A 57,671-nucleotide genomic window follows, 5' to 3' on the forward strand; every position below is an offset into this window, starting at 1 on the left:
GGTTCTACAGGAACATCAGAAGCAACAAACAATGCATCAGGTTCTACAGGAACATCAGAAGCAACAAACAATGCATCAGGTTCTACAGGAACATCAGAAGCAACAAACAATGCATCAGGTTCTACAGGAACATCAGAAACAACAAACAATTCATCAGATTCTACAAACACATTAGAATCATCAAGTGATTCAGATTCTGAGAATGAAGCGAACCAAAATGAAAAAGATAAAGACAAAGATTCAGAGTTACCAAATACAGGTGACGATACAACGAAAAACGGATTGTTAGCGGGTATTCTTGGACTAGGTGGTTTGGCACTACTGAGAAGACGTCGTAAAAAAGAAACTGAGGATAATTAATCACATTTGATTTAAATATCAATACAAAATACAGCTGAGGATATTTTCCTTGGCTTATTTTGTTATAATAAGTTAATAAATATTTCTATAGTTATAGGAAGTGTAATATATGAGTGAAAATATAAATGAAAAAGAAGAATTAGATCAAATAAATAAACAAATTGAAGAAGAATTAAATGAATATGATGCTGAAAAAGATCAACAAAAAGCAAAAAAAGAATTTCTGACACTTAAGTTTTTTGGTACGTTTATTATATTGACCTTTATGATTTTTAGCATTGTTAAATTGTTTGTTTGATAAGTAAAATTGTGATTTTAACTTTAGTTATTGAGGTGTAATACATGACGATATATAACATGAACTATGGTATTGGATGGGCGAGTAGTGGTGTAGAGTATGCGCAATTATACAGAGCTCAAGCTTTAAGAGGAAGAGCAGAAACATTAAAGTTCGTGTTTTTAGAATTTATAAAAACTGAAAATATACAAACCCTAACAAAAAATTTAGGGTTTAATGATGATGAAGTGGTATGGTTATACCAATTTTTCACAGATATAAAAATAGCACCTTCAAGTGTTAAATTAGATGAGATTATTCAATCACTCAATGACGACATCACTAAAACAGAAGATGAAGGAAAAATCAAAAAATATTTCTTTAATAAAAACAGTAATTATATCGTGTGTCATTTGAAAGAAGAAGATAGCGATATTGTTGATAGAGTAGAATATGTATCAAGAGGGAAGTTACTACGCAAAGATTATTATTCCTATGTACGTGTCTTTTCAGAGTATTACGCCCCTGAAGATAATATGGCTAAATTATATATGAGAGTCTTTTACAATGAAGACGGTTCTACAGCATACAACGAATATGTAAATGGTGATAATAGTATGTTTGTCTTTAAAGATAGAATACTATATTCGAAGCAAAGTTTTATTGCATATTTCATGGAAAAACTTCAGTTGTCGCAGGAAGATATGATTTTATTAGATCGCTCAAAAGATGTTGGTCAAATTATGATAGAAAATAAACATCAAGCTAAATTAGGTGTAGTGATTCATGCAGAACACTATAATGCTTCGACAACGAACGATGATTATATACTTTGGAATAATCATTATGAATATGTATTCACTAATGCGCAGGAAATTGATTTCTTTATCACAGCAACGGAAATCCAAAATAAACTGCTGACAGAGCAATTTGAAAAATATAATCATATCAAGCCTAATATATATACAATTCCTGTAGGAAATTTAAAAAATTTAACACAACCTTCTTTAAACAGAAAGCCTTATTCTATTATTACTGCTTCAAGATTAGCAGCTGAAAAACGTGTAGATTGGTTAGTTAAAGCAGTCGCAATTGCAAAACAACAAAGACCTGAAATAACATTTGATATATATGGAGAAGGTGCTCAAAAGCAGGCATTGCATAACCTTATTCGTGAAAATAACGCAGAAAGTTATATCACATTGCATGGCCATGTAAATTTAAACCAAGTATATAAGGATTATGAATTGTTTCTATCAGGATCAACGAGTGAAGGTTTTGGATTAACATTGATGGAAGCGATTGGCTCAGGATTAGGACTTATTGGATTTGATGTTAATTATGGAAATCCGACTTTTATTGAGGACAAAGAAAATGGCTATCTCATACCTATTAAATTAAATGTAGAATCAGAGTCTGAAATAGTAGAAAAAATTGCTGAAGCTATAATTCTATTTTTTGAAAATGATACAAATGATTTCCATGAGGCATCTTATAAAGTTGCTGAACAATTTACACAAGATGCTGTAAAAATCCAATGGAATAATTTAATTGAAGAGGTGCTTTATGATTAATTTATATGAAGCTTTCGATAAACAAACAATAGTCCTTTATAATTCATTTAAATTTTCTGGTATGAATAGACAAACAATCGTTATTGAAGCAGATGGCTTTCTTCCTGCAGATGTTAAAACACCATATGAATTTTTTGCGGAAAATGAAAATTTGCCAGTCAAACCATTATTTTTTAACCAAGTTAAAACACCGAAATTTTGGTTGATTGAAGGCAATAATAACGATGCTGTAATTAAAGATACAGGAGATATTAAAGCGAGAATTATTTATAAAAAGAATTATAAACATAGAATCGTAGAACGTATTGAGTGGTTAAATAAACAAGGACATACGCAGTTTATTGATTATTATAATAAATATGGATACAGTTATGCACAAGTAGTATTGGATCCTAATACCCATAAAAGAATATTAAAACGCTACTATAACGCTAAAGGTGAAGTGTTTATGGTTGAGAACTTCATCACAAATGATGTTATTTTGAATTGGCAAGGCAAAGAATACTTCTTCCATTCGAAAATACAATTTGTTAATTTCTATATTCAAGTTGCAGGGTTAGAATCTGAACAATTTTTAATCAACTCATTTTCAGTACCTGCCGCAGTGATGAACGGTTTAAGTGAGTCTAGCAATGATTATTTTTATTGGCAAGGTGATATTACGAGCGATATTATTCGTCATATGGAAAATATATTATCTAAAGAACGTAGATCATTCAGTATTATTGTGCCGAGCGATGAAGCCTACGAACAACTTAAATCATCCATTAGTGATAAATGGAAAAATAGAATATATAAATCTGGATATGTATATAAATTCCTGAAGTCTAATAATCATTCTAACCAAGTGCTAACACTAACAAATTCTGATCAAATACCGCATTTAGAACAAATTGTACAAGCACATCCACATTTAGATTTTCATATTGCAGCTATGACTGAAATGTCTAAGGTGTTAATGAACTTGAATAAATATGCCAATGTTAAATTATATCCAAATGCCAAAAAGACCGAATTTAAAGCACTTTATAAAAAATGCGATATCTATTTAGATATTAATAAAGGTAATGAAATATTAGATGCAGTTAGGGCAGCCTTTGACTACAAATTATTAATTTTAGGTTATGATGCCACTGCGCACAATAAAGTAGTAACAGCACCAACTCATTTATTCGATGTAGCGTATCCTGATACGCTAATCAGTGCCCTAGAGGAAGTTACGCAACACAAAGACACATTCGATAATTACTTAGAATTACAATTACAACAAGCCAATGCTATCGATAAAACAACATTTATTGAATCAGTAAATTAATAAATCACACAATAATAAAAAATCCCAATGACTTTGTAATTAAGTCACTGGGATTTTTTGCTATAGTTCTTGTTTATTAAATATTTTTATTGATGAAATGTAGGAAACTACTAATAAAATAATACCTAAAAGTGCATAGGTACTAACTACGAGTAAATTACTTGTTACGTTAGCTATATCTTCAATTGATCCAGATGAAGCAATATTTGGCATGATAAATCCAAAGAATACTAGGAAAAATAAAGCTATTACTATAAAGGATGTTGTGATTAAAATAACATTTGAATTTTCTGGTCCAAATTTAAATGTTAAAGGGAACATTATTGCGTATGAACCAGCGCCACCTATGCCTATTAATATAGATACTAACGTGAGATTTAAATTTTGTGTTATGAGTGCTAATGGTATAATACCGATGATAAGTCCTATTAAAATTAGAACGCCGTAGAAGCTGAAATAACTGTTTACGTATGCACTTCTACCTTTAGGTAAAGTGGACACATAATACATCCATTTTGAATCTTTCTCATGTTTAATGTTATCCGTTACAGGTGAAATAAGAAAAATCATTGGTAAAAAACATGTCATGATAGGGTTCATAAATGTGAATAGTATACTAGCGACAATACCTACAATTAAATAAGTGAAGAGTGATTTTTTTGATGAGTAATAACTGCTAAGTGTTAGGCCCTTCATTATTTATCACCTCTCATAATTAATTTTGTTGCGTCATCAATATTTTGCAATGGTCTCGCATTTGTTACTTGGTTACGATTATTGATTAAAGTAGTTCTTATGTGATTACGAGCTCTTGAAGCTATGATAAGGTCAGTTGGAATATTGAAATCTTCTTCAGGTTGCTCAATAATGCCATAATTATCCAATAAGGTTTGTTTGTTTTCTTCAAAAATAATTTTGCCATCTCGCATAAATACAAGTTTAGTTGCAAGCTGCTCAATATCTTCTGAAATATGAGATGAAATCAAAATCCCATTGCCTTCTTCTATGTAATCCTCTAACATTTCAATAACTTCTTCACGACTTGAGACATCCATACCAGCAGTAGCTTCATCAAGAATGAGAAGTTTACTTTCGTGTGCTAACGATATTGTCAAAGCAGCTTTCATACGCATACCACGTGAAAAAGATTTAATTGCATTATTAGTAGGTAACTCAAATTTATCGATAATTGAAAAGAATTTTTCGCTATTCCATGATTGATAAATATTAGAAAACACTTTATCAATTTCTTTGATTGTTAGTTTGTTTGGTACACGTAAATCATCAAATACAACACCGATATTTTCTTTATAATTGGAATCATTTTCTGTTACAGTTTCATCGAAAAAAATGATTTTTCCACTGTCTTTAAAGCGATTTCCGACCAATGTATTAATCAATGTAGATTTACCTGAACCATTTTTTCCAATTAAACCTACAACTTCACTAGGTTTGATTGATAGTGAAATATCGGAAAGGTGAAAGTCAGATTTTGTGTAAGACTTATTTAAATTTTGAACTTTTAAAAGGTGTTCCATAGATACACTCTCTTTCTTCATACTATATTTATAAATAAAATTTACGTACTTTTAACATATAACCAAATGCATTATAGATAAAAAGAATAATAATAAGGAGCAATCCTAAAAGTTGGTTGATGCCAGTAATTAATGAGAATAAACCTAATATCATTCCACCAATAATCAATAAAGTAAGATTGATATGATAAATTTTGAACATAGAGACGAGCGTAATATGACGTTCTCCTTCATCCATGATGTCTAGAATTTTCTCCGTATATTGAGCTTCACCTTGTTTTGGATAACGACTATCAAATTTTCTTACAAAGAAACCGATCATCAGAGAAGGAACAATTGTGATTAAGTAAGGAATGATAGGATAAAAAATGTCTCCCTCAGAAGCATTTACCATCACTATAATAAACATACAAATTAAACTAATTAAAATTTGAACATAATAAATAAAGCTCGTTCTCATAAACATCATATTTGCTTTCTCTTCAAATTCATCAGCTTGTTGACCCTCTATATCATGGTTCATTTTTGATTTGAATGTGAGTGCATTTTGTTGAACTTTATATAACACTAGAGTAAGGATTATATTAATGAGGGATGCAATGAGACAAACAATGATTGTAATTTCGTGGCTTGCGAAACTTATGCTTGAAAAATGGCTGTTATTTTCAAATAAGCCAAAGGATAGGCCAATAATACCACCAATGATTCCTCCTACTAAAACAAGCAATAAAAAGCGTCCTACTTTCATAAATCTTCCTCCTCAATTATGAAGATGTTTTCAACGGGTTCATTAAATATGCGAGCAATTTTAACAGCTGTCAGAATTGATGGCATAAAATCATTACGTTCTATTAAGGAAACAGTTTGTCTAGAAATTCCTGCGTTTTTAGCAAGTTGTGTTTGATTATAGCCATCACGTGCACGTAATTCTTTAAGTCGATTGCGCATTATTGATCAACTCCTTAAGGTTAATATATATTACTTTTGTCATTTTGACAACTATATTTGTCAAAATGACATGTATCGTGTATGTTATATGTGAGAATTTTATAATATGAAGAGGAGATTATCATTATGAAAAAAATTGATATTATAGGTAATGATTCATTAATAAAAGCATTTTCTAAATATCAAATTGCCTTATGTATTGTTTTTGGTGGGTTGTTTTTTGTTATGGTGAAGATGTCTGATACTATCGATATTTTCGATTCAATGTTAGCTAATATATTTATTGGAATAGGGTTATTTATAGGGACGTTTATTGTACATGAATTAATTCACGCTTTGTTTTTCAAACTGTTCTCGCCATTGAATAAGGTGAATTTTGGAATGGCTAACGGAATGATTTATTGTGCAATACCAGGGGGAAGCTTTACGCCATTAACTTTTGCTATAAGTGCAATAGCACCATTTGTTATTATTACTTCAACTTTCATCATAACTTTTTATATGGGGCTTTTACCCAAAGTGTTCTTTTTATCATTTGCTACCATGCATACAATGTCATGTATTGGAGACTTTTATTGGGTGATTAAAATGATACAAACACCAAAGAATTCTCATGTTAAAACTACAGATAGTGGTATTGTTATAAGTTAAAAATTTAAAGCTACGAAAAATTATTTCGATATTCAGATGCACTAATTTCAAAGTGTTTTGTAAAATTTTTAGAAAATAACAAAGGATCTTTATATCCAACTTTACTTGAAACTTCACATATCATATTATTCGTATGTATAAGTAATTGAGATGCATGATACATACGGATATATGTTAAGTATGCTTTGGGAGAACAATTTAAATTCTTCTTAAACAGCTTGAATAAATGACTGCGAGTGACATTAACATATTGCGCAACATCAACGACACTAATATTCTTGTGATAGTTTGAATTGATAAATTCGACTGCTCTTTGGATATCTTCGTTAACAATATTGACGTTAACTGAGAAATTTTTAGGAAACTGTTCTTGAAGCATATAAACTAATTGGTATATATGTTGCATGATTAAAATGTCATGTGAGTTGCTAGACGCAATTGTTTTTGAAAGATCACATATATTATGAATCGTTTTTTTAATTTCAGAAGTGTCTTTACCTATAATGACATGGTCATCTACGATATAACTACGTGCTAAATAATCTAGAATTTGTTTGCCACTAATACCTACCCAATAATAAGTCCAAGGTTTTGAAAAAGAAGGCTTATATTCAACTTCCATGCCTTTTTCTAGTAAAAACATATCCCCTTTTTTTAAGTTGAAACTCTGCCCATTATATTTAAAAATACCTTCACCATGAGTCACGATATGTATTACAGATGTTTGGAAAACTGTATAATTATAACCTACATTTGGTACACCAACTTCAATACCACATTCTACTAAATTAGCATCAATTAACTTTTTACTAAATTTCTTCCATAAAACTTGCATAACACACCTCTCAATTCATCATATTGAACTTCTTTAGATTTATATAATCACATTATAATAACAAAATGCAACATTTTGCCATACAACATCATCATTATGCTATTCATAACATGCACTTTAAATTGATAAAATGATATTAACATATATGTAAGCGCTTTAAAAAGTGAGGTTTTAGAGGTGGATAAAATGGATAGATATTTAACTGGAAAGCAAAAATTAGCATTTGGCTTTGGTGCAATAGGGAAGGATGCCATATTTAATATTGTTGGACTCTTCTTAATGTTTTATATCACAGATATTGTAGGTTTATCTCCTGCATTTGTCGGAGTTATGCTTTTTGTTGCACGTATTTGGGATGCAATTAATGATCCGATTATGGGTATGATCGTTGATAATACGCGGAATAACTTTGGTAAGTTCAAGACGTGGCTCGTTATCGGTACGCTTGCTAATGCTATTGTTACAGTCTTGCTGTTTACGAATTTAGATTTATCACAAACGTCTATGTATATTTATATATCGATTATGTATATTTCCTGGGGAATGACATATACGATGATGGATATTCCGTATTGGTCTTGGTTACCGAACTTGACGCATAACCCTAGAGAACGTGAAGAGATTTCAGTCATTCCTAGATTTTTCGCAAGTTTAGCCGCATTTATTGTAGGTACTTTTGGTTTGTTCTTTATACATAAATTAGGAGACGTCTTTGGTAGTGGTAGTGATTCGGTAGGTATTTTTGTCTTTGCCGTAATCTGTAGTGTTGTTTTTATCTTTACGATAGGTGTAACAGTCTTCAAAGTACCTGAAGATCATGAAATGGAAAAACAAATAGGTATTAAAGTTAATTTTAAAGATATTGGTCGTATTTTATTTAAAAACAAAGAATTACTCGCCATCATGGGTGTTTTATTAACTTTTAATTTATGTCTACAAACGCTCAATGGTTCTATCATTTATTACTTTAAATATGTAGTGAATGCGGAACATTTATTTTCAATTTTTAATGCAATGATTCTGTGTGAAATGCTTGGTTTATTACTTTTGCCACGTTTTATTAAATGGGTTGGTAGAACTAGAGCGTTTAATACAGCTATTACGCTTATCATAACTGGTTTAGTTATTATTTTAATATCAGGTTTCGTGGCGCCACAAAGTACGATCTTAGTCATTATAGGTGCAGGTATGTTACGAGTTGGTTCAGGATTTATGATTGGTATAACAACAGTATCGCTTGCAGATGTGATTGATTACGGTGAAGTGAAGTTTGGGCAACGTAATGAGAGTGTGATCACTTCCACAAACACGTTTTTAACTAAAGCATCACAAGCAGTTGCTGCTTTAATTGTCGGTGTCGGCTTATCTGTATTAGGTTATACGCCGAATGAGGCACAATCAGCGGTCACGGTTAATGGTCTGCGTATCATGATTATTGTCGCACCGTTGATTTTCGTTAGTTTAACAGCATTTTTATATCATAAAGCATTCCATTTAAAAGGTGACTTTTTAAATGATATTGAGAAAACACTCCGATATAAACGTCAGAGGGAACATAGAGAGAATATTAAATAGAGGGGATGTCATTTTATGTTAGAAGAACAATTTCATGAAAATATGGAGATTCAGCATGTGAACTTGATGCCAAGACGTGCATTTTATATACCTTATCAAGGAGGGGAGTCTGACTACCGTTTAGAAACACGTTATAATACAAAAAATGTGACATTATTAAATGGTGATTGGCACTTTGAATATTTCAATTCTCTAGAAGCATGTTTAAACCAACCTCAACAGATTAAAAAGGATATATTGCCAGTACCGTCTGTATGGAATTTATATGGCTACGATCAAATACAGTACCTTAACACACAATATCCAATTCCATTTGATCCGCCGTATGTTCCGAAGTACAATCCATGCGGACGTTATACACGTTCTTTTGAGTTAAGTTCATATGATACGCAAAGTGATTATCATTTGAATTTTGAAGGTGTAGATAGCGCATTTTATGTATGGGTAAATAATCAATTTGTAGGTTATAGTCAGATATCTCATGCTATTTCAGAATTTGATATTTCAAAATTTGTGCGTGATGGAGAGAATACGATACAAGTTCTTGTATTAAAATACTCAGATGGCACATATTTTGAAGACCAAGATATGTTCAGACATTCAGGTATTTTTAGAGATGTTTATATTTTAAAACGAGCGCAATCACGTGTAGATGATTTTAAAATTGAAACACATTTAAATGATGATTTGAATAAGGCCACTATAGATGTGAACTTAGTACGTAAACAAGCGTTAGACCAAGCTGAACTACACTTATATGATTCAGATGGCAAATTGGTAAGCAGTACTCAAGCTTCTGAACAGTATAGCTTTACAGTTAACAAACCACAATTATGGTCAGCAGAAAGTCCTGTACTTTATACGTTAGTCATTACTACTGCTCAAGAAGTTATTACACAAAAAATTGGTATTCGAGAAGTTAAAATCAGAGATAATCAATTTTTTATTAATGGACAATCTATTAAATTACGTGGTACCAATCATCATGATAGTGATCCTAAAACAGGCTATACGATAAATGAAGATCAATTTATGAGAGATTTAGAGCTTATGAAGCAAGGTAATTTTAACGCAATTCGTACGGCACATTATCCGAAATCACCTTTATTTTATGAATTAACAGACCAATATGGTTTTTATGTGATGAGTGAAGCGGATTTAGAAACGCATGGTGTAGTTCGTTTATATGGTGAAGAGAACACTGAGCACTTTAATATCATTACGGATGACCCTAAATATCAAACTGCAATTATCGAGCGTATTGAAGCGTCTATAATCCCTTTGAAAAACTATAGTTCAATTGTTTCATGGTCAATGGGTAATGAATCAGGATTTGGCGTTAATGTGGTTGAAGGCTTGGTACGTGCGAAAGAATTAGATGCTACACGACCACTTCATTATGAAGGCACATTACATCGTGATAAATCAAAAGACTATGATTTATCTAACGTTGAAATGATTAGTAGAATGTATCCATCTCCAGAAGAAATTGAAATGACATATTTGAAGAATCCGAATCTAGATAAACCCTTTATTTTGTGTGAATATGCGCATGCCATGGGAAATTCACCAGGCGATCTTCATGCTTATCAAAAGCTTGTTGAGGCATACGATAGCTTTATTGGAGGGTTCGTATGGGAATGGTGTGACCACGGTATCCAGACAGGTTTGAAAGGTGGTAAGACAATATTTAGGTATGGTGGGGATTTCGGCGAACGTCTACATGATGGTAATTTCTGTGTGGATGGTATTGTTTCTCCTGACCGTGTGCCTCACGAAGGATACTATGAATTTAAACATGAACATAGACCGTTAAAAGTAATAAAGCGGGATGACTATAAACTATCATTACGTAATCAACTTGATTTCACGCATATAGAAGATTATTTAAGTGTTGAAGCAACTGCTACTTTTTTAGATGGCACGCGTCAGACGTTTGAAGTTCCTTTTGCTCAATTTGCACCCCATACAACACAAAAGATTGAATTAAGTGACTATATTAATATAAATGAACTCAGTGATGTGATGTTACACTACAAATTGAAATATGCAGATAAGTTACGTTCGGCTCATTTTGAATTAGGATATGATCAAATCGTATATCAGCGACAATCAATGACGCATCAGAATATGAAACTATTATCATTAGCATGCAGAGACGAGGATCGTACAATTCACGTCGCTATTGATGATTGGGTATACATTTTTGATAAAACAGACGCGAGTTTAAAAACAGTTGCGCATGATGGCATAATTATTATGAATCAAAAAACACAAAATAACCTATGGCGTGCACCAACAGATAATGATATTAATGTTAAGCAAGATTGGGCATACGCTGGATATAAAGATATTACTACGCGTGTGCATGGTTATCGAATCGATGAAAATAAGAGTGACGTCAGTCTTATTTTTGATATTGCACTGGTTAATGAAGCGGTTCCTCCTGTACTTTCGGGTACAATTACGTGGACAATTCAAAACGATGGTACGCTTAACGTAAACTATGATTTAGAGAAAGATACATTAGCGCCATTTCTTCCACGGTTCGGTTTAGCCATGACATTACCAAGTGATTATGAGCAAGTCGAATATTATGGAAATGGTCCTTATAGTAGTTATCAAGACAAAGGTATAGCAACATATTTAGATTATTTCAAAACAACAGTGACAGATAATGTAAGTAACCATATCAAACCTCAAGAATCAGGAAGCCATAACGAGAGTACATTTGTTAAAGCTTCAAATGGTCGAAATGCTATTGTTGTATCAAGTGGGGACACATTCAGCTTTAATACAACACATTATTCATTAAATCAGTTAACGCATATAGCACATAAAGACCAATTAGAGCTCGAAGATTATACGTATTTTTATATTGATTATGCTCAAAGTGGCATTGGTTCTAATAGTTGTGGCCCAGAATTAAATGAAGCTTATCGACTCAATGATACACAAATCAAATTTAATTTTAAATTGAATTTTGAGTAGCTAGTGTTTAAGGTATTTCACTCATGTTAATCAGCAATTTATTTTATATTCAAAAAAGCCGTTATCACGAAATGTGGTAACGGCCTTTTTTGAATTAAATCTTCATGACAAATAGTGATTTAACTATTTTATTGGAAATAATAAGGTGACATAAAAATAAACCTTGGTGTTATATTTCCAATACATGCTAATATTAATATTAACAAGAACGCTAAAAATTTCTGGATTATAAAATATAAAAATAATTGAACTATAGAACGCTACACTCATAATATAAAAAGAAGGTGTGATTTTATTGGAACTTAGACATATGCAGTATTTTGTTGAAGTCGTAAAACAAAAAAGTATGACGAAAGCAGCAGCTAAACTTTTCATTACACAGCCAACAATTAGTAATACGATTAGGTTACTAGAAAAAGAATTAGAAGTAACATTATTTAATAGATATAAAAACCAAATATACCTAACTGATGCAGGGGAGGCATTCTTTTTTCAATGTAAAGAAATGCTGAAAATGTATGAAAACATCCCTAATGAATTAAGTAATCTTTTAGAATTGAAAAGCGGACATTTAAAAATAGGAATTCCTACAATTATTAATATTCGAAGACTAATAAAACTCATCTCTCAGTTCCATGATTCTTATCCTAATGTAACGTTTCAACTTTTTGAAAATGGAAGTAAAAAAATTGAAAATGATATATACTATGGTGATTTGGATATGGGGATTACTGTTCTACCAACGAATCATAAAATTTTCAGTACATTCACTTTCTTAGAAGAAAAGTTAAAACTTGTAGTTCATAAAGATCATCCATTATCTAATAGTGATACGATTGATATTGAAGATTTAGAACATCAAGAATTTATTTTATTTAATTCTGATTTTTACTTAAATGATAAAATAAAAAATACGTGTAGAAACTATGGATTTAATCCTAATATTATTTTTGAAACGACCCAATGGAGCTTTATAGAAGAAATGTTAATAAATAATATGGGCATTTGTATATTACCTGAGGGGATACTTGATTTATTGGATAAAGATTTGAAAGCTATTAGTATTAATGAACCTTCAATGAAATGGGAACTCGCCATTATTTGGAGAAAAGATATCATAGTCGATTCTTTAACAAAAAATTGGATTAAATTTATACAAGAAAATTACTTATTACATCATTAAACGCAGAGGTCATTCACATAATTTATGGCCTTATAAAAAAAGGATATTTTCTATTTATATGTTCCCGTTCTATAATTTGTGACATAAACATTATAGAACGGGAGTTTTTCATGGAAAATTATAAATATCCGAGCGATAGTAAAATTGTCAGTACCGATCAAGTTTTAATTAATGACTTGAATAATTACAACACACTATTTGGTGGCGTATTGATGAAAAAAATTGATAATAATGCAACTTTGTCTGCTAGAAGACATGCAAGAGTTAAAGAATGTGTCACAGCATCTACAGATAGTGTGGAATTTTTACATCCTATTACTCAGTCAGATTCAGTTTGTATAGAATCTTCTGTAGTTTATACAGGAGAAAAATCTATGGAGATATTTTGTAAGGTAATTTCGGAAGATATGATTACAGCAAAAAGAAAAATTGCTGCTATCGCTTTTCTTACTTTTGTAGCCTTAGATGAAAATAAAAAATCAATTAAAGTACCTAAAATTACAGCTCAGACTAAAGACGAAAAAACATTATTTATGTATGGTGAAGAAAGAGCAAAAGTGCGTAAAACGAGAAGGTTACAAAGTAAAACATTACTTAAGTCTCTTGATTTAAGTAAACCATGGGAATTGGAGAAGTGATAAAAATGGTTAATGAAATGGATGAACTAACACAATTCAAATTAGATTTAAAAGCTTTGAGAGAAGAATCACCTCTCTTATATGAGCAATTAGAATATATAGCAAGTTTAACAAGACAACTAAGTATTCATTATAAATATTTAGGACTACTTATGTTTTCAAATAATAATGAAGTTATTCAAAACAACAGACCTATTTTAATTAGAGATTCTGTTTTAGAGTTATATGAACGAGAAGTTGAAAAAGTAAAAGAAAATAATGAATTCGAATATGTGAATGAAATGATATTAAAATTCCAATTTGTAGCTTACTCACAAATATTCCTTATCGTTTTAGGTGCAGAACCTAGTTTTGTATTTAATAACACGATTATTAAATAATACAGAGCTACTTCGATCTTGAAATGAGGCAGCAATAAATGAGCATATCAGAATGTAGATATTTATGTATCAAACAAGACAAATCCTTTGAAAAGGGTAAGCTGTATTGGCTGTTCCCGACGGAGGTGTCTACACTTGATGAAAAATATTTTTACGTATCAAACGATGGACAACTTTTAACAGAAGCATACAAAAGTAGTAACTTTATTAAAAGTGTCTCGCACTAATGTAATATAGCATTTTTGAATACGACAAGAATCCTAAACTACTATTATTTAAAAACACGATTTTGAACGTGTCTGGTCACCTATTTTATAGTATGCATCCTCAATCATACTATGCTTTGGAGCTAAACCTTTCAAAATCTGACAAGTATAGATGAATTTTAAAAGCAGTCACAAATTTAATGATTTGTGACTGCTTTTTATAATTTTATTCTTTTTCAATATTTGATGCACATGCAAAGCAATATAAATGATTGTCTTTATATTCACCATTCAAGAAACCATTTAAACAATAAATATCTTTTTGGCAGACAGAACATTTTCCTACTAATTCTCTCATTTTAAAAACCCCCTTGAATATTCATGCATTCGTCTTATTCTAAATGGTTTTTGAATAAGTGATAACTTCACTAAAATTACAAGGTATATTGATTTAATTAGCATTATAAACTACAGTGCTGTTTAATTTAAATAAATTAGATTATTTTATTTGAAAAAGGCAGTACTTTGGGCTGACTCCTGCGGGAAAAGCACTAGCCGAAGACTACAGGCTGAGGTTGTGCCCGCGGAAAGCATGCACAAAAAACTGCCAATAAAGTCGGAGACTTTATCTTAAACACAATACTTATAATTTTTTCACAGTCAGTAATAAATAGATAAAGAATGGGGCACCGAATGCAGCGATGAAAACACCAGCCGGTACTTCTTTTGGTAAAAATACCGTTCTGCCTATAAGATCCGCAATGACAATGGAAAGTGCGCCAAAAATGGCTGACATCAATATCCGTTTTAAATAATTCCCTTTAATCAAAGCTTTAGCAATATGCGGTGAGATTAAACCCACAAAGCCAATGTTCCCTACAAAACTAATCGCTGCACCAGCAAGTATCGTTGTGATCACCATTTGAATGAGGCGTGTTTGATTAACCTTTACGCCTAAACCCGTGGCCACATTATCATGCATAACGGATACTTTCATTCTTGGGAGTACAATAACCAACAATGGCAAAGTGCACACTATAAATAACCCCAATATCAAACTGTTTTCAAATGTGGCACCAGATAAACTACCGACAAGCCAGGTATACGCTTTAGACGCAGCAAGTTGTTTTGTAAGGACAAGCGTGCCATTCACGAGTGCCATAAATAACGTTTGTAGTGCGATACCAATAATAACTAGAGTAGTGGGCTGTATATTGCCTTTTTTCTGGAAACTCATCAAGATGAACATCACAACAGCTGCACCAGTGAGCGAAAACGCCGGTAGCCAATGGACACTAATATCTCCTAAAAACGCAATAAATGCCACTGCCCCAAATGTTGCACCACCTGTTGCACCTATAATATCTGGAGAAGCGATAGGATTTTTAAGTACATTTTGTAAAATCAAACCACTTACACCAAGTGCTGCACCAGCTACAATCGCTAATATAATTCTTGGCAAACGCAACACTTCGATGGTGAATTGATCGGGACTTGAAATAGGATCAATCATATAAGAAAGGATACTATTTAACGATATAAAAGTAGACCCCAGCATTAAACTCAAGATTGAAAAAATAATCAATATGAGAACGGCAATGACTAAACGTTTGGTATCTTTTTTATGGAGTGTTTCATTCATATACGTTGAATTCCTTTCCTAATAATATAAATAAGTGTAATTGAGCCGATGACTGCTGTGATAACGCCTATAGGAAGTTCGAGTGGTTGGATTATTGTTCTGGCTAAAATATCGGACAATGTCATTAACATAGCACCACTCATTGCAGTGAAAGGTATCAAATATTTATAGCTAGCTGGCATTAACTTTTTACTAATATTCGGTACGATTAATCCGATAAACATAATAGATCCTGCAAGTGAGACAGAAATACCGGCAAGCGCACTAATAGTTAATACCATAATCATTTTTGTTAATTTAACTTTTTGACCAAGTGAAGAAGCAATTTCATCACTCGTCATTAAAATGTTGATGTGTGATGACATCGCAAAGGCAATGAGTAGAAATATAATAATAATTGGAATGACCCAAGCCACTTCCCACACATTACGCATTGCAACAGAACCACTTAGCCAAAAGAGAAAACTTTGTAAATTGCTTTGGTTCATAATTAAAATGCCTTGTGTAAATGCTCCGAATAATGCTGAAATCGCTGCGCCAGCCAATATCACACGTTTAGGTGAAAATTGCGCTTGCTTAAACATGCCAAGTGTAATAACAAGAACAGTAACAATGATTGCCCCGATAAATGAAATCGCTATGAGTGCTTCAAATGATTGCACTTTAAAAAATGTTAAGCCACAAATCACAAAGAACACGGCACCTGAATTGACACCAAACAGGCCAGGTGAAGCGATTGGATTACGTGTTAACACTTGCATAAGTAGACCAGATACAGAGAATGCAGCGCCAGTAAGTATAGCAATAATTGTTCTGGATGCACGGGATTCGGCAAGTAGAATATGTATATCGTTATTACTATTAAAGTGGAACAACGCTTGTATCAACTGTGAAAGTGATACAAGCGTGTTTCCAATGATTAAACTTAAAATCGTTACAACGATAAGGCATAAACCAGAAAGCATTAATTTATACCACGGTTTAAGTAACATGAGGTAACTCCTTATTGATTAAGATTGTTTTTCAATATCTAATTTTTTGTATAAATCGTCAATGAGCTTAAGTGATGAAGTGTAACCACCAGCCATGTTCCATGTGATTTCGTCCACATTTCTTGATACTTTATCATTTTTTACTGCATTTAAGTTTTGCCATTGATTACTTGATGTCCATTCTTTTTCTGTTTTCTTAGTTAATTCTACGTCCTTAGCACTTTTATCAGACTTGAACATAAAGATATGGTCAGCATCCATAAGTGGAATGCTTTCTTTAGATGTTAATTGAATGATGTCTTTACCTTTATCAACTTGTTTTTGTTGTCCTTCTGGGCGTTTAAATCCTAAGTCATGTAAGATGTCTCCAGCGTAACCACTTGCATAAATACGTGCATGATCTGGTCTGAAGTTGATAACTGAAGCTGACATTGGCCATTGATCTCCATACTTAGCTTTTGCATCTTTTTTAAATTGTGCAACTTTATCTTCATAATTCTTTAATAACTCATCAGCTTTTTCTTCTTTACCGAGTGCTTTGCCCATCATTTTCGTTGTATCTTGAAATTTATACACTGTATCGTGCGTAATGGTTGGTGCGATTTTAGAAAGTTGTTCATATTGTTTTTCATTTCTGACTTTAGAACCGATGATTAAATCTGGTTTTAACTTAGATATTTCTTCTAAGTTTGGTGAAGGTTCTTGACCTACTATTTTTGTATCTTTTAGGTCGTCTTTTATGTAATCATATTTAGGTTGTTGCGTCCAAGATTCTACAGCACCGACGGGTTTGACGCCTAATGCGACAGATACATCAGTCGCGCCTTGATATAATGTTACGACACGTTTTGGTTTCCCTTTAATTTCAGTGGTCCCCATAGCATGTTTAATCTTCGTTGTTTTACTATCTTCCTTTGACTCCGATGACTTTTCGGACTCCCCATTTCCACAAGCTGCTAACACCATAACGGCTACTAAAACAGTAATGAATACTTTTGTTAAATGCTTCATTTCTCTAAAACCTCCAACTTGGATTGATAATCATTATCAATCCTAATATCTTATAAAGTAAACGATATGTCAACAAAAATTTTAAATTTTTTTAAAAATTAAATAAAGATTTGACATTTTAAATAAGGATACCTAGAATACAGTTTACTGATAATGATAATGATAATCGTTATCATTATCGTAGTGTTATCGATAATCCATATTTTTTAGGAGGAATTTAAGTGAGACAAGAACCTAAGCATTGTCATGATTCTTTACTTTCATGTATAGGTGGAACGCCTATGATACAGCTCAAGCAACTGTTTCCGGAACATAATGTTTTCGCAAAATTAGAATATATGAATCCAGGCGGCAGTATGAAAGATAGACCAGCTCAATACATCATTGAAGATGGTTTTGACAAAGGAACAATTACTAAAGGTACACATTTAATTGAGAGTACTTCAGGAAATTTAGGTATTGCTCTAGCAATGATCGCTAAGATAAGAGGATTAACATTAACATGTGTGGTAGACCCGAAAATTTCAGAAACAAATTTAAAAATTATTAAAAGTTATGGTGCAAATATAGATATGGTAAACGAAGCGGATGAAAATGGTGGATATTTAATGACGCGCATTCAACGTGTTCGTGAATTACTCGATTCAACTGACAACGCATATTGGATCAATCAATACGCAAATGAATTAAATTGGCAAGCACATTATCATGGTGCTGGTGCAGAAATCGTAGAGCAAATAGAAAACCCAATTGATTATTTTATAGCGCCAGTGAGTACGACAGGTAGCATTATGGGCATGAGTAGAAAGATAAAAGAACGTCACCCGAATGCACATATTATTGCGGTGGATGCGAAAGGGTCAGTTATTTTTGGTGACGCACCTACAGATAGAGAATTACCAGGTATTGGTGCGAGTAGAGTGCCTGAAATTTTAAATAAAGAAGAAATAGACCAAGTTGTCCATGTCGATGACTACCAATCAGCACTTGGATGTAAACGCTTAGTTGATTATGAAGGTATTTTTGCTGGTGGGTCGACAGGATCAATTATATCAGCGATTGAAAAAGTCATTCATTCCATCGATAAAGATAAAACAATTGTGACGATTTTACCTGATAGAGGCGATCGCTATTTAGATTTAGTTTATTCAGATGCATGGTTTGATGATGTAAAAAATAAAAAAGGAGCACTAACACGATGAACAAAGACATGTTGTATTTAAATAGATCAGATATTGAACAAGCAGGAGGTAATCATTCAACAGTTTATGTAAATGCATTAACAGAGGCATTAAAAGCCCACGCGAATCAAGATTTTGTGCAACCATTAAAGCCATATTTACGCGCAAATGGTAAAGAAGGGCATATTGCGGATCGTATTATTGCCATGCCAAGTCATATTGGCGGTCAAGATCCAGTATCAGGTATTAAATGGATTGGTAGTAAACACGATAATCCATCAGAACGAAAGATTGAACGCGCAAGTGGCGTTATTATTTTGAATGATCCCGAAACAAACTATCCCATTGCAGTGATGGAAGCGAGCTTAATCAGTAGTATGAGAACGGCTGCTGTTTCAGTTATTGCTGCTCAGAAATTAGCGAAAAAAGGCTTTGAAAGATTAACAATTATCGGCTGTGGTCTAATTGGTGATAGACAATTGCAAAGTATGTTAGAGCAATTTGATCATATTAAACAAGTATACGTATTTGATCAATTTGAAAAAGCCAGCGCTAATTTTATTGGAAAATGGGCTGAAGCACGTCCAGATATTCACTTTGTTCAAGCGACAACAGCGAAAGAAGCAGTTGAAAATGGAGAGGTAGTCATTACTTGCACAGTTACGGACAAACCATACATTGAATATGACTGGATTCAAAAAGGCACATTTATTAGCAATATTTCAATTATGGATATTAAAAAAGAAGTCTTTACACAAGCAGATAAAGTCTTGGTAGACGATTGGTCACAAGCAAATCGCGAGAAAAAGACAATTAATCAACTTGTATTAGAAGGGCGCTTTAGTAGGGAAGCCTTACATGCTGAATTAGGAGAATTATTAACAGATGCTAAACCAGGAAGAGAAAATGATGAAGAAATTATTTTATTAAATCCAATGGGTATGGCAATCGAAGATATTTCAAGTGCTTATTATATTTATAAAGAAGCGAAGCAACAGCAAATCGGAACAACATTAAGTCTATATTAAGGAGTGTCGTTCAGTGATAGAAGTCACAGCGAATCATCAACAAAATCATGCGCACACTACTGTTTTAAGAGATCTAGTGGATGGTCTATTATTTGAAGATGTCTTTGGTCTTTTGACAAAAAGTGAAGCATTGCAAATCGCTTCAGATACGCTATTGAAATATTCCAATGAAGACAAGGCGCTCTATATACCTGTTTATCATAGTGGTTTAAATATTTATAGATTAAAAGGAACGACCGTCTTTGTAAAAGACAATGACGAAGAACATGAAATAAATGCATTAGCGTTATGGGACACACTAGTTGAAATGAATGCACCGTCGAGCCGTGAATTGAATACAGCACGTTTTCGAGAAGGGCTTGAAGTTGCGATGGATCAGTTAACAGCCCAATTAGAAGGATTAACCTTATCAGAACATCCTTTTATCAAATCAGAACAGTTTGCGAGCTTAAAGGATCGTCCATTTCATCCTTTAGCTAAAGAAAAACGTGGTTTAGATACAGCAGATTATCAACAATATCAACCAGAATATTTTAGAACTTTCTCTTTAAAAACGGTTGCGATACATCGTGATTACATTCTTAAGAGTGAGTATTTAAACGAAAGCTTACTCAATGAAGCCTTAGCAATCGAAGATGAGGGCACATTAGCACACACGCTTGAGGCGGCAGGCTTATCTTCAGAGTATATGGTATTTCCTGTACATCCTTGGCAAATGATACATGTGATTCCCGAAATGTTTCAAGCAGAAATCGCAGCGCATATTATTGTGCCGCTAGATTATGAGTTTGGCGCGTTTTTGCCATCATCATCTATGCGTTCGCTCATTGATATTCATCGTCCTTTTCAGCATATTAAAGTGCCGTTTTCAATGCAGTCATTAGGTGCACTGAGATTAACACCGACACGCTACTTATTAAATGGTGAAAAGGCAGAACAATTATTAAGTGAAATTATAGCTCAAGACAGCACTTTAGAAAATAAGGTAGCGCTGTGTAATGAAAAGCAGTGGTTATCGTTTATTAATGCAGACAAAGATATATTCCAAGATCAAATAGGCCATCTGACAACACAGATTAGAAGTTATCCTAACCAAGTAACAGCGTCATCGTCTCAACTCGTATCGATGGCTGCATTAGCGGCCCATGATGCCACATTATACGAAGATATTCTAGGCATAGCGCAGGCTCAAATGGAAAGTCAGCAATTAGAAGTGTTATTTGATGAGATGGTAGATTACTTTCTTCATATTATGCTTAAATTTATGAAAAACGGTGTCTTACCAGAAGTGCATGGACAAAATATTTTGATTTTATTTAAAGAAGGGCACGTGGATCAATTCATATTGAGAGATCACGATACAGTACGTATTTATCCACAGTGGATGCATGAAAATAACATTGATATGCCACAATATGCGATAAGCAAAAATTCTCCGAATACGTTAATTAATGAAGATATAGAAACGTTCTTTACATATTTTCAAACGTTAGCAGTATCAGTGAATTTGTATGCAATTGTAGATATGCTACATCACGTCTTTGGATTGGATGAAATCGTGTTAATGAATAAAATTAAATCATCACTTTCAAAGCATGTGCAGCAGATGGATTGTTCGGAAGCGGATAAAGCACAAGTGCAACATATTTTATTCGAGAAGCAAACATGGCCTTTTAAACGCGTACTTTTACCACTTTTACATCAACAAGAATCAGGTGGCGGTAGTATGCCATCAAGTATTGGGACGATACCAAACCCCATGATGCGTCATGAACAGTGAAGCGATTTGGTATAGGAACTTTCGCATCTTATGGTTGAGCCAGTTTATTTCGATAGCTGGACTGACTGTACTCGTTCCTTTGTTGCCAATCTATATTGCATCGCTCAAGAATTTATCTGTTACAGAAATTCAAATGTGGAGTGGAGTTGCGATTGCAGCGCCCGCTATCACAACGATGATTTCCTCACCGTTGTGGGGCAAACTTGGCGATAGAATCAGCCGGAAATGGATGGTACTCCGTGCATTATTAGGTTTAGCAGTTTGTTTATTATTGATGTCACTCTGTACGACGCCACTGCAGTTTGTGTTAGTCAGATTGTTACAAGGATTATTTGGCGGTGTTGTAGATACTTCTAATGCATTTGCGACGAGTGAAGCACCGGAAAAAATGCGTGGTAAAGTCCTTGGAAAATTGCAAAGTTCTATTAGTGCGGGCTCTCTAGTTGGACCCCTTATCGGAGGCGTTGCAGCAAGTATTGTTGGATTTCAATCGTTACTGTTAGTGATTGCTATTTTGACATTTATTGTCTGTGCAGTAGGCATTAAGTTACTTATAGAAACCACACATCAGCATAACAGTAGCGAAGCAGAACCTATGCGTTGTAGTGTAAGACAATCATTTAAATGTTTACTGTGTTCTCAAGTGACATGTCGCTTCATTATCGTTGGTATGCTTGCTAATCTTGCGATGTATGGCATGATGACTGCGCTCGCCCCTTTAACAACTGGCGCCAACCAGACATTTTTAGATGATAAAGCAGCGGTAGGTCTTGTTCAATCTGCATTTTGGACTGCCTCTATTTTAAGTGCCCCATTATGGGGAAGCTTAAATGATAAAAACTATGTCAAATATGTCTATTTAATCACTGCACTCATTTGTGGCTTAAGTGTCATATTTCAAGGTCTGTCGAGCACACTGTGGATGCTAATCATCTTTAGAGTGATACAAGGATTCACGTATAGTGCATTAATTCAAAGTGTGATGTATGTCGTTGTTAAAGCATGTCACCAAGATTTAAAAGGCACCTTCGTTGGTTCCACTAACAGCATGTTAGTTATAGGACAAGTTGCTGGCAGTATGCTAGGCGCTGTGATTACAAGTAGCTATAACCCTACGATTACATTTATCGTGATGGGCGGCATATTTATAAGCAGTTGTGTTGTCTTATTATCATCGCAATTAAACGCTGTGAAAGATTATAAATTAACAATGAATGTATGGGAGTTGAATAATAAACGTGCAAAGTAATCAGAATATGGAAATAGCTGAACATGCAGCTGTAGAACGTATATTGAATGTATATTTTAGAGAACAAAATTTGTACAATGCGCAACCAGAGCAGAACATGTGGTGCATCACGCTCGGGCCATCTAAAACGTTAATAGGTAAATTTAATTATTGGTCAGAAATGGGTCATCACTCATACCACCCAGTGATGTGTGCACAAGACAATGGCACGTCTTCACAGTTAGCACCAATGGAAGTGATTGAACACTTGTTTGAGATGCTCGCACAACAAACAGAAGATGAAGATAAAACCGGATTAAAAGCAATACTACACAATGTTTACCTAGATATTAACAATAGTGTAAAACGCACCGCACTCTATTTAACGCGTGCGCAACAACAACAAACTGAAGATGAGTATATTATTTCGGAACAATCCCTTTATTTGGGTCACCCGTTTCATCCAACGCCCAAGAGTTCAGTCGGATTTAGCGAAGGAGATTTATTGAATTATGCACCAGAGTGCCAGACACAATTTCAACTGTATTATATACAAGTTGAGCGTTCTATCATGCTTGAACGATATGTGGAAGGCAGAGCCGCCGCAGTAAATGAATTGGCATTACAGTTGGCACAGTTAGATACTGATGACATAGAAGCCGGTTATACATTATTACCTGTGCACCCATATCAAATAGCTGTATTAAAAGACAACGCTAAGTTTAAACAATGGATGGATGACGGCTTTATTAAAGATATCGGTATCAGCGGATATTACGTCTATCCGACGTCTTCTGTTCGCACGGTATTTTCAAAAGAGCTTAACGTTTACCTGAAATTACCGATAAATGTCAAAATCACAAACTTCGTAAGAACGAATGATCATGAACAAGTAGAACGTACAATTGATGCCGCAAGTGTCATCGCATCGATAAAACCAGATTATGAAACAAAGCATTTTAAGCTGATGTTCGAAGAAGGTTATCGTGCATTGAAAGATTCGCCTGAAGCAGGCGCTTTCGATTTATTAGCAAACACCGCAATGATTGTGCGTGAAGGTATTGAAGATTATCACTCGGAGAAACAAATTCACGTGTTAGCAAGTCTATTTGAAACCATGCCACATGAGCCTGATTCTATGTTAGGAGAGATGATTACTCAAAGTGACTTGTCGGATGAGGAATGGTTAAGTGCATACTTAGACATCACCTTATATCCAATGCTTGAATTATTATCTGACACTGGCATTAGTCTCGAAGGCCATGTACAAAATACTTTGATTGAATTTAAAGATGGCCATCCGCAAGTGTGTTATGTCAGAGATTTGGAAGGCGTATGCATCGCAGAAGGTATCGCAAAGCGTGCGCAAATTATTCCAAATATAATACAAAGCGAAAGTCCAGTTGTCTACAGTAATGAAGCAGCGTGGCATCGTTTTAAATACTACATTATTGTAAATCATTTGGGGCATTTGGTGGCTACAATGGGCAAACGCGTTGGTAGTGAAACGACATTATGGCAAACGGTTCGCAATAAATTATTGGATTGGTCTCAAGACGCAAGTATATCAACACAAATGAAAGTCTATGTGAATGACCTATACGAAAGTCCAACATTTTCAGCAAAAGCAAACTTTTTGAGCAAAATAAAAGCGTGTGGCGATAACCCAATTTATACCAATATACCAAACCCAATGTTTATGGAAGAGGAGGTACGACAACATGATGCACAATATTGAACAACAAGTAAAACACCGCATTATGAATCAACTTGTAACTTCTATTATATATGAAGATGTCGTGCAATATGAGGTGACACAACAAGGTGCTACTACGACAGTAACAATTGAAGCGGAAGACGCAACGTATCGTGCTGAAGTAAGAGAATTAGATAGCTTTCAAAGGTTAGAACTTACATCACCTGTATGGCGAATCCCAGATGATGGCGATATAGCAGTAACGGTTGATTACGCCACAATGTTACGAGAAGTCATCTATACATTTGATAAAAATAGTGAAAAAGTTGAGGCATTTATCAATGAATTACTACAAACGGAACTGAAAGATACACAAGCCATGCGATATAAAGAGATGACTGCGGGTAGTGTTAAATTAACGTTCGATGCACTTGAATCTTATGCGATGGAAGGTCATCCTTATCACCCAAGTTATAAATCACGTCTCGGCTTTACCCTTGTAGATAATTTGCAATATGGCCCTGATTTTCAGCCGACATTTACATTGAAATGGCTCGCAATTCCAAAACAATATATTGAACAGACTGTCTCTCAAAATATTGAATCGCAAGAATTACTTCAACAACAGTTAGGTAATGAAGTTGTGCAGCAGTTTAAAGAAGTGTTTAGAACATTAGATAAATCATTAGCGGACTATGAATGGTTGCCTGTACATCCTTGGCAATTTGATCACATTATTGCAAATGAACTTGCTGAACAATGGATTAATGGTGAAATTATATTACTAGGCGAATCGGAAGAATACTATACACCGCAACAATCGATTCGTACATTATCACCTGTGAACACGTCTAAATATTATATTAAAGTGCCCTTAAGTATTACGAATACATCCACTAAACGTGTATTAGCGCCACATACGATTGAAAATGCAGCGCAGATTACAGATTGGTTAAAGCATATTCATGAACAAGACAGCTATCTAAATAAAGAATTAAAAACGGTCTTCTTAGGTGAAATATTAGGAATGTCTTATATTAATGATAATTTAGATGAATCAAAGCGTGAAGCCATTTATGGTGCAGTATCTGTCATATGGCGAGAGAACTTACACAGTTACTTAACTGAAACAGAAGATGCGATACCATTTAATGCGATTTATAGTTTGGACCAACAACAGAATCCAATTATTCAGCAATGGATTGCACAATATGGTGTAGCAGCTTGGGTTAAACAATTTATCAAAGTCGCAGTGCAACCGATTATCCATATGCTTTATTACCATGGGATTGCACTTGAATCACATGCGCAAAATATGATGCTCATTCATGAAGACGGTTGGCCAACGCGTGTAGCAATTAAAGATTTTCATGATGGTGTGCGTTTTAAGCGTGGATTACTAAGTACAGAGGCACAAAATCCTCAATTAAAAGATACACCAGAAGAACATAAGAAAATCAATCGTAATTCATTTATCGAAACAGAAGATGCAGAACTTGTTAGAGACTTTGCTCTAGACGCATTTTTCTTTATTAATATTTCTGAAATCATTATGTTCTTTGAACGTCACTACAATTTGAGTGAACGTCAACAATGGATGTATGTATACGATGAAATCGAGCAGTATCGTCAAACCCATCCTGACCTGCCTAATTATGAGCATTTTGATCTATTTGAAAAAACGATACAAGTAGAAAAATTGACAACAAGAAGATTATTAGAGGATACAGAAATAAGAATCCATCACGTAAGTAACCCGTTAGGAGTGATTCATCATGATGACGTTATCCCTCAAAGATAAATTGGCACAAGACACTGAAGTCTATGGCATTTTTAATTCTATTCCGAACCCACTTGTTATTGAAATCATTGCAGCAAGTGGTTATGATTTTGTAATTATAGATACTGAACATGCTGCCATTAATGATGAAACGTTAGAACATTTAATTCGTGCAGCTGAAGCAGCGCAAATCACGCCAATTGTAAGGGTCACTCAAGTCATTGAGCGAGATATTATCAAAGTGTTGGACATGGGCGCAAGAGGTATTATTATCCCTCATGTTAAAGATAAAGCGACCGTAGAACATATTGTGGAATTAAGTCGTTATTATCCTCAAGGTATGCGCAGTTTAAATGGTGGACGCATGGCCAAGTTTGGTGAAATTCCATTAACAAATTATATGGCAGATGCGAACAATAAAATTATTGTCATGGCGATGATTGAAGATCAAGAGGGCATCAGTGCAATAGAAGACATTGTACAAGTTGAAGGCTTAGACATGATTATTGAAGGTGCTGCCGATTTATCTCAGTCGTTTGGCATGCCATGGGAGACAAGCAGTGAAGTCGTACAATCAGCATTACGTTACATGCATGACGTGACAAGTGATTACAATAAACACTTTTGTGCATTACCAAGAAATAAAGAACAACAAGATATGTGGTCACAACGTGGTGTTAATACGTTTGTACTTGGAGACGATCGTGGCAAACTTTACCGTAATTTAAAATCAGAATTAACCTCATTTAAAGGAGGGGCAAAACGTGACACAAATATCCGACAAAATTAAAGAAATCAAGCAAAGTGGCGCTCCTGTTTGTCATTATATATATGATTTAAACGCATTACGTCAACATGTGCACAAAATCGTTTCGTCCTTACCAGAGAACTGTGAGATGTATTATGCGATGAAAGCCAATAGTGAAGAAGACATTTTAGCGACGATGAGTGAATCTGTTGCTGGATTTGAAGTAGCATCTCAAGGTGAAATACAAAAAGGTTTAGCACATAAAAAAGCGAACCGCATTATTTTTGGTGGTCCAGGCAAAACAGATGAAGAATTAGCATTTGCCATCGATCAAGGCATTCAACGCATTCACGTAGAAAGTATATACGAGTTAAAAAGGTTAAATGCTATCCTTGATACCAAAAATGAACAGATGGATGTCTTATTACGTGTGAATTTATCAGGACCCTTTCCAAACGCGACGCTACACATGGCAGGACGACCAACCCAATTTGGTATATCAGAAAATGAAGTCGAACAAGCAATCAAACTTGCACTTGAACTACCGCATATCAACTTAGAAGGATTTCATTTTCATTCTATTTCAAATAACTTAGATGCAGCGTTACATCTAGATGTTATGCGACTCTATTTTCACAAAGCCAAAGTTTGGGCAGAGGCCTTTCAATTTCCACTGAAACATATCAATATCGGTGGAGGTATTGGAGTCAATTACGCAGATTTAAATCAACAATTCGAATGGCAGCAATTTGTTGAAGGCTTTCAAGATGTGATTAATGAAGAAGCGATGAATGATGTTACGTTGAACTTTGAGTGTGGCCGTTACTTAGTTGCGCATATCGGTTACTATGCGACTGAAGTCATTGATATCAAGCAAGTGCATCATGCGTATTACGCTATTTTAAAAGGGGGCACGCAACAATTTAGACTACCAGTGTCATGGCAACACAATCATCCTTTTGAAATATGTCATATTGATCATAATCCCTATCACTTTGAACGCATGGAAGTCGCTAATGAAAAGGTGACATTCGTCGGTCAACTCTGCACGCCGAAAGATGTTTTCTCAAAAGAAACATCAGTAAAATCTGTAAGAACTGGGGATGTCGTAATATTTAATTACGCTGGCGCTTATGGTTGGTCTATTTCTCACCATGATTTTTTAAGTCATCCACATCCGACATTTATCTATTTATCTGATCAATAAGGAGGACTAAAATGGAACAAATGTATAATGCATTAAAACTTGTACCAGTGGAACACATAGACTTACATGAAACATTTGAGCCGAAGCGTTTAGAAAAAACAAAGCAAAGTATTGAAGCGGAACAAATTATGAGACATCCAGTATTAGTTACACAAACACAATCAGGTAGATATATGGTCATTGACGGTGTGCATCGTTTCACGAGTCTCAAGGCACTTGGATGTCGCGTTGTACCAGTACAAGATATTAATGAGACGCAATATTCCATTAGTACATGGAATCATAAGGTGCCTGTTGGTCAGTGGTGGGAAAATTTAAGACAAGATGATAGTTTGCCATGGACGACAGAAATTAAAAATACCACGCCATTTATTACAATGTGCAAAGGCTATGACGAACAATATTTATATATAGAAGATTTAGGAGAACAGAAATTAGAAGCGTGGGCAAAGGTCGTTGCCAGTTATAGTCAAACTTATGATGTGGAACGTATGGCACAGAGTGATAATACTTGTGTATCTAGCCAACATATTTTGATGAAATACCAGCCGCTTGGTTTTAAAGAAATCGAAACAATCGTTAATAGAGGAGAAACTGTCCCAGCCGGTGTCACACGTTTTAATATTTCTGGTCGCTGTCTTAACTTACAAGTGCCGTTAGCAATTTTAAAAGAAGAAAATGAGCTAAATAGAGATGTAAAATGGAATCAATTCTTAGAGGAAAAAATGGGTAGCGTACGTTGCTACTCTGAAAAAGTCTATTTAGTTGAGCAATGACATCTTATTATAAAAAAAAGAACGAGTGATGCATGGCATCCTCGTTCAATTCTGTCGACAAACTCTTATGATTTTGTCGATTTTTTGTGCCTATTTAGTTTTTTCATCTTTACGGGCCTGTTTTAAATCAATTTGAGCTAATAGAGGATCATGGTCACTCGCACGACCTGACATATCAGTGAAATCACTGTTTACATGAATTGGATCTAATTCTGTATGGTTTTTCAAGTTATTTGAAACGAATATGTGATCAAGTGCTTGTGAATTACCTTGATAGTTGTATGAATAACGTTCGCTTTCAGGTAAATCATAAATCATATTGCTCATATTAAAGCTTTCAAATGTTTTCAACGGTTTTGACCATTGGAAATCATTGTAATCACCAACGGATACGATATTGGCATTAGGGTTGTCTTTTTGGACTTGTTCTACAAAGTGTCCAACTGATTTGGCAATTTCAACACGTTGATTTTCACTTTCTAATACTGGAGGTTGTTGACTACCGAATAGTGGTGTATCACCATTTTTAGAGTTCCAATGATTCGCTAATACAATGACTTGTTCTCCATGAAATTTAAATTGAGCAGCCAATGGTTTTCTAGAATCATCAAAGGCCGGATTATTCGGGTCGATGCGACCTGGATTTAATGTTAAGTCGCCATCTTTATATGATACTGCTGTGTCTGCATCTCCAGATTCAATAGATTTATCAAATTGAACACGTTTAGGATTATATAAGAAACCAACACGGATATTCGCATCAGGCTGACCGCCGTCTTCATTCATTGAAGGATCGATATTTAAATATTTATACTTTGGTCCACCAGCTTCTTCAATATCTTTAATTAAACGTTCGTAAGATTTATTAGCTTCTGGTCCGCCTTCTTTTGGACCGTCATTATCTTGTACTTCAGTCACGCCGATAATATCAGGATTTTTCATGTGTTCTGTGATGCCATTCGCAATTTTATCCGCTTTATCCTCTGTTGTAGATGATGAATTGTTAGAGAAATTTTCTAAATTATAAGATGCAACATTGAGCTTTTGATTACTCGGTTCAATGGAAGTTGGTTGTGGCTCAGTGTCACCCTCGACATGTGCTTGTTTCATGTCATCTAAATCTACATTTAATTTGTAGTTTTGGAATCCATAATTCACATGACCAATAATTGGACCTTTAAATTTATCGCCTGTTGCTACATCAAAATCACGCGCTTTATGATTATCATACATTTTAAAAGGAATACGTTCACCATGCTGATCATTTTCTTTTAAACGTACACCGCCATTGTCCGTTTCAGCTGGTTGGTCGTCTGAAACAGTGAAAAGGTCACCATGTTCTTGTGGGCCAACACTTCTGACGTCGTCAACTTCAACACGCATGCCTTCTAGCGATTCCCAGTAGTCAATTGCGTATTGCTCACGATCAAAGGTCTGAAAGTTATCATTTGCAGAAATTTTACTTGGTACTTTTTCAATCACATAGGGCTCAGGCAATTGTTGGTTACTTTCTTCAATAGCCACGTTGCCACCTTTATCGTCACGTGCATTAATTTGAGTTACTGGTAAGTCTGTTTCCTGTTTATCATCATAACCATCAATATAATATTCATCGACAGTGCCTGTAACGTTAACTAAGTCACCTTTTTGAGCGTCATAATTTTGATTACCCGTATAAATGATAAGACCCTCAGATGTATTCGGGTTATTATCCTGTTTATCGTCAGGTGTTTCAATATGTAAGTACTTGCCACCATTTAATTCATATTGATATGTAACAATCCCTTTTATGTTGTTCACTTTTTTACCATCGTAAGGTGATTGATGACCTTCTCCCTGGATATCGTGAATCTCTATACTTTTTGTCGAACTATCTTTTGTATCTTGCGCATCTTTCTCTGTTGTTGTTGCGTGAAGTGTAGTAGGTGCTATGACAGTAGTTGCTAATGCCATAGATGTGATAAATGACCAAGTTAATTTCTTCAAAACCATTCCCCTTTAAATTTCAAATTTAATTATATTGTAACAAAGCTAATTCAAAGGAATTGTTAAGCTAGGGTAAATTAATATTAAGTTTAGCCTGGTTTATGGTAGTGGAAAATAAAAGTGATGGTTAAGTCGCATTTACAATGGTGAGTACGTATTAAAAAAGAAAAACTACAATTCACGACTAGGGTTGATGTTGAGAGAAAGAAGGAGTAGTAAATCTGGACAGAAATTATAGAATTTTTATAAATAACTGAAATGATAAAGTACAAAATAACGCACATTTCCTTTTACAGGATGTGCGTTATTTTTCAAAATTATTTTGGCTATTGTTTAAAAATTAAATTAAATATTAAAACTAAAAAATAATGTAGAATTTTCTTGTGCAATATATTAAAGTAGTATGTATAGTTATTGAAAATAATATGGGAGTAGGGAATTGTATGAAATGTGCAAGTTGTGGGAGCCATGTTGAAAAACATGACAAATTTTGTATTAGTTGTGGGCAGAACTTAGAAAATAATTTTGTTAAAGAAGAACCTAGAGTTGAAAATGAGAAATTTTGTCCAAACTGTCATACAAAAGTAGAAAACGGTGATAAATTTTGTATGAGCTGCGGACAAAATTTAATAGTAAATTATAGTACTGAAAATAAAGAGACTTTAAATCAAAGCGCGGAAACAATTGAAAAACAATCAGCAGATAATGTTGATTTGAAGTTTGAAGCTAAAAATTTATTTAGTAATACTACCAAATCTATTGGAAGATTAGCTGGTAGTGAAGAAAGTTTGAATTTAAATCTAAAGGATATGTTTTCAGAAGTGTTTAAATCACATTCAAAAGATGAATCAGACGAAGTATTTATAGCTGGCACAAAGACCACAACACCAACATTAGACGAAGTATCAGAAGAATGGGGGAAACCATGGGTTTTTTCGAGAGTGTTTCTAGCATTTGCCATCACGTTTGCAGCATTATGGATATTAGGTGGTGTCTTTGGTAATGAGAATTCGATTCCTGGGTTAATATTTATTGGCGCATTAACAGTACCATTAACAGGTTTATTCTTTTTTTATGAATCAAATGCGTTTAAAAATATAAGCTTATTTGAAGTTTTAAAAATGTTTTTCATTGGTGGTGTAATTTCACTTATTAGTACAATGATTTTATATAATTTTATTACATTTAGTGACGATTATTATTTATACGGATCAATGACTGTAGTAGACGCGGGATTGGTAGGTTTAGTGGAAGAAACAGGTAAGGCTATTATTATTGTTTACTTTATTAACAAATATAAAACAAACAAAATTTTAAACGGTTTATTAATAGGAGGAGCAATTGGTGCAGGCTTTGCTGTTTTTGAATCTGCTGGTTATATTTTAACTTTCACTGATAATTTAGAGGCTACATTAATTGATATGGTATTTACAAGGGCTTGGACAGCTATAGGAAGTCATTTAGTGTGGTCTGCTATTATAGGGGCTGCTATTGTGATTGCTAAAGAAGATAACAACTTTGAATTTAGTAACATATTAGATAATCGCTTCTTATTTTTCTTTTTCTCATCGGTTATTTTACATGGTACTTGGAATAGTTCATTTTCATTAGCAGGAAGCTATACGCTTAAGTATTTTGTACTCATTTTTATTGTGTGGCTGTTAGTATTTATATTAATGAAAGCAGGATTAAAACAAGTGAATGTTTTACAGAGAGAAGCAAAAACAATTAGGGAGGATATATAATAATGAAGTATTGTCCTAATTGTGGTAATAAAATTGAAGATAACCAAATATTTTGTAATGAATGTGGAACAAAATTGGATGGAAATAATAAAGAAAATAATGATAAGAGTTTAAATACTTCAACTCAGAAAAATGATTATGAAAGTAGTAAGACAAAGCAAAATAAACATAGTAAGGGTAAACTTTGGATTATCATCTCTTCGATATTAGCAGTTATTATCTTGATTCTAGTATTAGTTTTTACAGGCTACTTTTTTTATGAAAATGTGATTTCAAAAGATGACACTAATAATGCTTTTCAAAGTAATAAAAGTGAGTCTCAAAATAATAAAGAAGTAGATATCAAAGTGTTGTCATCAGAATTCAGTGAAGATTTTATGAATGAAGATAATACAGAGGGATATGAAGGGTTTAATTTAGGCATGTCAAAAGATGACATACAACAAGAATTTGGAAAAACTAGTAGCAGTAGTTCCATGGATATTGGCAATGTAGAAAAGTATGGAGACATTGGCATATATTATGGCATAGATGACACAATATCGAGTGTATATGTTCTACCAGAAAATGTTTCAATAGTTGATTTTAAACATTTTCATGGAGATCCTACAGTAGAAACAGACTCCCAGTTAGTTTATGATGATAACTCTGACAATAGTTTTACTATATTTGTGAATATTGAAGACGGTAAAGTTCAATCTATTGAAAATACATTCCAAATTGACGAAGAGGCTTTAAATAATATGGAATCAATCACTACAACTAGCAATGATGTCTCACCTACATTTGCTCATGAGGCTGTTAATTATTCTGGGGGTATAGGGAAAATATTAAGTACAGCATTTAATGCCGAGGATTATACAGAACAGGAAGAATACTTATCTAAGGCTAGAGAGATGGTTTTAGGTTGGGATGGAGCGCTAGATGATTTAAACGCAGCAACGTCAAATCAAGAAGAGGAAGATATTGTTTCTCAATTAGAAGAATTTAAAAGTCAAAGAGATGATATATTAAATAATATAGAAGACTTTGATGACAATAGTGATGCACAAGCATGGCATGATGCTCAAGAAGATTACGAAACGCTTCAAGTAGAGATGAGAATTTTTGCTGATGAATACGTTGATTAGATTCATTTTTTCATAAATAAATATATTTATAGAAATATGTATGATTTAGCTGTTGAAAGATTAAATCAAAAACCCCAGCCTATTATTATCAAACCAATTTATTTACTGAATTTTAAAGTGAATAAATTGGTTTTTTTAAATATAGCCAAATAAAATTAAATAGTAATTTGAAATTTACAAAATCCATATAGCATTAACTTTAAATTAATACTACATTGCTAAAATAGTGAATGAAACATTAAAAATTCCTATTGGGGGGTACGTGTGATGGCATATAAGTATCGTTCTATTGCTGTAAGTACTGTAATGAGTCTAGCTATAGTATTTACTACAGTTTCAGCACCAACAGCTGATGCAAGTGGTTCAGGTAGTGCAACAGAAGGCGAAAAAAACGGTGATATTGAATTACTGGATAAAAAACCTAAAGTAGCTGAGGTTCCAGAGAACAATAATCCTAACCGTGTAATTACAAATTTTAAAGGTGACACTAAATCAGAAATGGGTTTTAGTTGGTATACCACAGACAAGTTCAAAGACTCTAAAGTATGGGTTTCAGAATCTAAAGATTTTTCAAACGCAAAATCATTTGATGCTAAACCTAAAAAAGTAGACTCAAAGTATCTTGAAAGAGATAAAGAGGGCAATATCATCTATAAAGATGTAGCTAAAGATGATGAAGGCGAACCTATTGAGAAAAATGGCAAACCTAAAGTAAATGGTTATTATACCGATGAAAATGCAGGTGGCCCTGAATGGACGAGTGGCGACAAGCATGGTAAAACAGATTTAATTAAAGAAAAAGAATATACATACAAAGCACAAGCTAAAGATTTAAAACCGAATACACAATATTACTACAAAGTGGGTAGTGAAAGTGGGAAGAAAAGTGAAATAGGTAAATTCAAGACTTCCGGTGATAAAGGCGATCCATTTAGCTTTGTACAATACACAGATACGCAAAATGCTTTTTGGAATGAGAATGTAAGAAATGAAGCAGCATTTGGTGCTGATACATTGAAAAACGCAATTCAAACAGCAGGCGATCCTAACTTCGCACTACATACAGGGGACTTTGTAGAAACAGCTGAAGTTGAAGATGAATGGAAAGATTTATATAAACAATCTAGACCATCATTTATGTCTTTACCTGTTGCCTCAGCACCAGGCAACCATGATGAGTATGCATTAAACGAAGAAGATGAAAAATTATTGAATAAATTCAATGAGCACATGAACGTACCAAAAGAAAATGACGCTGTTAATGGCGGTTCGTACTATTCATTTGATTATAATGGGGCACACATGGTAGTAGCGAATACAAACGACAATAAGAAATCAAAAGACAATCCAGATGAAAAAGCCATCGGTGATGAACAGATGGAATGGATTAAGAAAGATATTAAACAGGCGCGAGACAATGGGGCAAAATGGGTTGTTTTAAACTTACACAAACCAATGTATTCTAAATCATATCATGCACTTTCAGATGAAGATGTGAAGAAAGTAAGAGATGAATTAACAAAAGAAATTGATGATCTTGACGTTGACTTAGTATTACAAGGTCACGACCATGTGTTATCACGTACACATCCACTAGAACACACATCAACGAAAAATAGTTTTGTGAATGCGAAGAAAGAAGATACGGAACAATTCGTTGGCGAAGATGGCGTGAAATATTATGACGACCCAGAAGGTTCAGTCTATGTATTACCTAACACTGGTGGTACGAAAGAATATGACAGTATTTATGACCGTTCATTAGAACACATTAAAAAGGTTAGACCAGAATTAAGCTGGTTAACTCAGAAAGATTTAGATCATTACAATAGTTTATTCAAACTAGGCGAGCAGCCACAAGAAACAGACGCATTTAAAGATAAACACGAAAATAACAGAGATTCATCAGCTCAAAACTTCTCAGTTTATGAAGTAGAAGGCGATCAATTAAAAGTTAAAATTTATCAACTACGTGGTGATATCAGTAAAGGCGAACAACGTAGCGTAGAATTAGTAGATGAATTTGGTATTCAAAAAGATTAAATATAATTAAAACTGATACCTAAGCTGTAATTTATTTTATAGCTTAGGTATATCGGTTTTCCTTTGAAAAAGGAGACTTGTTTTATGAAACAATATATTAAAGCATTATCAATGATATCTATTTGTACAGCGTTACTTATGGGTTGTAGTAATGAAGAAACTGAGACAAATAATCATTCTGGAAAAGAAGCAGTAGCGCAAGAGTCCAGTGAAAAAGAAACATCAAATAAAACTCAAATTTCTGATGACGAGCAGAAGAAAATAAAAGAAAAAATGATAGATTGGTTAGCTGAAAATAAAAAAGAAGACGGTAAGGCAGTCTCCAATCGTTATTTTAGTACAAGTAGTATTTCTGATGGTGATTGGTATGCAGGTACGGAAAAGGGAGAAATTCAAATCAATAATACAGGCAAACCTGGGCCTGAAGCATTCGATTTGCATGCTGTTACTGGTGCCGTTACATACACACCTAAAGATGGCGAGGTAGGCTTTGATAAAGAAGCGGAAGATCTTTCTAATGTAGAGGGCTACAAAGAAGTTGCAGACTTAAGTAAGCCAGTGACAAAATACATTTTCACTGAAGAGGGCAAGGTCTACGAATACCAATTTGAAGGTAAAGAAGATGTGACTTTAGCATCTGGATTTGCGCCGAAAGACCATACTGGTAAAGATCCCAACCTACGCCCAGACCAACAATTTAAAGAAACCGAAAACAAAGCGTTGAGTAAGTTTTATAAAGAATTGGTTGAAGAATATAAATAATAAATAGAAAAGGTTCTCGGATTGCTAATAAGAAATCTGAGAACCTTTTTATAATTACAAAGCATAATATTAAGTGAATAATAATAAGTATAAATATATTATTTGATTAATGTTTTAAAAGTGCTATTTTATAATTAGACTAAATTGGTAATCATATAAGCAATAAAAATTAATCAAGATAGTGTCATGTATTTTAATAGGCCTATATGAAGGGGGTATTTTAATGAAAAACGCTTTAAGAGACAGTATAAATGAAGTGCTTACTACATATCTAAAAGAAAGAAAAAATGAAAGTGATCAGACACAACATCGTCTAAGTCGATTGAATATAATTAGGGATGCAATATATGCAATATATGCAAATATGGGTGAAAGATTTAAAGATAAATACAGTGTAAAAGGCTCAATAGGACAATTCAATAACTGGGCTTGGATACCATGGTTAAAAATTGCATTGAAGGATACGAATGTTCATATTAATACTAAAGAAGGCTACTATTTAGTTTATTTATTTGATGAAGATATGAAAGGAGTATACTTAAGCTTAAATCAAGGATGGACCTACTTTAGCGATAAATACGGGAACAATGCAACAGCTAATGATAAAGTGAAAAAGGTGTCTTCTAAAGTAAGGGGTTTGATCTGTCCAGACTCAGAAAAAGACTATGTAACAACTATAAATCTTAATACTAGAGGAAAATATGGTAATGGCTATGAAAGTGCACATATTATAGGTAAATATTATAGTGCTGAAAATTTACCTTCTGATTCTGTATTGATTAAAGATTTAGAAGAAATGCTACAAATATACAATGACCTAGCCGCACATATGAGAAATAGAACTTTTAAAGCATTAAATGAGGAATTATTGTTAGACATTGATGACTTGTATATTGAAGATCACGATGAAGAGGAATATCAACAGTTGTCGAATGAATACGAAGTATTGCTCGAAACTAAAAATTATAAATCAGTACCTCGTGAAAAGAAGAAGGCTGTTTTAAAATCTAATGCAAAAGAATATTATCCAAGGGACGCAAAGCAGTCGGCGATAGCTTTGGACTTAGCAAATTATGAATGTGAGTATGACCCTACGTTAAAAACTTTTACGAACAGAATTACAAATAAAAATTTTGTTGAAGCTCATCATCTTATACCTATTAGCTTTCATGAATTTTTTGATTTTGATATCGATGTTCCAGAGAACATAGTTGCTTTAAATCCGACAACGCATCGTCAAATTCACCATGGTATTGATAAAGATAAAGCAGATATTTTAGAAAAGTTATTTAATCAAAGGAAAAGTAAATTACACTCTGTTAATTTAGACATAAGTTTAGATGATCTGAAAGATATGTATAATATTTAATTGCTAACAAAAAATTTAGATATAAAGAAGATTTTTGTGGTCTATTTATTATTAATGATAGCTAAATCATCAATTAAAGTGAAAGCTCATTTGTAATGTGTATTGACTCACTAAAATCTTCTAATAAATTCTTCCTCATATACAATAATTTCAACTGCTGGAATATCTGCTGGTGCCCATTCTAATTTTTCTAATTCTTGGATTGCTAGCCATTTAATTTCTTTATGTTCTGTTAAAGTTGGTAATTTTTCATTTAATGTACATTTATAAGTACTTAGTTTTACGATACCAAAATCATATTCATATTCATTAGCGGTGATTTTGTCACCAACCTCAATATCACATAACATTTCTTCTCGTATTTCTCTTTTTAAAGCATTAATTTCTGATTCATTTCTTTCTATTTTTCCACCCGGGAATTCCCATAATAGAGGCAAACTCATATTCTCATTTCTTTGTGCACATAGCACTTTATTTTTAGAAAAAATAACAGCACCTACAACTTCAATTTTTTTCTTCAAAATCTTCCTCCTACATACTGTTCTTGTTTTAATTCTAACAAAATATGGAATGTGTGTTTAAAATAGACGGTTAATAATTATAAAAAGTTACAATAATTAATAATTCAAATAAATTTTAATAATTGTACGTTTAAGATTAATAAATGAATATTAACGTGTTGTGAATTGAATGCTATATTTAGATTAATGAGAGGACCGGTGTTGGTAAATTTACCGTCTTACAAAATCAATATATAAATCAATAACACAGAGGTTAAGTTAATTAATGAATTTGGATATTATTATTAGTTTACTTTGTTTTGTAACGTCGTTGCTCACATCTTTTTATATTATAAAAACGAAAAACATTAAAATCATAGCATCAATAGAAACTCACAAAGTTCCTAAGAATAAGATTAATAACATAGTTTATTTATTTGTGGTGTGTTTGTTGCTAGCCACAATGTTCGTTGTGTTAGCGATAATAATAGTCGACTATTATGAATGGGTGGCATATGGATTATGTGCCATGTGTTTTATAGTTCTTAGTGTATTTTATGTTTACTATATGACAATCACAAAATAAAAATGTTGCTATAATTGTCGCTTAGTAACATTCGAATCAACTCATGATTTATTTATTATATAAGGCCGCTCATCATTTATGACGAGGGGGCCTCATAGATATCGATATGGTTAACAATCTGTTTGGACATGTAAATCCCTTCACGTCAGCAGGGTCAGTCATCGGGTTGTCTGACCGAACAATGCCAGACGTCTCGAAATAACAATAAAGTAACTACTAGACTAGATGTTTCCACATTTTATATATTCTAATATCGCCTTCGCCAGTTTCACCCACGTAATCGTAACCTTGTTTCTGGTACAAGCGCTGGGCAGAAGTGTTATTAATTTCTACTGTCAGTGAAATAATATCATAGCCTTTATGAAAGGCAAGTTGTTCAGCATAAGTAAGTAGTTTTTTAGCTATACCCATACCTCTAAATTGAGAAAGTGTGGCAAGCATGCTTACATGATATTCTCCAGAACTACCTTCATCTAAATTAATCAAAGCGACTATAGCTTTAAAGTTATTGATGAACTGAGGCACAATTTGGAGTTTCTGTATTTTCACTATCTGTTTAACAGTGGCTAGTGTCTGACTTTCAAGTGTATCGTAAGGTAGACAAGAGATAGCACCAGCAGGTTGATCATCTACAAAAGCAATCATCGTGTTGTTATAGCTAAAGCGATTGCCATTTTGACGCCATAAACTTTGCATGCCTTGTTCAAGTTTAGATTCATCCTCTGTATTGAAAAAGACTTTGGCCATATCATCAATTGCTAATAGGTTAAAATGCCCACCTTCTTGTAATTCGGGATAGGCAGGTTTAATTGTTATATGTGACAAAAGTATCCTCCTTTTCTGATTCGCGAATATATTATATTAATATTTACCCTTAAAGTGACAGAAATAAATTGAATATCAAATTATTTCACAATAAGTTATTTGATTTTACGATGGTTAAATATATAAAGTGTCCATGATATTGCAAATGAAATAACCACTGTAATACACATAACGACTCGATAAATCAGAATGTACAAAATATATGGTACATTCTGATTTGTTATATTGTATAATACTGTATATAATACATTTTATATAATTATAATTCAAAGAGGTGTACCGTTTTAATGATTAGAATATTGATTCCATGCTTTAATGAAGCGTTTGTAATTAAACAAACCTATAATAAATTAACAGAAATTATGCAACATGATAGTTATATTAACGGTTATACATATGAATTACTTTTCGTGGATGATGGTAGTAGGGACCAAACATTAACAATAATTCAACAATTATCTGAATTAGATAGTAGGGTGAAATACATTTCGTTTTCACGTAATTTTGGTAAAGAGTCTGCGATGTATGCAGGATTGAAAGCGAGTACGGAAGCTGAGGCGTTGATAATCATAGACGGAGATTTACAGCACCCGCCGTCACTGATTCCACAAATGATTGTAGATTTTAGAAATGGTGAAGATCAAGTGGTGGCTAAAAGAGATCGAACTGGAGAACGTTGGTTACGTAAGCATCTGTCTAAAATGTATTATTTAATGATTAATAAAATGGTAGATGTTACCTTAGAGGATGGCATAGGAGATTTCAGGTTACTGAGTCAGCGTGCCGTTAAAGAAGTTGTGAAATTAGGAGAATACAATCGATTTTCAAAAGGATTATTTGCATGGATCGGCTTTGAGCCAAAAGTCATTGAATATCAAAATGTACAACGCGAAGAAGGAGAGTCTAAATGGTCATTTAGTTCATTGTTAAATTATGGTATAGATGGACTGATTTCCTTTAATAATAGACCGTTACGTATTATTATTTATTTAGGATTATTTAGTTGTTTGATGAGCTTTCTCTATATTGTATTCAATTTAATTTATACACTGAGTTATGGTGTGTCTACGCCTGGTTATTTCACTACTATTTTTGCAGTATTGTTCCTAGGCGGCGTGCAGCTGACTTCTTTAGGTATTATTGGAGAATATATAGGTAGAATTTATTATGAAGTGAAACAGAGACCATTATTTATTATACATAAGACGAATTTAAATAAACATGAGGTAAATTAATATGAAATCACTAAATTTGGACAAGATGTACCTGACACTTACCGCACTATTTTTATTTTACTATTTTATGGCGTTCTTTTTACCATTAACTCATGATGACTGGGATTGGTATAGTCAGTATGGCGTGCAAATGTGGCAGGAAAAATATGCGAATTTAAATGGGCGTTATTTGGGTAATATTTTAGAAACGATAGCAGTTCGTTTGGATTGGTTTAGGTGGATATCTTACGCGTTAATTAGCATGGCTATGATATATATTATTGTTCGTTTTACTCATAATACGAAACAGCCACTATATTATTTAATAGCTTTTATACTTATGGTTACAATACCAAATGAGATATACAAACAAACTTATGGATGGTTTGCAGGTTTTTATAATTATGTCCCAGCCACGTTGTGTGTGCTGTTCATTTTATGGTTTATCGTTACAGTTTTATTTGAACGGAAAGGACTTACACCTGTAATCAATATTGTCTTTTATATTATTTGTTTTATTGGGCAGTTTTTCATGGAAAATACGACGCTCTTTAATAGTATGATTTTGGTGTTAGCTATCGCTCTGAACTTATTACTTTATCGACAAATTAACCCTAAATTTATTGTTGGTTTATTATTATCTGTCGCTGGCACAGTAATCATGTTTTTAAACCCCAATTATCGTAAAATATTTTTTGAAGGCAGCAGTTATCAGAATATATCGAGTGAAACAGGATTATTCGATAAAATATTCCATACGATGACTACGACAATTCCAGATTGGGTCTTTTTCAATCAAATTGTGATTTTATCTATGATTATTGCTGTGGTTTTAATTATGCTATATCGAAATACTGCACTGCATAGCTTATCCAAGGTAAAAATAGAGCTGACTGTTAGTGGATTATTGATATTACCTATGTATTACTTTTTCATATATAAACAGTTCGCATTACAAAATTTCCATTCAATGACTATAGCAAATCTGCTCAATACTTTGATTTGTATTGTATTCTTAAGTGCAATGATTTATGCAATACATATAATAATCGAGCAAAAGGAAGTACGTTATACATTATATTTACTTGTAGCCTCAACTTTACTTGTATGTGCACCTTTAGTTATTGTATCTCCGCTCGGCCCAAGGAATTTTTATACAGTATATGTAATCTATAGCATTATTTTACTGATATTGCTTGTTCAGCTCAACGTCATACATACGTTGTGGCGTAACATGGTCGTGGGAATTGCAATTATGTTTGGCATTATTTATTTGAGTGGTTTTTGCTATATTCATTATCAAAATGAGACGCGAATCGCGAATTTGAAACAAGAAGTTAAAGCAAATCCAGATAAGGATTTCTATACGATGGAGAAACTACCATTTGAACATTATTTACATCATGTAACACCGACAAGTGATAAATATCAAACACTATTCAATAAGTATGAAGGCTTACCAGCAGATACAAAAGTTAAGTATGTGCCTTTTGGTAGCGAAGAATAATACCATGATTATGTCCTAGGAAATAATTATGAATGTAGAATAAAAAAACTGAGATGCGTATTATACGACGCACCTCAGTTTTTTGTATTTTATGACTGTTCTTTGTCTAAAATAATTGTTTTATAATCGCGAACATCGATGTTTCTTAAGATTTCATTTTCGAGATGATGAATATGCTGTACTTTGGCCATACTACTTGGCATATTATTTGGTTTGTAGCTGTCCCAATATTCAAGTTCCGTGAATAATTCGTGCAATGATTTCATAAAAAATACCACCTTTTCATTTTTTACAAATAAAATAGCCCTTCTTAGACAAGAAGAGCTTCCGCACATCTTCTCATCTTTCAGTCCATATAAAATGAACTGTTGGAGTTAGCACATCGCTCGTTAAAGCTGTTGCTGGAGTTTCACAGGGCCAAATCCCTCCACTCGCTCTTAATAAGAGAACTATTCTATTTGATAATATTGTAACTAATTACAATGTGATTGGCAAAATAAATGACTTGAATATGAGTTAGAATTAGTAAATACTTTTCGCAAAACAGTACAAAGTATCAATTTAATAAAACGTTATACCAAGCACTAATCCTAAAATTACAATTAGCCATGACGGAGCTTTACAGTAGGCTAGCAAGACAAATAATATAGCAGCAAATGCGAAATCCATATGTGAATTGACGGATGATGTGAAAATAGGATCATACAATGCTGCAATCAGAATACCAACGACACCGGCACTGACTGCTTTTAACATTGCTTTAGCGTAGCGATTCGACTGCACATGTTCCCAAAATGGTAAAACACCTACTAATAGTAAAAAGGCAGGTAAGAAAATAGCAATCGTTGCGACGATACCACCTGTAATGCCAGACATTACTGTACCGATATATGCGGCAAAGGTAAATAATGGACCTGGCATTGCTTGTGTTAGAGCGTACCCTGTTAAAAAGTCGTTCGCACTAATCATATCTGTTGCGACAAATGCTTGTTCTAATAATGGTAAAACAACATGGCCACCCCCAAAAACAAGCGCACCTGAGCGATAAAAATGATCAATCATACTTACCCAAGAATTGGCTGTGAAGTAATTAATAATAGGTGAAATTAATAAAAAACTGAAAAATAGTGTAAGTGCAACGACACCAACCAATTTAGGAATATTGAATATTTTTATTGATGATTTACTTTCCTCATTTTCTTTAAAAAGTAATAATCCAGCCAGTGCCACAATAATTAATGCACCTAATTGTGACAGCGGATGAATCACTGAGACTGCCATAACTAATGTGAACAGCGCAAGAAGCTTTGTTTTCACATCAGGTAAAAGTTTCTTTCCCATGCCAATAATGGCATTAAGTACGATGGCCACTGCAACTAATTTTAAGCCATGCGTCCAACCTAAATCATTGCTGTAAGCAAGGAGCAGCGTCGCACAAAGCATTAATACAATAACTGAAGGCAATGTAAAACCAATAAATGAAATAACACCACCAAGTAAACCTGCCTTTGTTATGCCGATACCAAAACCGACTTGGCTACTTGCAGGACCAGGTAAAAACTGGCACAACGCGACTAAATTTGTATATTGCTGTTCTGTAAGCCATCTCCTACGTTTAACGTATTCATCATAGAAGTAACCGAGATGTGCTGTTGGGCCACCAAAAGATGTACAACCTAATCTCAGTGCGACCAAAAAGACGTCAAGATATTTCATTAGCATTAACCTCCCAATTTATAAATTATACTTCGCCAACAAGCTCTTTTAATTTTTGTTGGCTTTTTACTAACATTGATTTACCGAATGAAGTGATAGTATAATTCTTGCGTTGTTTACCTGCTACCACACTTTTCTCGCTAACGAGTAATCCTTCGTCTTCCATACTATGTAAGAGGGGATACAACGTACCAGCACTCATCGTATAACCGTGTTCTTGAAGTTCCTCAATCATCCAACTACCATAGATAGGATGTTCACTCGCATGATGCAAGATGTGAATATAAATAAAACCTAAAAACATGCGTCTTTCTAACTTTGATTCCACATTCATCCACCCTTCCTAATCAATATATCGAAAGTCGATATCGTATTCCGATATCAATGTATCATTTATAGATTTGTTTGAGATTGAATTTACATAAACATTAAGAACTTATCATATTTTGTAATATAGATAGTGGATAACTCTTGTTAATGAAAAAGACCTATTTCAAAACAACTTTAAATAATTGTTTTGAAATAAGTCTTATATAATAGGGATAATATTTTTTAACTGCGACGTGAATGTTTGTAGTGACTCATGAATATTAACATTAAATTGATAAGTCCTACGATGAGACCGCCTATCAACGCATACAATCCAAGGGGTACGAGGAACCAAGGCTCATGCAGTACGCCGTCTTGTGAAACGTAAGAGGGGATGACTAAGAAAAGTATCGCACAGGTGATACCAATCAAAATTAAAATCATACTTACAATGCTTAGACGTATGCGTTTGATACTTTTTCCATCATTAACGAGCTTATCTTTAATAACGTCATCGCCTAAGATTAAATCATCGAGTGACAAGTGGAACGTTTTAGCGATATGCACAATCATTTCTATATCTGGTAAATATCTATTATTTTCCCAAGCTGATACTGTTTGTCTGGATACATTAAGCTGTTCGGAAAGTTGTTCTTGTGTGAGTTGATGTTCTTTTCTAATCGATTTAATTTGATTTCCAAAATCCATACGATCTTTCCTCCAATCTCTATATAGTTAGATTCTTAGTAAAAAGCTGTTGTTATGCGATTGCAAGCAACACTTTACACCTCCCGCAAGACATACTGTCGCTTAAAACAGCTATGTCTTGTGATGCTTTCTTTTATTAATTAATTCTATGTTTGATAATAAAAACTTGAAAGCAGCCAGCTAATTGGCTAATAAATTTAGGAGGTTATATACAGATTATGAGTAAAAAATTATTTTTTTCAAGTATTTTTTGCATGATTTTTGGAATTTTAATGGGAGGGCTATTTATTGTTTTACCTAGTCATGTTGATCAAGATGGCACCTTACGTGAACCATGGTTTTTAGTGGAATTTGGTTTTATATTTGTGGCATTGGGGTTATTATTAATGTTCGTAACTGCCGGAAAATATTTATATCATCGTTTTTTACAGCATAAACAATAACGTTTTAAGAGACTAGAGCATAAATAAAGCATGTCATGTTGTAAATTTAAATATCTAGTAATCCTTGTAGAGCGAGAAAGAAACCAAATTTCCAAGTTTGGTTTCTTTCTTGCTTTTTTCAATTTAATAGCAATCTTTTTAAAAACTAAAATAAGATGATTTACTAAAAAAGTAAAATTAATGTACAATAATATGTAAGCGCTTACCAATTTATTTGAATCATATTAAATCAAGCTTTTAAAAGGAGAATGTAAATGAAGGACAAAGTGATGATGATAACGGGTGGTAGTAGTGGCATGGGCAAAGCAATGGCGAAACGATTTGCTGAAGAAGGTGCCAAAGTAGTTATAACAGGTCGCTCATTAGAACGACTTGAAGTTGCTAAAGCGGAAATTGAACAATATGAAGGTCAAGTGCTGTGTATAGATATGGATGTACGTGATCCAGAGCGTGTGCAGTATACAGTAGATGAGACTGTAAAAACATTTGGACAGATAGATGGTCTTGTGAATAATGCAGCAGGTAATTTTATTTGCCCTGCAGAAGATTTATCGATTAATGCGTGGAATTCAGTTGTAGATATTGTATTAAATGGTACATGGTATTGTACACAAGCAGTAGGTAAAGAATGGATTAAAAATGGTCAGAAAGGTCGTATTTTGAACATGGTTGCGACGTATGCTTGGAGGTCTGGTCCGGGTGTTATTCATTCGGCAAGTGCCAAAGCTGGCGTCCTTGCAATGACGAGAACACTTGCAGTGGAATGGGGTTCTAAATATGGTATTACAGTGAATGCCATTGCACCTGGACCAATCGAAAATACGGGTGGCGCAGGAAAATTAAGTCTATCTGAAGAAGCACGTCAACAGACACTAGATAGTGTGCCAGTAGGTAGAATGGGTCAACCTGAAGAAATTGCAGGCTTGGCTAAATTCTTGTTCTCAGATGATGCAGACTATATTAATGGCGCTTGCATGACTATGGATGGCGGACAATGGCTCAATCAGAATGCGTTTTAAACAATTCGCAATTTATATATTAGACAAATTGGACGAGTCATATCGTTTAATTTGTCTTTTTAATTCAACACTATTGCTAATATATAATAAAAATAACGGATTCAATTACAATTTATAAAACAAATTAACCTAATTCAATTGAAATAAATGACTATTTCTACTATCATATATACTTGTGCTAAAAAAATAACAAAAATATATCTTTCGAAACTTTTTGGTTAATAACTGAAAAGTTTCTTTTTATGTCGGTCTTTCTAGCCGATCAATATAAATGAAATAAAACAGTAGAATTGAGTGATTTTCAAATAAAAGAAATGAGGTGCTATTGGGATGTTGTACAAAATTCATTTTAAAAATATATGTTTCTGTATTTTAGGGACATTTCTTATAGGTATAGGCATTAATGTGTTTGTAATTCCTGCTAATTTTGGGGAGGGTGGTACGGTAGGTGTTTCGTTAAATCTAAAATATACACTAGGCTTATCACCGGCAATTACCTCTCTAATTATAAATATGATATTAATTGCGGTAGGTTGGAAATATTTAAGTAAAACGACAGCAGTTTACACACTGATTACAGTAATTTCGAGTTCAATGTTTTTAGGACTAACTGAATCATTTAATATGCAGATTGAATCTGATTTTATAAATACAGTGTTTGGCGGCTTACTACTAGGTGTCGGTACTGGACTTGTAATCTCAGCACGCAGTACATTAGGTGGCACATCTGTTATTGCTAAAATTATAAATAAATATACTGAAATCAAAACTTCTCAAGCGTTGTTTATGCTTGATTCAATCATTGTGCTATCTTTCTTAATTATCCTTCCCGCACAAAATGTTTTATATACCATTGTTATGCTTTTTATAGTTGAGAAAAGTATGTCATTTGTAATAGAAGGTTTTAATCCTAAAAAGGCAATTACAATTATTTCAAATTATAATAATGAAATTAGTAAGGGGATTAATAAAGAAACAGGTAGAGGTTCAACATTATTGAATGGGGTCGGTGGCTATGAACGAAAAGAGACGAATGTGCTTTATGTTGTCGTACCACAAAACCAATTATCAAGAATTAAGAAAATCGTTAATGCTCACGACGAAAATGCTTTTCTTGTTATTCATGATGTGCGAGATGTCTTGGGGAATGGCTTTATGAAAGTACAGTAAAATAAAATTAAAAACCTCCAAATTAATTTGGGGGTTTTTAATTTTATACTCAATTGAATTTTAATGAAAATAATTAATAAATCAGTGAAGGTATTAAAAGTTATGTTTCTATAAATAGTAGTATAAAGATAAAATATGAATAAGAGTAATATTTGAATAGTTAATTAAACTTATAAATTATAATTGCGTTTAGGTTAGTAATAAGAAGATTTGGCAAATTAAATATTTAATTAGTACATTTTATAATTGCATTATGACAATAAAATATTTGGAGTAACTTTTTCACTATCAATATATTAATATTATTAGATGTAATATATGAGACTTACTTGAAAAGCCTGTTGTTTTATTTATAATTAAGTCATTAGTGAACAATATAACTTTGAAAAGTTAAAATGATAAAAAATATAATAGCTAAATTAATATATAGAAGTCTTTAAATTTTAGTAATGTAGTATAATTAAAATAAAGTAGGTGTATATGGTGAGGACAATTTTATATAGAAAATTACGTCAAAAATATGAGGATAAAACTATTCAAAAAGTGAGCGATGAAAAATTTACGTTGCTGCCTATGAATAAACAGCAGTTAGATAAAGGGAAATATATGGATAAGAAAAATATAATTAGTAAAGAAGACAACGTTCATATTGATTATGTATATAAATTAATAGAATGTTGTTTTGATATTAATGTTCCTGACAGAAATATAATAATGAAAAAATTAGTTAATTATCTGCCGCATTTATCGGATATAAAAAATGTAACTTTAATAAGATTTGATATCCAAAACTTTTTTCAATCAATAGATATAAAAAAATTTTACAAAGAGTTAAAAAGGAATAAAAAAATACGATTGAAAGAAGTAGAATATATAGAAAACGCGTTGAAAAACCAAAAAGTACTATATCCTGGCATAAGTATAAGTAATATAATTTCTGAAGTTTTAGGAGGAAAATTAGATATAGAAATTAAAAAAAAGTATCCTGAAATAATTTTTTATTCTAGATATGTAGATGATTTCATTATAATTTTCAACGAAATTATAGAAGAAGATAAATTAGTTAAGGAAATTAAAACAATAGTGGAAAAGACTTTAGGAAACAGTGCAAGTATTCACACAAAAAACAATGAAAAATATCATTATATGACATCGAGAGTGAAAGAAAAACATGAATTAATTTATTTAGGTTATAAATTTTATTTTAATAAAGATTTAAAAATAACTCATTATGGAATCTCCACGGAAAAAATTAAGAAATATAAGAAAATTTTAGAAAAAATAATGAGAAATTACTCAGAAGATAAGAATTATCATTTATTTAAAGAAAGACTAGATACTTTTTATAAAAGATCTGTATTTTATGGTAATAGAAATTCAACGAAAACCTGGTTCTCATATGGAATTTCACAAAATTATAAAGAGCTAAAAGGGATATCTTTAAAACAAATAGATAGCCAAACGAAAAAATTATTAAGTGGGAGTATATTATTTGATATAAATAATAACAATAATATAATTGAACCAAAAAAATTAAGCAATATGATTAATAAACTCATAAATGATAAACATTTCATTAAACTTTTTTATAAAAATAAGGCGATAATTTTCAATTCAAATATAGGTTTGAATAATAAGCAGATAGAAAAATTAGCGACAAAAATAAACTTTCAATTACAAAGCAATAATTACAATGAAAAAGTGTTTGAATTGTTACAATATTTAATGGTGTTAAATAAAAAAAGTTCCTTATAATATAAGGAACTTGTGTCTTTGAATCAATTAGGATTTAAAGACGATATTGTGTATTTAAAGTATAGCAAAAGGAGATTTTCATGGCAAATATTATAAAAAGACAGATTGAAGATTTTGTGATTAGCGATTTACTACCTATTGAAAAACCACATTATTTTACTAATAATTACTTCTATGAATATATATTGGATAAAGTTACGATTGATAAAAATTTTGATGAAAAAACTAAAACGAAACCAATTGAGTACTTAACAAATAACAAAAATACATTCAGAAAATTAGGTATAATTAATCCAGTTAGTATGATAAATACAATAAAGTTTATGAAAAGATATCAACATGATTTAATTGCATTGATAAATGATATAGAATCATTTTCAATAAGAAAGCCTACATATAACAACTCATTATCATATATAGATACTCAAAAACAAGTAACGTATTATAAAAATCATAGAAAACAATTTTTAATAAGTTTAGAGAGTAGCGGTATATACTTTAACCATTATATATTTAAAAGATTCGATAAATATTTAACTTCTTTTAAATACTTAAAGCAGGTTGAAAAATATAGATTTCAAACTAGGTTAGATATTCAAGACTTTTTTGGAAGCGTATATACTCATTCATTTAAATGGTTATTATCCAATGATTTTAATGACTCTCTGAATATCACTAAAAATGATAAAAATACAGTGTTTCCTAATATAGATAAACATTTGCAAAATATAAATGGTGGTAAGACAAGAGGGATTATAATTGGACCTGAATTTTCAAGAATGGCTACAGAATTATTAATGGTTAATTTAGATAATAGAGTTAAATACAAGTTATTAAGGGATCATGATTTAGAATTCCAAAATGACTATGAAATCTCGAGATTTATAGATGATTACGTTATATATTATAATGATGAGAATGTATTTAAAACTATAAAGAATATCTTAGAAGAAGTATTAAGAGACTTCCATTTTTTATTGAAAACAGAAAAAGAGGCTACATATTCACGTGAAGATAATTTTTTGTTATGGAAATCTGATCTTAGAAATTTATTAGTTTTACTTGATGACTTATTGAATGGATCAAGACTATTTAATCAAGTAATTAATGAAATAAAGAGAACTTGTATAAACTATGGGAGTAAATTTGTTACATCATATTTACTAAGTGGTATAGTTACCAAATTGGAGATGCTTTACAAAGAAGAATCATATTTAAAAAAAGAGGTTAAAACTATTGGATATGATAATTTGTATGGTAATATTTATGAATTTATAGAAGAGGAAAAAATACAAATTTCATTGAAAAATATAAAAAATATGATTAAAATTATATTTCAATTGTTATCACTTAAAGCAAATTTTATGAATTCTGAAAAAGTGATACGTTCATTAGATATAATCATAAAAATTTGTGATAAAAATGTATATCAAAAACATAGTGTTTTAGACCTCATATCAGAAATGGTTGATAATTATTCAGATGAAATATTGAGTGGATACACAGTAGATTGGGTGAATCTATTTGTATATATATCTAATCTAGATATTGATATAAATTCATCCATATTAGAAAAAATGAGAGATTTAATAATGAAAAAAAATAAAGACATACTCTCGATGCCTGGTTTATTAATGATATATAATAGTTATAATTATAAAAAGGATTCTATCAAAAAAGAAGTCAATCTATTTATTAAAGAAGAATTAGAAAAAATAACAATAAATAATATAGAGAATGAAAAGGAATGTTGGATTATTTTTATTTTTAATAAATCTCCATTTTTAAATAAAATTAATGCCCGTAGAATGAATGTAATAGTGAATAAGGTAATTGAAAAAAGTGAAAAAGAAGATGTGAAATCTGTATTTAATTTTATTAATAATAATGCAACTTGTTTTATTAATTGGGATATAACAGAACTTTATAATCGTGACTTTTTTTATTATACCAGAGACCGTACAGTATTTAATCCTAAGGAAACCATTGATGTTATTGGATATTAAATTTCAAAACAAGAAAATTCATTTTAATTTTAAATGTTTTTAAAGTACTTAATGAAGTATTGCGTTTGAAAATTCCAATTAAAAGCCAAAGCCTAAGATGCTCATTCACTGTAGCTAGCTATCTGTTACAGCAAATAACACGATATCAATACGCATTAAAAAAGTCCTAATACTATCATCAGTGTTAGGACTTTTTTATAATATTATGGCAATGTTAGATTTTAATTATGGGTGGAAGATTACTTTATCAAAATGTTTCTTTTTATTAACTAATGCATCAAATGTTTCAGGACCTTTTGCTAAATCTAAGCGATCTGAAATCATCGGATCCACTTGAATCTCTCCTGTAGACATGTAATGAAGGGACGCATGCCATTCTTCGCCTGGAAATGGGGCGGATAAGCCATTCCAAGAGCCGATAACATTAAGTTCATTGCGTAATATTTTTTCGAAATGAACACGATCCATTTCAATATCGGAGTAAGGTATGCCTAACAGTAAGACTTCCCCACCCTTAGCTGGTAACGTTAAGACTTGTCCAATCGTAAATGGTGAGCCTGCCGATTCAACAGCGACATCTATGTTATGAGGAATCGTAGCGATAACGTCATCTAAATTTTCTGTTTTAGAATTAATCGTATAATCTGCACCGAGCGTCTTAGCAATTGCTAATTTATCTGGGTCGATATCAATCGCAATCGTTTTAGCAGCACCAAATATTTTAGCCCATTGAATGGCTAGTAAACCGATACTGCCACACCCTATAACAGCTACCGTTGCACCAGGTTTCATGCTTGTTCTATAAAACCCATGTGCTACTACTGCAGAAGGCTCAACCATAGCAGCTGTATCAAAGTCTACATTAGCTGGCAATTTTAAGACGTTATTTGCAGGTAGTTTAACGAATTCTGCAAAACAGCCAGGTTCATAAGAGCCAATAACATATAAATGTTCACATCTAGAGTATTCACCTTTTTCACATTGTTCACAGGCGTGACAAGCGATAGCTGGACAACCCGTGACTGCATCGCCAACTGTCACATGATTTACGTTACTGCCTATACTTTCCACAACTCCTGAAAATTCATGCCCAAACGTCATGCCCTCACGATAAGGGCCTAACTTTTTATAGCGGGAATTGTCCGAACCGCATATACCGGTTGCAATCACTTTAATAATGACATCATTACTGTCTTCAATTTCAGGATGTTTTGCTTCTTCGTACCTTAAATCTTCAATGCCGTATAGGTTCAAAGCTTTCAAAGTATTTCACCTCTTATCTTCTGAATAATAAGTGCATTAATTTTGTTCAGAAGTAACTTTTTTCTTTTTAAAAAATTTTGCGCCGAAGTAACCAAGAAAAACGACTATATTACAATAAAGTAAGTTATCCATATATAAATCTGTAATACCTCTCAATGGCCCAAGCATGAAATCTAACATATGTTCTACCATAATAATTATCTCCTTATATCATTTAAGTGCTAAATGATGGTTATTTAAAACAAGTTAATCGATAGGGCGAAGGAGTACTTTGATGCCTTCTCCACCTTTGATATGGTTGTAGCCTTCTTCCCATTGCGTAATATCAAGTTCATTTGTGACTAATGCTTCAGCATTGACATCACCGCTGCTTAACAGTTGTAAAGAAGGTTCCCAGTCGGCTGGTTTTTGACTTCTCGTACCAACCATTCGTATTTCTTTTTGTATGATTTTTTCTAAATCAAAAGAAATTTCTGGATCTTTAAAGATACCAACTTGGACATATTGTCCTTTTTTACGTAAGATATCTAAACCTTGTTTGGCGGCAGGTACTGCACCAGAGCATTCTAAAACTACGTTTGCACCATAACCATTGGTAATACTGTTTACATAGTCTTTTAAATCAGTATTTTGAATATTGACGACATGATCTAATTTAAGTTCTGTTGCCTTATCTAATCTTGTTTGATCATTATCTAATCCAGTGATTACGACTTCTGCACCTTTACTTTTAACGACTTGCGCGACAAGTAATCCAATAGGTCCAGGCCCCATAACGACTACGACATCGTCAGGCTGTATTTCAATTTTAGAAACGGCATGGTGGGCACAAGCTAATGGCTCCGTCATAGATGCTGCTTTATATGAAACATTATCAGGAATGCGGTGGACACTCGCTGCACGTGCAACTAAGTATTGCGTGAAGCCACCGTTTTGTTGTGTGCCTAAACCTTTACGATGATTACATAAGTTATAATCACCACTTTGACAATATTCACATTCACCACAAATGTAATATGTTGTTTCAGAAGTGACGCGATCACCAATTTTAAAATCGGTGACATTAGCGCCTGTCTCTACAATCTCTCCTGAAAATTCATGGCCAAGTGTCACTGGAAAGTTCACTTTATAATGACCTTCATACGTGTGCACATCCGTGCCACAAATACCTGCATAATGAACTTTTATTTTTACTTCATCTGCGTTCGGTGAAGGTATCTCTCTATCTAAGACTTCTAGATTCCCGAATCCTGGTTCAGTTTTAACGAGTGCTTTCATGTAATGTCAGCTCCTATCTGTTAATTAAATAAACTAAAGAATTTGAAAATAATGTAATTTAAGATGTTACCACCTTGGTCAAGACTTGAAATTTGAGATGAGCCAGATGGCATGTTTACGTTTGTGCCTTCTGCCATGCTTGTGAATATCGGTGCAACATCTGTTGCGATATATAAAGAGATGGCAATCATAATTGTGCCGACAATAACCGAGTGTATGATATTACCTCGTGCAGCCCCTACGATAAATGCGACAATAAATGGAATTGTTGCTAAGTCACCAAATGGTAAGACTTGGTTACCAGGTAAAATAACTGCTAATAATACTGTGATCGGAACTAAAATTAAAGCTGTTGAGATAACTGCTGGGTGGCCTAATGCAACCGCAGCGTCTAAACCAATGTAGATTTCACGATCCCCAAAGCGTTTGTTTAACCAAGTACGTGCAGATTCGGAAACAGGCATTAAACCTTCCATCAAAATCTTAACCATACGAGGCATTAACACCATAACGGCAGCCATTGACATACCAAGATTGATAACATCGCCAGCGTTGTAACCAGCTAACAAACCAATGATTAAACCAAGTACTAAACCGACGAATATGGATTCACCAAATGCACCGAAACGTTTTTGAATCGTTTCTGGGTCTGCATTTAGTTTCTTGATACCAGGCACTTTTTGTAAACCTTTTACTAAGAAAATACCTGGAGCATATGAAATTGTACTACCTGTGGCAATCGATACCCCAGGTAAATCGTAGAACTCACTCATCATTGGTGCAGTCCAGTCAGCCACTTTCAGACAGACGATTTGGAATATTGCTGCAGCCACTAATGATTGCCAAATGCTATCAGATACGGCGTAAACCATGGCACCCATAAATGTATAATGCCAGAAGTTCCAAATATCTACGTTCATTGTTCGAGTAGTCTTTGTCAGTAACATGACAATGTTAATTACAATACCTAAAGGAATAATAAATGCTGCGATAACAGATGCCCATGCAATAGAAGATGTTGCTGGCCAACCCACATCAATAACATTTAAGCTTACACCTAAGTTCTTAACCATCGCTTGGGCAGCGGGTCCCAAGTTGTTTACAAGTAAATCAATAACTAAGAAAATCCCTACGAATGCGACACCAATCGTCAAACCTGATCTAAATGCTGCACCGACTTTTTGCCTAAAGAATAATCCTAGTAAAAATATAACGATTGGAAGGATTACTGTTGCCCCTAAATCTAGAAAAGCTTGAATAAAATCTACAAATCCACTCATCCCTTACACCATCCTCTTTAATATAAAGTGATGTTGGTATAAATTAAGACGCCATTTTGATATAACCATGAACTTCTTTTTTGATATTTATCCCAACGGTTGATTCGGTATGTTAAATTAAATGACTCATTATTCTTGTAATGCGTCTAAGATTTCTTTTTTAGTATCTTCAACGCCAATTCCAGTTAAGAAATTACGTGCGTTAATGACAGGGAAGTCGTATTCTTTTTGCGTCATTGCAGTTGTAACTAATAAATCTGCTGAATCTGCGTAAACGCCAACTTCTGAAATTTTAATTTGTTTTAAATCTACTTTGATATTGTGCTCTTTTGCCATTTCTTCGATTGCACTATTTACTACCGTTGAAGTTGCGATACCTGCGCCACATGCTACTAATACTTGTTTCATAATAATTTCCTCCTAATTTGAGAACTTAATATTTAAATTCTCTTCCTGTTATATTTTTTATTAATACATTGAATGATTATGCGTCTGCTAATTCTTGCTCAATAACTTCTACGACTTGATTGCTATCTGTTGCGTTGGCAATGGTTTCAAGTATTTGATCATTTTGGAAAATGCCCATCAATTTTTGTAGTAATGATAACTGTGCATCCTCTTTATCCATTGCGAGCATAAAGATTAATTTCACATCCGTTGTTTCTTCAACTTCGCCCATAATGACGAAAGGAACTGTTTCTTTAAGGACAGCCACACCGATTGATTTTGAATTCACGTGCTGGATATCTGTGTGCGGGATGGCTACAGAACAATATACTGTAGGTAACCCTGTAGCAAATGATTGTTCTCTTTCGATGACTGCATCTTTGTATGATGCTTTGACGTAACCATTGTCATGCATTAAATCGGCTAATTGACTTAAGACGTCTTCCTTTGTTGTGGCCTCTAAACCAATGACAACATTCGAGGCATCAACTGTTAAACCTTCCATATGACGCAACCCCTTTGCTTTAGTCTATTTTTGAAAATTGTTTAATCGTTTCAAATATTTGTGATTTTGAATCTGTTTGTATGATGCTTTGCATACTTTCATTGTCTTGTGCTAAATCTCGTAACTGTAATAGGGGTCTTAAATGTTTGAATTTATCTGTTGCTGCGATAACTACAAAGACATGTACATTACGTCCTGTACTTAGCGTCAATGGTTCGTCTAATACCAACATACTCATAGACGTACGGTTTACATTTTGTTCGTTCTCAGCGTGTGGTATGGCGATGTTTTGATTGATAACCATATAAGTATCGTCGAAAGATTGAATCATCGAATCGATGTAATTTGCATCTATATAGCTTTGACTAGAAAGTGGTTCAGCTGTAAGCCGAATTGCTTCTTCCAAATTTGAAACACGTGATGCAAATTGAATATGGTGTACTGGCAACAAATCTTGTAAATTCAAATGACCATTTAACGAAATTGAAGACGATTTGATTGAAGCGTATGCATGAATATCATCAAATTGGTTTTTAATTTCATTAAGTAAAGCATCTTCGTTATG

Annotated in this window: 55 protein-coding genes and 1 riboswitch (1 of these 56 running past the window's edge); of the genes, 32 read left to right on the top strand and 23 right to left on the bottom strand. The window is 33.1% G+C overall.

Features of this window, described 5'->3' with window-relative positions; translation table 11 throughout:
• The 4 genes from AST02_RS07005 to gtfB all read left to right on the top strand — a co-directional run.
• Nucleotides 1-360: LPXTG cell wall anchor domain-containing protein (locus AST02_RS07005; protein ID WP_141714590.1), on the top strand; the 360-nt coding region annotated here is incomplete at its 5' end.
• A gap of 109 nt (nucleotides 361-469) precedes the next feature.
• Nucleotides 470-658, top strand: a complete 189-nt coding sequence (locus AST02_RS07010) for a hypothetical protein (RefSeq protein ID WP_069816823.1) — start codon at nucleotides 470-472, stop codon at nucleotides 656-658.
• 44 nt (nucleotides 659-702) lie between these two features.
• The gene (gene gtfA, locus AST02_RS07015) at nucleotides 703-2,211 is read left to right on the top strand and encodes an accessory Sec system glycosyltransferase GtfA (protein ID WP_069816825.1); all 1,509 of its coding nucleotides are present in this window, start codon (nucleotides 703-705) and stop codon (nucleotides 2,209-2,211) included.
• A complete protein-coding gene (gtfB, locus tag AST02_RS07020) occupies nucleotides 2,204-3,526 on the top strand; it encodes an accessory Sec system glycosylation chaperone GtfB (protein WP_069816827.1) in 1,323 nt (440 codons plus the stop codon). The genes gtfA and gtfB overlap by 8 nt, the downstream gene beginning before the upstream one ends.
• Nucleotides 3,527-3,586: 60 nt before the next feature.
• Here gtfB and AST02_RS07025 read toward each other — a convergent pair whose 3' ends face one another.
• From AST02_RS07025 to AST02_RS07040, 4 genes are read right to left on the bottom strand one after another with little or no spacing between them, the layout of a single operon-like run.
• Nucleotides 3,587-4,222, bottom strand: a complete 636-nt coding sequence (locus AST02_RS07025; protein ID WP_069816829.1) for an ABC-2 transporter permease — start codon at nucleotides 4,220-4,222, stop codon at nucleotides 3,587-3,589.
• Entirely contained in the window at nucleotides 4,222-5,064 is an 843-nt protein-coding gene (locus AST02_RS07030) for an ABC transporter ATP-binding protein (RefSeq protein ID WP_069816831.1), read from the bottom strand. The genes AST02_RS07025 and AST02_RS07030 overlap by 1 nt, the downstream gene beginning before the upstream one ends.
• A 28-nt stretch (nucleotides 5,065-5,092) precedes the next feature.
• A complete protein-coding gene (locus AST02_RS07035; protein WP_069816833.1) occupies nucleotides 5,093-5,812 on the bottom strand; it encodes a DUF3169 family protein in 720 nt (239 codons plus the stop codon).
• Nucleotides 5,809-6,012, bottom strand: a complete 204-nt coding sequence (locus tag AST02_RS07040; RefSeq protein ID WP_002506324.1) for a helix-turn-helix transcriptional regulator — start codon at nucleotides 6,010-6,012, stop codon at nucleotides 5,809-5,811. The genes AST02_RS07035 and AST02_RS07040 overlap by 4 nt, the downstream gene beginning before the upstream one ends.
• 126 nt (nucleotides 6,013-6,138) lie before the next feature.
• On the opposite strand from AST02_RS07040, the gene AST02_RS07045 reads away from it, so the two are divergent.
• Nucleotides 6,139-6,663, top strand: a complete 525-nt coding sequence (locus tag AST02_RS07045; protein WP_069816835.1) for a DUF3267 domain-containing protein — start codon at nucleotides 6,139-6,141, stop codon at nucleotides 6,661-6,663.
• Between the two features lie 10 nt (nucleotides 6,664-6,673).
• Here AST02_RS07045 and AST02_RS07050 read toward each other — a convergent pair whose 3' ends face one another.
• On the bottom strand, nucleotides 6,674-7,498 hold the full coding sequence (locus AST02_RS07050) for an AraC family transcriptional regulator (protein ID WP_069816837.1): 825 nt from the start codon (nucleotides 7,496-7,498) through the stop codon (nucleotides 6,674-6,676).
• Nucleotides 7,499-7,684: 186 nt separating this feature from the next.
• Here AST02_RS07050 and melB point away from each other — a divergent pair, with 186 nt between their 5' ends.
• From melB to AST02_RS07080, 6 genes are all read left to right on the top strand, one after another.
• Complete coding sequence (gene melB, locus AST02_RS07055; protein ID WP_069816839.1) at nucleotides 7,685-9,073, top strand: melibiose:sodium transporter MelB; 1,389 nt, start codon at nucleotides 7,685-7,687, stop codon at nucleotides 9,071-9,073.
• Nucleotides 9,074-9,088: 15 nt separating this feature from the next.
• The gene (locus AST02_RS07060) at nucleotides 9,089-12,064 is read left to right on the top strand and encodes a glycoside hydrolase family 2 TIM barrel-domain containing protein (RefSeq protein ID WP_069816841.1); all 2,976 of its coding nucleotides are present in this window, start codon (nucleotides 9,089-9,091) and stop codon (nucleotides 12,062-12,064) included.
• A 295-nt stretch (nucleotides 12,065-12,359) separates the two neighbouring features.
• Nucleotides 12,360-13,247, top strand: a complete 888-nt coding sequence (gene cidR, locus AST02_RS07065) for a cidABC operon transcriptional activator CidR (protein WP_069816843.1) — start codon at nucleotides 12,360-12,362, stop codon at nucleotides 13,245-13,247.
• A 110-nt stretch (nucleotides 13,248-13,357) separates the two neighbouring features.
• Nucleotides 13,358-13,885 (top strand): acyl-CoA thioesterase, encoded by a 528-nt coding sequence (locus tag AST02_RS07070; RefSeq protein ID WP_069816845.1) that lies wholly within the window; start codon nucleotides 13,358-13,360, stop codon nucleotides 13,883-13,885.
• Between the two features lie 5 nt (nucleotides 13,886-13,890).
• Nucleotides 13,891-14,265, top strand: a complete 375-nt coding sequence (locus AST02_RS07075) for a hypothetical protein (RefSeq protein ID WP_069816847.1) — start codon at nucleotides 13,891-13,893, stop codon at nucleotides 14,263-14,265.
• Between the two features lie 38 nt (nucleotides 14,266-14,303).
• Nucleotides 14,304-14,492 carry a hypothetical protein gene (locus AST02_RS07080; protein ID WP_002511717.1) on the top strand — a complete coding sequence of 63 codons (189 nt, stop codon included), beginning with the start codon at nucleotides 14,304-14,306 and terminating at the stop codon, nucleotides 14,490-14,492.
• 205 nt (nucleotides 14,493-14,697) lie between these two features.
• On the opposite strand, the gene AST02_RS14540 is transcribed toward AST02_RS07080, so the two are convergent.
• From AST02_RS14540 to AST02_RS07095, 4 genes are all read right to left on the bottom strand, one after another.
• Entirely contained in the window at nucleotides 14,698-14,829 is a 132-nt protein-coding gene (locus AST02_RS14540) for a hypothetical protein (RefSeq protein ID WP_256092392.1), read from the bottom strand.
• A gap of 285 nt (nucleotides 14,830-15,114) precedes the next feature.
• Nucleotides 15,115-16,113: a FecCD family ABC transporter permease gene (locus tag AST02_RS07085; RefSeq protein ID WP_069816849.1), complete on the bottom strand. Its 999-nt coding sequence runs from the start codon at nucleotides 16,111-16,113 to the stop codon at nucleotides 15,115-15,117.
• Nucleotides 16,110-17,105, bottom strand: a complete 996-nt coding sequence (locus AST02_RS07090) for a FecCD family ABC transporter permease (RefSeq protein WP_069816851.1) — start codon at nucleotides 17,103-17,105, stop codon at nucleotides 16,110-16,112. Before AST02_RS07090 ends, AST02_RS07085 begins: the two co-directional genes overlap by 4 nt.
• A gap of 18 nt (nucleotides 17,106-17,123) precedes the next feature.
• Nucleotides 17,124-18,116 (bottom strand): ABC transporter substrate-binding protein, encoded by a 993-nt coding sequence (locus AST02_RS07095; protein ID WP_069816853.1) that lies wholly within the window; start codon nucleotides 18,114-18,116, stop codon nucleotides 17,124-17,126.
• Nucleotides 18,117-18,337: 221 nt separating this feature from the next.
• On the opposite strand from AST02_RS07095, the gene sbnA reads away from it, so the two are divergent.
• From sbnA to sbnI, 9 genes are read left to right on the top strand one after another with little or no spacing between them, the layout of a single operon-like run.
• Nucleotides 18,338-19,318, top strand: a complete 981-nt coding sequence (gene sbnA / locus AST02_RS07100; protein WP_069816855.1) for a 2,3-diaminopropionate biosynthesis protein SbnA — start codon at nucleotides 18,338-18,340, stop codon at nucleotides 19,316-19,318.
• Nucleotides 19,315-20,325, top strand: a complete 1,011-nt coding sequence (gene sbnB / locus AST02_RS07105; protein WP_069816856.1) for a 2,3-diaminopropionate biosynthesis protein SbnB — start codon at nucleotides 19,315-19,317, stop codon at nucleotides 20,323-20,325. The genes sbnA and sbnB overlap by 4 nt, the downstream gene beginning before the upstream one ends.
• Nucleotides 20,326-20,338: 13 nt before the next feature.
• The gene (sbnC, locus tag AST02_RS07110; RefSeq protein ID WP_069816858.1) at nucleotides 20,339-22,105 is read left to right on the top strand and encodes a staphyloferrin B biosynthesis protein SbnC; all 1,767 of its coding nucleotides are present in this window, start codon (nucleotides 20,339-20,341) and stop codon (nucleotides 22,103-22,105) included.
• On the top strand, nucleotides 22,095-23,354 hold the full coding sequence (locus AST02_RS07115; protein ID WP_069816860.1) for an MFS transporter: 1,260 nt from the start codon (nucleotides 22,095-22,097) through the stop codon (nucleotides 23,352-23,354). The genes sbnC and AST02_RS07115 overlap by 11 nt, the downstream gene beginning before the upstream one ends.
• Nucleotides 23,344-25,071, top strand: a complete 1,728-nt coding sequence (locus AST02_RS07120; protein ID WP_069816862.1) for an IucA/IucC family protein — start codon at nucleotides 23,344-23,346, stop codon at nucleotides 25,069-25,071. Before AST02_RS07115 ends, AST02_RS07120 begins: the two co-directional genes overlap by 11 nt.
• The gene (sbnF, locus tag AST02_RS07125; RefSeq protein ID WP_226957503.1) at nucleotides 25,058-26,830 is read left to right on the top strand and encodes a staphyloferrin B biosynthesis protein SbnF; all 1,773 of its coding nucleotides are present in this window, start codon (nucleotides 25,058-25,060) and stop codon (nucleotides 26,828-26,830) included. Before AST02_RS07120 ends, sbnF begins: the two co-directional genes overlap by 14 nt.
• Nucleotides 26,805-27,599 carry an HpcH/HpaI aldolase family protein gene (locus AST02_RS07130; protein ID WP_069816866.1) on the top strand — a complete coding sequence of 265 codons (795 nt, stop codon included), beginning with the start codon at nucleotides 26,805-26,807 and terminating at the stop codon, nucleotides 27,597-27,599. The genes sbnF and AST02_RS07130 overlap by 26 nt, the downstream gene beginning before the upstream one ends.
• Nucleotides 27,574-28,764 (top strand): type III PLP-dependent enzyme, encoded by a 1,191-nt coding sequence (locus AST02_RS07135; protein WP_069816868.1) that lies wholly within the window; start codon nucleotides 27,574-27,576, stop codon nucleotides 28,762-28,764. The genes AST02_RS07130 and AST02_RS07135 overlap by 26 nt, the downstream gene beginning before the upstream one ends.
• Before the next feature lie 11 nt (nucleotides 28,765-28,775).
• Nucleotides 28,776-29,540, top strand: a complete 765-nt coding sequence (gene sbnI / locus AST02_RS07140) for a bifunctional transcriptional regulator/O-phospho-L-serine synthase SbnI (protein ID WP_069816870.1) — start codon at nucleotides 28,776-28,778, stop codon at nucleotides 29,538-29,540.
• 90 nt (nucleotides 29,541-29,630) lie between these two features.
• Here sbnI and AST02_RS07145 read toward each other — a convergent pair whose 3' ends face one another.
• Nucleotides 29,631-31,532, bottom strand: a complete 1,902-nt coding sequence (locus AST02_RS07145) for an endonuclease/exonuclease/phosphatase family protein (protein ID WP_370736898.1) — start codon at nucleotides 31,530-31,532, stop codon at nucleotides 29,631-29,633.
• A gap of 437 nt (nucleotides 31,533-31,969) precedes the next feature.
• Between AST02_RS07145 and AST02_RS07150 the strand changes: the two genes are divergently transcribed.
• The 5 genes from AST02_RS07150 (at nucleotide 31,970) to AST02_RS07170 (ending at nucleotide 38,575) form a co-directional block, all read left to right on the top strand.
• Nucleotides 31,970-33,271, top strand: coding sequence for a PrsW family glutamic-type intramembrane protease (locus tag AST02_RS07150; RefSeq protein ID WP_069816874.1), 1,302 nt, complete (start codon nucleotides 31,970-31,972; stop codon nucleotides 33,269-33,271).
• Nucleotides 33,272-33,273: 2 nt separating this feature from the next.
• The gene (locus AST02_RS07155; RefSeq protein ID WP_069816876.1) at nucleotides 33,274-34,401 is read left to right on the top strand and encodes a zinc-ribbon domain-containing protein; all 1,128 of its coding nucleotides are present in this window, start codon (nucleotides 33,274-33,276) and stop codon (nucleotides 34,399-34,401) included.
• A 267-nt stretch (nucleotides 34,402-34,668) separates the two neighbouring features.
• Nucleotides 34,669-36,444, top strand: a complete 1,776-nt coding sequence (locus AST02_RS07160) for a purple acid phosphatase family protein (protein WP_141714375.1) — start codon at nucleotides 34,669-34,671, stop codon at nucleotides 36,442-36,444.
• Between the two features lie 84 nt (nucleotides 36,445-36,528).
• Nucleotides 36,529-37,206: a hypothetical protein gene (locus tag AST02_RS07165; RefSeq protein WP_069816878.1), complete on the top strand. Its 678-nt coding sequence runs from the start codon at nucleotides 36,529-36,531 to the stop codon at nucleotides 37,204-37,206.
• Nucleotides 37,207-37,429: 223 nt separating this feature from the next.
• Nucleotides 37,430-38,575 carry an MrcB family domain-containing protein gene (locus AST02_RS07170; RefSeq protein ID WP_069816880.1) on the top strand — a complete coding sequence of 382 codons (1,146 nt, stop codon included), beginning with the start codon at nucleotides 37,430-37,432 and terminating at the stop codon, nucleotides 38,573-38,575.
• Between the two features lie 110 nt (nucleotides 38,576-38,685).
• Here the strand turns inward: AST02_RS07170 and AST02_RS07175 are convergent, their stop codons facing one another.
• Nucleotides 38,686-39,096 (bottom strand): (deoxy)nucleoside triphosphate pyrophosphohydrolase, encoded by a 411-nt coding sequence (locus AST02_RS07175; RefSeq protein ID WP_069816882.1) that lies wholly within the window; start codon nucleotides 39,094-39,096, stop codon nucleotides 38,686-38,688.
• Between the two features lie 781 nt (nucleotides 39,097-39,877).
• The gene (locus tag AST02_RS07180; protein ID WP_069816884.1) at nucleotides 39,878-40,486 is read right to left on the bottom strand and encodes a GNAT family N-acetyltransferase; all 609 of its coding nucleotides are present in this window, start codon (nucleotides 40,484-40,486) and stop codon (nucleotides 39,878-39,880) included.
• Between the two features lie 287 nt (nucleotides 40,487-40,773).
• On the opposite strand from AST02_RS07180, the gene AST02_RS07185 reads away from it, so the two are divergent.
• Together AST02_RS07185 and AST02_RS07190 are read left to right on the top strand one after the other, a co-directional pair.
• Nucleotides 40,774-41,721: a glycosyltransferase family 2 protein gene (locus tag AST02_RS07185; protein ID WP_069816886.1), complete on the top strand. Its 948-nt coding sequence runs from the start codon at nucleotides 40,774-40,776 to the stop codon at nucleotides 41,719-41,721.
• Between the two features lies 1 nt (nucleotide 41,722).
• The gene (locus AST02_RS07190) at nucleotides 41,723-43,207 is read left to right on the top strand and encodes a DUF6056 family protein (protein WP_069816888.1); all 1,485 of its coding nucleotides are present in this window, start codon (nucleotides 41,723-41,725) and stop codon (nucleotides 43,205-43,207) included.
• Between the two features lie 89 nt (nucleotides 43,208-43,296).
• Here the strand turns inward: AST02_RS07190 and AST02_RS14355 are convergent, their stop codons facing one another.
• The 4 genes from AST02_RS14355 to AST02_RS07205 form a co-directional block, all read right to left on the bottom strand.
• Complete coding sequence (locus tag AST02_RS14355) at nucleotides 43,297-43,473, bottom strand: hypothetical protein (protein WP_176721524.1); 177 nt, start codon at nucleotides 43,471-43,473, stop codon at nucleotides 43,297-43,299.
• A gap of 70 nt (nucleotides 43,474-43,543) precedes the next feature.
• A riboswitch (SAM riboswitch) is annotated at nucleotides 43,544-43,654 on the bottom strand.
• 114 nt (nucleotides 43,655-43,768) lie between these two features.
• Entirely contained in the window at nucleotides 43,769-44,923 is a 1,155-nt protein-coding gene (chrA, locus tag AST02_RS07195; RefSeq protein ID WP_069816889.1) for a chromate efflux transporter, read from the bottom strand.
• A 25-nt stretch (nucleotides 44,924-44,948) separates the two neighbouring features.
• On the bottom strand, nucleotides 44,949-45,251 hold the full coding sequence (locus tag AST02_RS07200) for a PadR family transcriptional regulator (protein WP_069816923.1): 303 nt from the start codon (nucleotides 45,249-45,251) through the stop codon (nucleotides 44,949-44,951).
• A gap of 224 nt (nucleotides 45,252-45,475) precedes the next feature.
• Nucleotides 45,476-45,940 carry a helix-turn-helix domain-containing protein gene (locus AST02_RS07205; RefSeq protein ID WP_069816890.1) on the bottom strand — a complete coding sequence of 155 codons (465 nt, stop codon included), beginning with the start codon at nucleotides 45,938-45,940 and terminating at the stop codon, nucleotides 45,476-45,478.
• Between the two features lie 218 nt (nucleotides 45,941-46,158).
• On the opposite strand from AST02_RS07205, the gene AST02_RS07210 reads away from it, so the two are divergent.
• The 5 genes from AST02_RS07210 to AST02_RS07230 all read left to right on the top strand — a co-directional run bounded on the left by AST02_RS07210 (nucleotide 46,159) and on the right by AST02_RS07230 (nucleotide 52,333).
• On the top strand, nucleotides 46,159-46,383 hold the full coding sequence (locus AST02_RS07210; protein WP_069816891.1) for a DUF3955 domain-containing protein: 225 nt from the start codon (nucleotides 46,159-46,161) through the stop codon (nucleotides 46,381-46,383).
• 254 nt (nucleotides 46,384-46,637) lie between these two features.
• Nucleotides 46,638-47,402, top strand: a complete 765-nt coding sequence (gene fadH, locus AST02_RS07215; RefSeq protein ID WP_002511678.1) for a 2,4-dienoyl-CoA reductase — start codon at nucleotides 46,638-46,640, stop codon at nucleotides 47,400-47,402.
• 330 nt (nucleotides 47,403-47,732) lie between these two features.
• On the top strand, nucleotides 47,733-48,572 hold the full coding sequence (locus AST02_RS07220) for a YitT family protein (RefSeq protein ID WP_069816892.1): 840 nt from the start codon (nucleotides 47,733-47,735) through the stop codon (nucleotides 48,570-48,572).
• Nucleotides 48,573-49,052: 480 nt separating this feature from the next.
• A complete protein-coding gene (locus tag AST02_RS07225; protein WP_081332973.1) occupies nucleotides 49,053-50,327 on the top strand; it encodes a reverse transcriptase domain-containing protein in 1,275 nt (424 codons plus the stop codon).
• A gap of 80 nt (nucleotides 50,328-50,407) precedes the next feature.
• Nucleotides 50,408-52,333 carry an RNA-directed DNA polymerase gene (locus tag AST02_RS07230; protein ID WP_069816895.1) on the top strand — a complete coding sequence of 642 codons (1,926 nt, stop codon included), beginning with the start codon at nucleotides 50,408-50,410 and terminating at the stop codon, nucleotides 52,331-52,333.
• 225 nt (nucleotides 52,334-52,558) lie between these two features.
• Here the strand turns inward: AST02_RS07230 and AST02_RS07235 are convergent, their stop codons facing one another.
• From AST02_RS07235 to AST02_RS07260, 7 genes are all read right to left on the bottom strand, one after another.
• Nucleotides 52,559-53,596 (bottom strand): galactitol-1-phosphate 5-dehydrogenase, encoded by a 1,038-nt coding sequence (locus tag AST02_RS07235; RefSeq protein WP_069816898.1) that lies wholly within the window; start codon nucleotides 53,594-53,596, stop codon nucleotides 52,559-52,561.
• A 36-nt stretch (nucleotides 53,597-53,632) separates the two neighbouring features.
• Nucleotides 53,633-53,788, bottom strand: a complete 156-nt coding sequence (locus tag AST02_RS14360) for a hypothetical protein (protein WP_176721523.1) — start codon at nucleotides 53,786-53,788, stop codon at nucleotides 53,633-53,635.
• Between the two features lie 54 nt (nucleotides 53,789-53,842).
• Nucleotides 53,843-54,874 carry a zinc-binding dehydrogenase gene (locus AST02_RS07240; protein WP_069816900.1) on the bottom strand — a complete coding sequence of 344 codons (1,032 nt, stop codon included), beginning with the start codon at nucleotides 54,872-54,874 and terminating at the stop codon, nucleotides 53,843-53,845.
• Nucleotides 54,875-54,894: 20 nt separating this feature from the next.
• Nucleotides 54,895-56,154 (bottom strand): galactitol-specific PTS transporter subunit IIC, encoded by a 1,260-nt coding sequence (locus AST02_RS07245; protein WP_069816902.1) that lies wholly within the window; start codon nucleotides 56,152-56,154, stop codon nucleotides 54,895-54,897.
• Between the two features lie 129 nt (nucleotides 56,155-56,283).
• Complete coding sequence (locus tag AST02_RS07250; RefSeq protein WP_021338961.1) at nucleotides 56,284-56,562, bottom strand: PTS sugar transporter subunit IIB; 279 nt, start codon at nucleotides 56,560-56,562, stop codon at nucleotides 56,284-56,286.
• A gap of 76 nt (nucleotides 56,563-56,638) precedes the next feature.
• Nucleotides 56,639-57,106: a PTS sugar transporter subunit IIA gene (locus AST02_RS07255; protein WP_021338960.1), complete on the bottom strand. Its 468-nt coding sequence runs from the start codon at nucleotides 57,104-57,106 to the stop codon at nucleotides 56,639-56,641.
• 19 nt (nucleotides 57,107-57,125) lie between these two features.
• A protein-coding gene (locus AST02_RS07260) for a BglG family transcription antiterminator (RefSeq protein WP_069816925.1) crosses the window boundary here: on the bottom strand, nucleotides 57,126-57,671 show its final stretch. The gene runs 1,560 nt beyond the window's last position; only the last 546 of its 2,106 coding nucleotides appear in the window; its start codon lies beyond the right edge, outside the window; its stop codon occupies nucleotides 57,126-57,128.

It is taken from the genome of Staphylococcus equorum (assembly GCF_001747895.1).
GTDB lineage: Bacteria > Bacillota > Bacilli > Staphylococcales > Staphylococcaceae > Staphylococcus > Staphylococcus equorum_A.

Coding starts and splice junctions, on each gene's coding strand:
- AST02_RS07010 (WP_069816823.1), top strand. CDS start 470: ATGAGTGAAAATATAAATGAAAAAGAAGAATTAGATCAAATAAATAAA.
- gtfA (WP_069816825.1), top strand. CDS start 703: ATGACGATATATAACATGAACTATGGTATTGGATGGGCGAGTAGTGGT.
- gtfB (WP_069816827.1), top strand. CDS start 2,204: ATGATTAATTTATATGAAGCTTTCGATAAACAAACAATAGTCCTTTAT.
- AST02_RS07025 (WP_069816829.1), bottom strand. CDS start 4,222: ATGAAGGGCCTAACACTTAGCAGTTATTACTCATCAAAAAAATCACTC.
- AST02_RS07030 (WP_069816831.1), bottom strand. CDS start 5,064: ATGGAACACCTTTTAAAAGTTCAAAATTTAAATAAGTCTTACACAAAA.
- AST02_RS07035 (WP_069816833.1), bottom strand. CDS start 5,812: ATGAAAGTAGGACGCTTTTTATTGCTTGTTTTAGTAGGAGGAATCATT.
- AST02_RS07040 (WP_002506324.1), bottom strand. CDS start 6,012: ATGCGCAATCGACTTAAAGAATTACGTGCACGTGATGGCTATAATCAA.
- AST02_RS07045 (WP_069816835.1), top strand. CDS start 6,139: ATGAAAAAAATTGATATTATAGGTAATGATTCATTAATAAAAGCATTT.
- AST02_RS07050 (WP_069816837.1), bottom strand. CDS start 7,498: ATGCAAGTTTTATGGAAGAAATTTAGTAAAAAGTTAATTGATGCTAAT.
- melB (WP_069816839.1), top strand. CDS start 7,685: ATGGATAGATATTTAACTGGAAAGCAAAAATTAGCATTTGGCTTTGGT.
- AST02_RS07060 (WP_069816841.1), top strand. CDS start 9,089: ATGTTAGAAGAACAATTTCATGAAAATATGGAGATTCAGCATGTGAAC.
- AST02_RS07070 (WP_069816845.1), top strand. CDS start 13,358: ATGGAAAATTATAAATATCCGAGCGATAGTAAAATTGTCAGTACCGAT.
- AST02_RS07075 (WP_069816847.1), top strand. CDS start 13,891: ATGGTTAATGAAATGGATGAACTAACACAATTCAAATTAGATTTAAAA.
- AST02_RS07080 (WP_002511717.1), top strand. CDS start 14,304: ATGAGCATATCAGAATGTAGATATTTATGTATCAAACAAGACAAATCC.
- AST02_RS14540 (WP_256092392.1), bottom strand. CDS start 14,829: ATGAGAGAATTAGTAGGAAAATGTTCTGTCTGCCAAAAAGATATTTAT.
- AST02_RS07085 (WP_069816849.1), bottom strand. CDS start 16,113: ATGAATGAAACACTCCATAAAAAAGATACCAAACGTTTAGTCATTGCC.
- AST02_RS07090 (WP_069816851.1), bottom strand. CDS start 17,105: ATGTTACTTAAACCGTGGTATAAATTAATGCTTTCTGGTTTATGCCTT.
- AST02_RS07095 (WP_069816853.1), bottom strand. CDS start 18,116: ATGAAGCATTTAACAAAAGTATTCATTACTGTTTTAGTAGCCGTTATG.
- sbnB (WP_069816856.1), top strand. CDS start 19,315: ATGAACAAAGACATGTTGTATTTAAATAGATCAGATATTGAACAAGCA.
- AST02_RS07115 (WP_069816860.1), top strand. CDS start 22,095: ATGAACAGTGAAGCGATTTGGTATAGGAACTTTCGCATCTTATGGTTG.
- sbnF (WP_226957503.1), top strand. CDS start 25,058: ATGCACAATATTGAACAACAAGTAAAACACCGCATTATGAATCAACTT.
- AST02_RS07130 (WP_069816866.1), top strand. CDS start 26,805: ATGATGACGTTATCCCTCAAAGATAAATTGGCACAAGACACTGAAGTC.
- sbnI (WP_069816870.1), top strand. CDS start 28,776: ATGGAACAAATGTATAATGCATTAAAACTTGTACCAGTGGAACACATA.
- AST02_RS07145 (WP_370736898.1), bottom strand. CDS start 31,532: ATGGTTTTGAAGAAATTAACTTGGTCATTTATCACATCTATGGCATTA.
- AST02_RS07150 (WP_069816874.1), top strand. CDS start 31,970: ATGAAATGTGCAAGTTGTGGGAGCCATGTTGAAAAACATGACAAATTT.
- AST02_RS07155 (WP_069816876.1), top strand. CDS start 33,274: ATGAAGTATTGTCCTAATTGTGGTAATAAAATTGAAGATAACCAAATA.
- AST02_RS07160 (WP_141714375.1), top strand. CDS start 34,669: ATGGCATATAAGTATCGTTCTATTGCTGTAAGTACTGTAATGAGTCTA.
- AST02_RS07165 (WP_069816878.1), top strand. CDS start 36,529: ATGAAACAATATATTAAAGCATTATCAATGATATCTATTTGTACAGCG.
- AST02_RS07170 (WP_069816880.1), top strand. CDS start 37,430: ATGAAAAACGCTTTAAGAGACAGTATAAATGAAGTGCTTACTACATAT.
- AST02_RS07185 (WP_069816886.1), top strand. CDS start 40,774: ATGATTAGAATATTGATTCCATGCTTTAATGAAGCGTTTGTAATTAAA.
- AST02_RS07190 (WP_069816888.1), top strand. CDS start 41,723: ATGAAATCACTAAATTTGGACAAGATGTACCTGACACTTACCGCACTA.
- AST02_RS14355 (WP_176721524.1), bottom strand. CDS start 43,473: ATGAAATCATTGCACGAATTATTCACGGAACTTGAATATTGGGACAGC.
- chrA (WP_069816889.1), bottom strand. CDS start 44,923: ATGAAATATCTTGACGTCTTTTTGGTCGCACTGAGATTAGGTTGTACA.
- AST02_RS07205 (WP_069816890.1), bottom strand. CDS start 45,940: ATGGATTTTGGAAATCAAATTAAATCGATTAGAAAAGAACATCAACTC.
- AST02_RS07210 (WP_069816891.1), top strand. CDS start 46,159: ATGAGTAAAAAATTATTTTTTTCAAGTATTTTTTGCATGATTTTTGGA.
- fadH (WP_002511678.1), top strand. CDS start 46,638: ATGAAGGACAAAGTGATGATGATAACGGGTGGTAGTAGTGGCATGGGC.
- AST02_RS07220 (WP_069816892.1), top strand. CDS start 47,733: ATGTTGTACAAAATTCATTTTAAAAATATATGTTTCTGTATTTTAGGG.
- AST02_RS07225 (WP_081332973.1), top strand. CDS start 49,053: ATGGTGAGGACAATTTTATATAGAAAATTACGTCAAAAATATGAGGAT.
- AST02_RS07230 (WP_069816895.1), top strand. CDS start 50,408: ATGGCAAATATTATAAAAAGACAGATTGAAGATTTTGTGATTAGCGAT.
- AST02_RS14360 (WP_176721523.1), bottom strand. CDS start 53,788: ATGGTAGAACATATGTTAGATTTCATGCTTGGGCCATTGAGAGGTATT.
- AST02_RS07240 (WP_069816900.1), bottom strand. CDS start 54,874: ATGAAAGCACTCGTTAAAACTGAACCAGGATTCGGGAATCTAGAAGTC.
- AST02_RS07245 (WP_069816902.1), bottom strand. CDS start 56,154: ATGAGTGGATTTGTAGATTTTATTCAAGCTTTTCTAGATTTAGGGGCA.
- AST02_RS07250 (WP_021338961.1), bottom strand. CDS start 56,562: ATGAAACAAGTATTAGTAGCATGTGGCGCAGGTATCGCAACTTCAACG.
- AST02_RS07255 (WP_021338960.1), bottom strand. CDS start 57,106: ATGGAAGGTTTAACAGTTGATGCCTCGAATGTTGTCATTGGTTTAGAG.